This window comes from Pseudomonas sp. NPDC088368, from assembly GCF_044753445.1.
In the GTDB taxonomy this organism is placed as follows: Bacteria; Pseudomonadota; Gammaproteobacteria; order Pseudomonadales; family Pseudomonadaceae; genus Aquipseudomonas; species Aquipseudomonas bambusae.
The window spans coordinates 513,117-569,247 of sequence record NZ_JBIVNG010000003.1; the positions used below are offsets into that span (position 1 = coordinate 513,117).

Below are 56,131 nucleotides of genomic sequence, written 5' to 3' on the forward strand. Positions count from 1 at the left end.
AGTGGAAATGGATATGCGCCAACGCGGCGCCGGCCAGTATCAGAAACACCAGGCCAATCATGCGCCAGGAAAACAGCCAGCCGCTCCATTGCCATGGGTCGTGCCGCTGCCGGAACACCTGATACGCCTTGACCCCTAGCAAAATGGGGAAGATGTAAGCGAAATAGCCTAATACCATGAACAGAATATCGGCGGAGAACGCGCCCGCACGGCCTGCGGCGTTCTGCACCTGGACGGAACTGCTGGTATGGCTCCAGCCCGGATCGGCCTGATCGTAGGTCAACAAGGCCATCATCAGGTACAGGCACAAGAAGCCGAATGCGATCAGCGCACCTTCCTTGAGTCGGTAGTGCAAATGCTGCCGCCAGAGCGGAACGGGACTGGGTGCTGCGGTGGATTTCTTCAAAACGCTTCAATTCCTGCGCGCTAGCGCGAACATCTGGTGGTTGACTATAAACGACTGAATTGACGAAATAGCACTGACCGATTCCTGTCGTATCTGAAACGCGGTCGTCGTTGAACGCACGCTCGACAGGTGACTTGAAATGAGGTTAAACAACATCGGGCATTGTACGGATTTGCACGCTGCACGCCACGATAGTCTGGCGCGGACCTTGCCGATCTTCAAGCGTCGATGCCAACGGGCGATTTGAGCATGCATTTTCTTTGCTGACAAAGGGTTATGACGTGTTTTTCTCGCGCTACGGAACTGTCGAATGGCCATGATCCACATGAAGGCTGCAAATCTGCACCGCCCGTCACAATGCGGTGCCGGTCAAGGCCCTGTGACCGCATTCCTGGCGTGTAGTTGCACGGGCCCGCGCACTCCCCTCCCCTCTCGCCAAAGCGGAACGCTATGCTGACCTGGTTACAACGCGACACCCTTGATTTTCCACCGCTGGAAAAAGCCATGCGTGAACCCAACGGGTTGCTCGCAGGCGGTGGGGATCTGTCTGCCGATCGACTGATTCAGGCCTACCGGCATGGCTGTTTCCCGTGGTACCAGCAGGGCCAGCCGATCCTCTGGTGGTCGCCCGATCCGCGCACCGTCTTGTTTCCCGACGAGCTGCACGTCTCCCGCAGCCTGGCAAAAGTGCTGCGACAAAAACGTTATCAGGTGACGTTCGATCAGGACTTTGAGGCCGTCATCCGCGCCTGCGCAGGGCCACGGGCCTACACCCACGAAACCTGGATCACCGGTTCCATGCAAGCGGCTTACGTCGAGCTGCATGCTCGCGGCTTCGCTCACAGCGTTGAAGTGCGTGAAAACGGTGAGCTGGTCGGCGGTTTGTACGGCCTGGCGATGGGTCAGCTGTTTTTCGGCGAGTCGATGTTCAGCCGCGCCGACAATGCCTCCAAGGTCGGTTTCGCCACCCTGGTTGAACATCTCAAGGCATGGGGTTTCGTGCTGATCGATTGTCAAATGCCGACACAACACCTGCAAAGCTTCGGCGCCCGGCCAATCCCACGACGAACCTTCGCCGACTACCTGAACAAACACCTCGATCTGACGCATTCCGCCGACTGGCTACCTAGGCGAGTTTGAGTCGGCTGGCATACACTCTTAACTAAAGTTTTTTCCGAGGGTTGATCATGACCGAGCTGGCGCGGCTTAAGTTTTATGCCACTCAACCCCACTCCTGCAGCTACCTGCCCGAAGAACAAGCCACAACGCTGTTCCTCGATCCCAGCCAGCCGATGGACGTGCAGGTCTATGCCGACCTTTCCGACATGGGCTTTCGCCGCAGTGGCGACCATCTCTATCGCCCGCACTGCCAGAATTGCAGCGCGTGCGTGCCTGCGCGTATTCCAGTCGGGCTGTTCGTACCCGATCGTCAGCAAAAACGCATTCTCAAGCGCAACGCTGATATCGAAGTCATCAGCACCAAGCCGCATTTCAGTGAAGAGTATTTCGACCTGTACCAGCGCTACATCGAGCAGCGCCACGCGGACGGCGACATGTACCCGCCCAGCCGCGATCAGTTTTCGACCTTCCTGGTGCGCGACCTGCCTTTCTCCCGGTTTTACGAATTCCGCCTGGAAGGTCGGCTGCTCGCCGTGGCCGTCACCGATTTGTTGCCGAATGGCCTGTCTGCCGTTTACACGTTCTACGAACCTTCCGAGGAGCGCCGTAGCCTGGGCCGCTTCGCCATCCTCTGGCAAATCGCCGAAGCGGCGCGTCTGCAGCTGCATGCGGTGTACCTCGGTTACTGGATCAAGAACTGCAAAAAGATGAATTACAAGACGCAATATCGCCCTATCGAGCTACTGACCAATCAAAGATGGGTCACTCTTTACTGAATCCCTTGGCTTGCCCCTCATTTTTCGGGCACAATGCAGCCCGCTTTTGCCTGGCTGCCGTTTGCACCGGGCCATTCATTGGATACCGAGGGCTTTACTGCATGTCGAAAGAAGACAGCTTCGAAATGGAAGGCACTGTCGTCGACACCCTGCCCAACACCATGTTCCGTGTGGAGTTGGAAAATGGGCACGTCGTAACCGCGCACATCTCCGGCAAGATGCGCAAGAACTACATTCGTATCCTGACCGGCGACAAGGTCCGCGTTGAACTGACGCCGTATGACCTGAGCAAAGGGCGCATCACCTACCGCGCCCGATAACAGGTCCACACAAAAACGCCCGGCTTATGACCGGGCGTTTTTGTTGGTGTGACTCAAGACAACAAAAAGGCGCCAATCGGCGCCTTTTTGTTGTGCAGCATCTGAAACGTCAGGCCATCTCGGCCGTGGTTTCGTAGTCGAACGTGATCTCGCCATCCTTGAAGTCGATGTGAACCACACCGCCATGCTCGGACAACTCGCCGAAGAGGATTTCCTCGGCCAGTGGACGCTTGATCTTGTCCTGAATCAGACGTGCCATTGGGCGAGCGCCCATTGCCGCGTCGTAGCCACCTTCGGCCAGGTAACTTCTGGCGGCGTCGGTGACTTCCAGCAGAACCCGCTTGTCTTCCAGTTGCGCCTGAAGTTCGGTAAGGAACTTGTCCACCACGCTTTTGATGACCTCATGGCTGAGGCGACCAAATTGGATGATGGTGTCCAGGCGGTTGCGGAATTCCGGCGTGAAGCTCTTCTTGATGACTTCCATCGCATCAGACGAGTGATCCTGATGGGTGAAGCCAATCGAAGCGCGCGCCGCGGTTTCAGCACCGGCGTTGGTGGTCATGATCACGATCACGTTGCGGAAGTCCGCTTTGCGACCGTTGTTGTCAGTCAGCGTACCGTGGTCCATCACCTGCAGCAGCAGGTTGAAGACTTCCGGATGCGCCTTCTCGATCTCGTCGAGCAACAACACGCAATGTGGCTGCTTGGTGATGGCTTCGGTCAGCAGACCGCCCTGATCGAACCCGACATACCCCGGAGGCGCACCGATCAGACGCGAAACGGTGTGGCGCTCCATGTACTCGGACATGTCGAAACGCACCAGCTCGATCCCCAGCGCCTTGGCCAACTGACGCGCCGCTTCGGTTTTACCCACACCGGTCGGCCCCGCGAACAGGAACGAACCGACAGGCTTGTCTGGCGACTTGAGACCGGCACGGGACAGCTTGATCGCCGTGGACAGCGAATCAATGGCTGCATCCTGACCGAAGACGGTCAGTTTCAGATCGCGTTCGAGGTTACGCAGCAGTTCCTTATCGGAGCTGTTGACGTGCTTAGGCGGAATCCGCGCGATTTTCGCGACGATGTCTTCCACCTGCGGCACTTCGATGCGCTTGACCCGAGACTCGACCGGCTGCAGACGCTGATAGGCACCCGCCTCGTCGATGACGTCAATCGCCTTGTCAGGCATGTGACGGTCATTGATGTAGCGCGACGCCAGTTCAGCAGCAGCGCGCAGGGCTTCATCGCTGTATTCGATGTTGTGGTGCTGCTCGAAACGACCTTTCAGGCCACGCAGAATACCGATGGTGTCTTCGACCGAAGGCTCGGAGACGTCGACTTTCTGGAAGCGACGGGCAAGCGCACGGTCTTTTTCGAAGATGCCGCGGAATTCCTGGAACGTGGTCGAACCGATGCAACGGATATCACCCGAAGACAGCAGCGGCTTGAGCAGGTTGGACGCGTCCATCACGCCGCCCGACGCAGCACCGGCACCAATGATGGTGTGGATTTCGTCGATGAACAGGATGGCATGCGGGCGTTTTTTCAGCTCACCGAGTAACGCCTTGAAGCGCTTCTCGAAGTCACCACGGTATTTGGTACCGGCCAGCAAGGCGCCGAGGTCCAGGGAGTAAACGACGCTGTTCGCCAGCAAATCGGGTACCTGATTGTCGACGATGCGCTTCGCCAGGCCCTCGGCGATGGCCGTCTTGCCGACACCGGCCTCACCGACCAGCAACGGGTTGTTTTTGCGACGGCGCGCGAGAATCTGAGCAACACGCTCGACTTCCAGCTCACGGCCGACAAGGGGATCGATGCGGCCTTGACGGGCCAATTCATTCAGATTGCTGGCATAGGCATCCAGAGGATTGCCCGAAGAAGAAGACTCACCGCCCTCATCATCCTGCATATCTTGCTCACCTTCAGAGTGATCGCCATGCCCCGGCACCTTGGAAATGCCATGGGCGATGTAATTGACGACATCGATACGGGCAACGCTCTGCTGTTTCAGCAGAAACACCGCCTGACTTTCCTGCTCGCTGAAAATAGCCACCAGCACGTTGGCGCCAGTGACTTCACGCTTGCCGGAACTCTGCACATGGAAAACCGCACGTTGAAGCACACGCTGGAAGCCCAAAGTCGGTTGCGTCTCGCGATCCTCATCATGAACGGGGATCAACGGCGTCGTGGAGTCGATGAACTCCTGAAGGTCGTGTTTGAGTTTGTCGAGGTTTGCGCCGCAGGCACGGAGAACAGTGGCGGCAGCCTCATTGTCCAATAGGGCCAGCAGAAGGTGCTCGACGGTCATGAATTCATGACGTTTGGAGCGGGCCTCCTTGAAAGCCAAATTGAGGGTGACTTCGAGCTCACGGTTTAACATAGCTTCACCTCTTACCCAAGTGTCCGGCGTTAACCGTCCTTCTCGATCTCACAGAGTAGCGGATGCTGGCTTTCCCTGGCGTATTGGTTGACCTGCATTGCCTTGGTCTCGGCGATGTCGCGGGTAAACAATCCACATACTGCCCGTCCCTCTGTATGGACGGCCAGCATGACCTTGGTCGCCAGCTCACGATTCAGATTGAAGAACACCTCCAGCACTTCAACAACGAAATCCATGGGGGTGTAGTCATCGTTGAACAAAACCACCTTGTACATCGGTGGCACCTGCAATGTCGGCTTGGCTTCCTGCACCGCGATGCCCGCCGCTTCGTCCTCATGGGACTGCGGGTCATCCTGATTGAATGTTAGTCGAATCTTGCTCATTGCATGCATGGTAAAGGACGTTCGTAGGGGACGAAATTAAATAGAGTGGTCATGATCATGCACATTATCGATTGGACCGCCACATGACCTTGACTATCGGCTAATCGGTGTTACAAACAATAGAACCCACATTGGGTAAAAAGGGTCCGCGCAGTCAACCAAAATTTTTTAGGTCCGGCGGATGAGAGGTGATGATACTCCCATCGGAGTCCTTTGCAGAGGGATGTGACTATGCTAAGCGGTAAGGTCAAGTGGTTTAACAACGCCAAGGGTTTTGGATTCATCATTGAAGACGGCAAGTCCGAGGACCTGTTCGCTCATTACTCCGCGATCAAAATGGACGGCTATAAAACGCTCAAGGCCGGTCAGCCGGTCAATTTCGAGATCATCCAGGGCCCGAAAGGCTTGCACGCCGTGGACATCAAAGCGATAGAGCCATCCAAACCGTCAACGACGCACGCACTCAACACGCAACACGAACACAGCAAAGATCACGCCTGAGCCGGACCGTTCAAGCGCGAGACCTGAATAGCCGGTCATGCCTCAAAGGCTGACCGGCTTTTTTTGTGCCCCCTCAAACATCACTCAGTCAATTCCCCTCTCTTTATATGGGTAACCATTCGTGGGCACTCACGGGTCAACAAAGACACTACTCTGGCTCATCACGTTCGATCATCGAACACCTGCCCCACTCCCGGTTCCAGGGCCCCGCCGAAAGAATCCTCCTTTAGTCGAAATTCCACTTGCGCTTCAACCACCCTTCACTACGCTTCAACGACTGCGACAGTCTGCCGCAGACCCCGTGAGACGCGGGCTTCAAGGTTTTGCGGAATTTCTGCGGTGGCAACCGGGAGGCTGAACCGATCAACGCGAGCGTCAAGCGTTCACACTACTATCGTATTAATGGCCGGGACCGGTGGTATACTCGCCGCCGGTGACCATAGGGTCATTGGGGGCCGAGCCATCTGAAACGCGACTTTCAGCCCTCCAAGGCCGAACGCTCAACCCGCATTCGGCCGCTTGACGCTCGATTGATGAACCCCATATCACGCGACGAAATTCTCGACTTTCGGCTCATCGTTTCCTTGGGCGAAAGTGCCTACCCTGCGCATCTCGAAATTTTGTGTACGCTCAGCAAAGAAGAGAGTTATCCCGAAAATGTCCAACCGCTCGAAGATCATCTATACCTTCACCGACGAAGCTCCTGCCCTCGCCACCTACTCACTGCTGCCGATCATCGAAGCGTTCACCGCTTCCGCTGACATCGCCGTCGAGACTCGCGACATCTCCCTTGCAGCCCGTATCCTTGCCAGCTTCCCTGAGCAGCTGGGCGACAAGAAGGTTTCCGACGATCTGGCAGAGCTGGGTGAACTGGCGACCACGCCGGAAGCCAACATCATCAAGCTGCCGAACATCAGCGCCTCGGTTCCACAACTGAAGGCCGCGATCAAGGAACTGCAAGCCAAGGGCTACAACGTCCCGAACTACCCGGACGAAGTTGTCACCGAAGCCGACAAAGTCGCTCAGGCCGGTTACGATAAGGTAAAAGGCAGCGCCGTGAACCCGGTTCTGCGTGAAGGTAACTCCGATCGCCGTGCGCCGCTCTCGGTCAAGAATTACGCGCGCAAGCACCCGCACAAGATGGGCGCCTGGGCTACAGACTCCAAGTCCCACGTTGCCCACATGGACAGCGGCGACTTCTACGGCAGCGAGAAATCCGCGCTGATCGAAAACGCCGGCTCCGTGAAGATCGAACTGATCGGCAAGGACGGCAAGAACACCGTTCTGAAAGAAAAGACACCGGTCCTGGCCGCTGAAATCATCGATTGCGCCGTCATGAGCAAAAAAGCCCTGCGCGCATTCGTGGCCAAGGAAATCGAAGACGCCAAGAAGCTGGGCGTGCTGTTCTCCGTTCACTTGAAAGCCACCATGATGAAGGTCTCCGACCCGATCATGTTCGGCGAGTTCGTGGCCGAGTACTACCAGGACGCGCTGAAGAAGCACGCTGAAGTCCTGAAAGAAATCGGTTTCAACCTGCACAACGGCATCGGCGACCTGTACGCCCGTCTCAAGGATCTGCCAGCCGACCAGCAAGCGCAGATCGAAGCCGACGTCAAAGCCGTGTACGCGACCCGCCCTCCTCTGGCGATGGTCAACTCCGACAAAGGCATCACCAACCTGCACGTACCGAGCGACGTCATCGTCGACGCCTCGATGCCTGCGATGATTCGTGATTCCGGCAAGATGTGGAACAACGACGGCGTCCTGCAGGACACCAAGGCCGTGATCCCGGATCGCTGCTACGCCACCATCTACCAGGCTGTCATCGAAGACTGCAAGAAACACGGCGCCTTCGATCCGACCACCATGGGCAGCGTACCGAACGTTGGCCTGATGGCTCAGAAAGCCGAAGAATACGGCTCCCACAACAAGACCTTCCAGATCGAAGCTGACGGCGTGGTTCGCGTCACCGACGACAAAGGTCAGGTGTTGATGGAGCAGAACGTTGAAGCGGGCGACATCTTCCGCATGTGCCAGACCAAAGACGCGCCGATCCAGGACTGGGTCAAACTGGCCGTCAACCGTTCGCGCCTGAGCAACACCCCGGCCATTTTCTGGCTGGACCCGCAGCGCGCCCACGACGCCGTCATGATCAAGAAGGTCGAGAAGTACCTGAAAGACCACGACACCACTGGCCTGGACATCACCATCAAGTCGCCAGTCGACGCGATGAAGGTTTCCCTGGAGCGCATCCGCGCTGGCAAGGACACCATCTCGGTCACCGGTAACGTGCTGCGTGACTACCTGACCGACCTGTTCCCGATCATGGAACTGGGCACCAGTGCCAAGATGCTGTCGATCGTACCGCTGATGAATGGCGGCGGTCTGTTCGAAACCGGCGCTGGCGGTTCAGCACCGAAGCACGTTCAACAGCTGAACGAAGAGAACTTCCTGCGTTGGGACTCGCTGGGCGAATTCCTGGCACTGGCGGCTTCCCTGGAGCATCTGGGCAACGTCTACAACAACCCGAAAGCGCTGGTACTTGCCACTGCCCTGGACAAGGCCACCGGCCAGTTCCTGGACAACAACAAGTCGCCATCGCGCAAGGTTGGCGGTATCGACAACCGCGGTAGCCACTTCTACCTGGCGACCTACTGGGCTCAGGCCCTGGCCGCTCAGACCGAAGATAAAGAGCTGCAAGCCAAGTTCACCCAGCTGGCCAAAACCCTGACCGACAACGAAGCGACCATCGTCGCCGAGCTGAACGGCGTACAGGGCAAGCCTCTGGACATCGGCGGCTACTACTTCGCCACGCCGGAACTGGCCAGCAAAGCCATGCGTCCAAGCAAGACCCTGAACGACGCGATCAACGCGCTGAAGTAAGCCTTGCCGGATCGGCGGTTCAGGCCGTCGAACGCAACATGAAAACCCCGGCCTTGTGCCGGGGTTTTCTTTTTCAGGCGACACAGAGGTCATCCACTGTTCGCAGCCACACATCGGCACCCGCTTATGGCAGCAAACATCTCATTTGGCTTGGCAACACGATCTGTGGGAGCGAATTCATTCGCGAAAAGGCGTTACTAGCCGATAAATCTCCATCGGCTGTAATATTTTTCGCGAATGAATTCGCTCCCACAGGGAATGTGCAGTTCCTTGCCATCGGTCATCTGCCCCACCTCAGAGAGCCCTTTACATGACCTGGCAACCCCACATCACTGTCGCCACCATCGTCGAAGACAACGGCCGCTTTCTCTTCGTCGAAGAACTGAAAAACGACAAGCTGGTCCTCAATCAGCCTGCCGGGCATCTGGAACCGGACGAAACCCTGCGTGAAGCTGCGATCCGCGAAACGCTGGAAGAAACCGGCTGGGATGTCGAGCTGACCGGCGTGGTCGGCATTTATCTGTACACCGCGCCCAGCAACGGCGTGACCTACCAGCGCGTGTGCTTCGCGGCCAAACCGATCAAACATCACCCGGGGCGCGAGCTGGACACCGGCATCGTCGGCGCCCCGTGGCTGACCCGCGACGAGCTGGCCCATCAGCCCGACCGCTGGCGCAGTCACCTGGTGCTGGACTGCCTCGACGATTACCTCGCAGGCCCCGTACACAGCCTCGATATTGTGCGCAATTGAATAGCTTTTAGCCTTGGCGCCGACTCCCTGCTAGAATCGCGTCCTTTTCCAAGCTACCCATCGAACCCCTATGTCTGATTCAGCCTTTTCCAATACAGAAAAGAAGCGCGTCATTGTCGGCATGTCCGGCGGCGTGGATTCTTCGGTCTCCGCCCTTCTGCTCATGGAGCAGGGATATCAGGTGGAAGGCCTGTTCATGAAGAACTGGGAAGAAGACGACGGAACGGAATACTGCACCGCCATGGACGACCTCGCGGACGCCCAGGCCGTGTGCGACCGAATCGGTATCAAGCTGCACACAGTGAACTTCGCCGCCGAGTACTGGGATAACGTCTTCGAGCACTTCCTTGAAGAGTACAAAGCCGGTCGCACGCCGAACCCGGACATCCTGTGCAACCGCGAGATCAAGTTCAAAGCGTTTCTCGATTACGCCTTCATGCTCGGCGCCGACCTGATCGCCACCGGACACTACGTGCGGCGTCGCGACATCGATGGGCGCACCGAGCTGCTCAAGGGCCTGGACCCCAACAAGGACCAGAGCTACTTCTTGCACGCCGTCGCGGGCGAACAGATCGCCAAGACCCTGTTCCCGGTCGGCGAGCTGGAAAAGCCGGAAGTCCGTGCCATCGCCGAGAAGTACGAATTGGCCACCGCCAAGAAAAAGGATTCCACCGGCATCTGCTTCATCGGCGAGCGCCGCTTCACTGACTTTCTGAAGCAGTACCTGCCCGCTCAACCGGGCGAGATCAAGACCACCGAAGGCGACGTCATCGGGCGCCACGCTGGCCTGATGTACCACACCATCGGTCAGCGTCAGGGCCTGGGCATCGGCGGCCTGAAAGACGCGGGCGACGAGCCGTGGTATGTGCTGGAAAAGGACCTGGTGAACAACGAGCTGATCGTCGGCCAGGGCAACGAGCACCCATGGCTGTTCTCCCGCGCCCTGCTTGCTTCAGAAATCTACTGGGTCAACCCGATCGACCTCAGCACCCCACGCCAGTTAACCGCCAAGGTCCGTTACCGCCAGGCCGATCAACACTGCACCCTGGAACGCACCGCCACCGGCTACCGCGCCACGTTCGACGAGCCGCAACGCGCCGTGACGCCGGGCCAGTCTGTGGTCTTCTACGACGGCGAAATCTGCCTCGGTGGCGGCGTCATCGAAATCTCCGAACCCTGGCACAGCAAGGACCCTCGTTGATGAGTCCGATTCAAGAGCAACTCACCGCATTGGGCGGCGTGTTTCAGGCCGCCGTGCTGGTGGACCGCATCGCCAAGACCGGCCAGGCCGGCGAAGCTGCGGTGGGCTGCCTGATCGGCAGCCTGCTGAACATGGACCCCAAAGACACACTGGACGTATTTGGCGGCGATGATCTGAACCTGCGCGAGGGCTATCGCGCCCTCGCCAGCGCTCTTGAACGCGACCCGGGCACGTTGCAACGGGAGCCATTACGTTATGCACTGGCCATGCTCGGCCTGGAACGTCAGTTATCCAAGCGCGACGACATGCTGGAAACCATCGGCAAACGCCTGCCTCAGATCCAGTCGCAAGTGGAGCATTTCGGCATCGTTCACGAGAACGTGATCGCCGCCAGCGGTGCGCTGTATCAGGACACGCTGAGCACCCTGCGCCAGCGGATTCAGGTTCACGGCGACATGCGCAACCTGCAACAACCCAACAACGCCTCGAAAATCCGCGCCCTGCTGCTGGCCGGGATTCGCTGCGCGCGACTTTGGCGACAAGTGGGCGGTCACCGCTGGCAACTGGTCATCAGCCGTCGCAAGTTATTGAAAGAACTGTATCCGTTGATGCACGGCTGATCGCCGCGCACCTGGAAATAGCCCGTTACGCACACACGGCGCGATCCATCTCAGTCAGTCGGCCTCGGCTGACCCGAATTTTCATGTATGATACGCGCCCCATTTCGTTGCCCGACTGTCCGAGAGCACCCCATGCAGCTTTCTTCGCTCACTGCGGTTTCCCCTGTAGACGGCCGCTACGCCGGCAAAACCCAGGCCCTGCGCCCTATATTCAGCGAATACGGCCTGATCCGTTTCCGCGCCCTCGTCGAGGTTCGCTGGCTCCAGCGCCTGGCGGCACACCCGCAAATCCCTGAAGTCCCGGCGTTTTCCGCCGAAGCCAACGCCATCCTCGACGCACTGGCCGATGACTTCGCCCTCGAACACGCCGAGCGCGTGAAAGAAATCGAGCGCACCACCAACCACGACGTCAAGGCGATCGAATACCTGCTTAAAGAGCAGGCGGCCAAATTGCCGGAGCTGGCCAAGGTCAGCGAATTCATTCACTTCGCCTGCACCAGCGAGGACATCAACAACCTGTCCCACGCGCTGATGCTGCGCGAAGGCCGTGACACCGTGCTGCTGCCGCTGATGCGTCAGATCGCCGAGTCGATCCGCGAGCTGGCGATCCGTTTCGCCGCCGTGCCGATGCTGTCGCGCACCCACGGCCAGCCTGCCTCGCCGACCACCCTCGGCAAAGAGCTGGCGAACGTCGTCTACCGCCTGGAGCGTCAGATCGCTCAAGTCGCCGCCGTTCCGCTGCTGGGCAAGATCAACGGCGCCGTCGGCAACTACAACGCGCACCTGTCGGCCTACCCGGACATCGACTGGGAAGCCAACGCCCGCGCCTTCATCGAAGGCGAGCTGGGTCTGGGTTTCAATCCGTACACCACGCAGATCGAACCGCACGACTACATCGCCGAACTGTTCGACGCCATCGCGCGCTACAACACCATTCTGATCGACTTCGACCGCGACATCTGGGGCTACATCTCCCTCGGTTACTTCAAGCAGAAGACCGTCGCCGGCGAAATCGGCTCGTCGACCATGCCGCACAAGGTCAACCCGATCGACTTCGAAAACTCCGAAGGCAACCTGGGCATCGCCAACGCGCTGTTCCAGCACCTGGCGAGCAAGCTGCCGATTTCCCGCTGGCAGCGCGACCTTACCGACTCCACCGTCCTGCGCAACCTCGGTGTGGGCTTCGCTCACAGCGTGATTGCCTACGAAGCGAGCCTCAAGGGCATCGGCAAGCTGGAGCTGAACGAGCAGAAGATCGCCGCTGATCTGGACGCGTGCTGGGAAGTCCTGGCCGAGCCGATCCAGACGGTGATGCGTCGCTACGACATCGAGAATCCGTACGAGAAATTGAAAGAGCTGACACGCGGCAAGGGCATCAGCCCAGAGGCGTTGCAGACTTTCATCGACGGCCTGGACATGCCTGCCGAAGCCAAGGCCGAGCTGAAAAAGCTCACCCCGGCCAACTACATTGGCAACGCCGTGGCACAAGCCAAGCGTATCTGATCCAGCCGCACACGCTCTGAACGCCCGGCTGAGCCGGGCGTTTTTATTCCAGTCTGAAAAACACGTTTTTTCAATAGGTTACACATGAATCCTGATATTCCTGTTCAGCTGCTTGGTGGCATTACAGCGCGTGAGTTCCTGCGCGATTACTGGCAGAAAAAACCCCTGCTGATCCGCCAGGCGATCCCGGACTTCGAAAGCCCGATCGACGCTGACGAACTGGCCGGCCTGGCCCTGGAAGAAGAGATCGAGTCGCGCCTGATCATCGAAAACGGCGTGCGTCCGTGGGAACTGCGTCGCGGCCCGTTTGCCGAAGACGAGTTCAGCAAGCTGCCGGAAACCGAGTGGACCCTGCTGGTTCAGGCCGTCGACCAATTCGTGCCAGAAGTGGGCGAGCTGCTCGACAACTTCCGCTTCCTGCCGAGCTGGCGCATTGATGACGTGATGATCAGCTATGCCGCACCGGGTGGCAGCGTTGGCCCGCACTTCGACAACTACGACGTATTCCTGCTACAAGGCCACGGCAAGCGGCACTGGAAAATCGGCCAGATGTGCGACACCGACAGTCCGCTGCTGGAGCATGCCGACCTGCGCATCCTCGCCGACTTCCAGGGCACCGATGAGTGGACGCTGGAACCGGGCGACATGCTGTACCTGCCGCCGCGTCTGGCCCACTGGGGCGTTGCCGTCGACGACTGCTTGACCTATTCGGTCGGTTTCCGCGCCCCGAGCGCGGCGGAAGTGCTGACCCACTTCACCGACTTCCTCAGCCAGTTCATGTCGGACGAAGAGCGTTACACCGACGCCGACGCGCAACCGGTCAGCGACCCGCACGAAATTCAACGCGACGCGCTGGATCGCCTGAAGGCCCTGCTCGCCGAACACATGAGCGACGAGCGCCTGCTGCTGACCTGGTTCGGCCAGTTCATGACCGAGCCGCGCTACCCGGAAATGGTCGTCGGGCCTGAGTTGGACGACGCCGAACTGCTCGACAGCATGGAACAGGGCGCGATCCTGATTCGCAACCCGAGCGCACGCCTGGCATGGTCCGAAGTCGACGAAGACCTGCTGCTATTCGCCAGCGGCCAAAGCCGTCTGCTGCCCGGTCGTCTGCGCGAGCTGTTGAAACTGGTCTGCTCGGCCGATGCACTGCATATCGACAATCTGGGCCAATGGCTGGCAGATGACGATGGTCGCAACCTGCTCTGTGAGCTGGTCAAACAAGGAAGTCTGGGGTTTGCTGATGAATAAGATCCACGTACGGGTAGCCGACTGGCAGAAAGACAACGCCGACATCCGGCGTATTCGTGAAGCTGTGTTCATCGCCGAGCAATCGGTGCCGCCCGAACTGGAATGGGACGCCGAAGACGCAGGCGCACTGCATTTTCTGGCACTGGAAGGCGACTACCCGATTGGCACGGCCCGGCTGCTGCCGGACGGCGAGATCGGGCGATTGTCGGTCCTTAAAGACTGGCGCGGCCTGAAAGTCGGCGATGCGCTGCTCAACTTCGTCATTGCCGAAGCGGAAAAGCGCGACCTCAAGGAGCAGAAACTCAGTGCCCAAGTGTACGCCACGGCGTTTTATGAGCGTTTTGGCTTTACCGTGGTGAGTGAAGAGTTCCTCGAAGCCGGCCTGCCTCACGTGGACATGGTGCGCAGCTCGCGCTAAACCGGCGATCTCGCGCACACTGAACGCCCCGCCGCCCTCGCCCTGGCTGACTATGCTGAGACAAGGACGCCGGGGCGTTCTGCTGTCTGCGATTCAATTTGGCCGTGTGCAGGCCGACAAACTGTCACACTCAACGCTTTGATGCGCCCCCTTCGCGGAGATCACACCGATGTCGTTACGCACCCTGCTCGCTTCAGTGCTGTTGGCTTGCAGCTTCACGGCGGTTGCCGCCACCGAAGTCATTCCCTTGAATTACCGCACCAGCGACGACCTGATGCCCACCGTGAAATCCTTTCTCGGCAACGAAGGCACCGTGAACGCCTACGGCAATAAGCTGATCGTCAACGCCGAGCCGGCGAAAATCGGCGAGCTCCGCGACCTGTTGTCTCAGCTCGACACCGCGCCGAAACGCCTGATGATCAGCGTCGACACCAGCGACAACTCGGTCCAGAACGATCAAGGCTATTCGGTCAACGGCACCGTGCGCTCACAAAATGGCCGCGTCAGTGCCGACGGTAAAACCCGGATCATTAATTACGGCACTGCCAGTCGTGACGGCGGCGTGCAACAGGTGCAGGCCAATGAAGGCACCCCGGCACTGATCCAGGTTGGTCAGAGCATTCCGATCACCAATGTGCAGACCGACTCATACGGCTATGCACAGACCAACACCCAATACCGCAACGTCACCCGCGGCTTCTACGTCACAGCCACGATTACTGGCGACATCGTTCACCTGAACATCAGCACCAACAACGACCGCATGAGCCAGCAACAGGCCGACGCGATCAAGGTGCAGAGCACAGACACGCAAGTCAGCGGGCGATTGGGCGAATGGATCACCCTCGCCGGGGTCAGCGACCAGTCCCGCGCCGACGAGCAGGGCATCACCCGCCGGTATTCGACCCAGGGCCGCGACGACATGACCCTGCGCGTGAAGGTCGATAGTCTGGACTGAGCGCCTACTGAGACGCCGCTCCCACAGTCTTAGGCCGTGCAAACCCGCAACCCCGCATGACACACCCTTCCCTCACTCAATATGTAGTGCCATTCAGAGCACTACATCTCGCCTGCTTCCCGTGACCACCCAGTATTCCCGCCGACTCCCCCGTACCAGCACCTCCGAGCCCGAAACTGACTGATGAGTCGTATTAGACGAAAGATGTAGTGCACTGAAAATATCACTACAAAACGTTTGACGACGAAAAAAAGCCGAGGCATGATGGCCTCGCTACCGCAGAAAAGAAGGTTTTGCAGAACGCAGCAGAATCGCGCCTGAACTCAACAAGATCGAGCCGATTCGCATCTTTTAAGCCCAAAAGGCCGTTTCATCGCCTCACTACCGTGATCGCGAACAAACACCCCGATTGCAACGCATGCTTTCCGATTTCGTGAGCACCCAAAAGTGCGCCTTGAAGAAACCTCAGGCGCTGACAGAGCAACGAGCTTCACCTCTAGACCCACAAGACCAAGCGACGAGGTTTACCCCATGGCACTGACACGCGAACAACACATTGCAGCCATCGAGAAAGACTGGGCCGAGAATCCACGCTGGAAAGGCGTGACCCGCACCTACTCCGCTGCTGACGTCGTCCGCCTGCGTGGCTCGATCCAGCCAGAACACACGTTCGCCAAATTGGGCGCTGAAAAGCTCTGGAACCTGGTGACCCAAGGCGCGAAACCGTCCTTCCGTCCCGACAAAGACTTCGTCAACTGCATGGGCGCCCTGACCGGCGGCCAGGCCGTGCAACAAGTGAAGGCCGGCATCCAGGCGATCTACCTGTCCGGCTGGCAAGTGGCCGCGGACAACAACTCCGCCGAATCGATGTACCCCGACCAGTCGCTGTACCCGGTGGACTCGGTGCCGACCGTGGTCAAGCGCATCAACAACTCGTTTCGCCGCGCTGACCAGATCCAGTGGAAAGCCGGCAAGAACCCGGGCGATGAAGGTTACATCGACTACTTCGCGCCGATCGTGGCGGACGCCGAAGCCGGTTTCGGCGGCGTACTGAACGCCTACGAGCTGATGAAAAGCATGATCGAAGCAGGCGCTGCAGGCGTGCACTTCGAAGACCAACTGGCCTCCGTGAAGAAATGCGGCCACATGGGCGGCAAGGTGCTGGTACCGACTCAGGAAGCCGTGCAGAAGCTGGTGGCTGCACGCTTGGCGGCTGACGTCGCTGGCGTTCCGACCATCATCCTGGCCCGCACCGACGCCAACGCGGCGGACCTGCTGACCTCGGACTGCGACCCGTACGACAAGCCGTTCGTGACCGGCACCCGCACTCCGGAAGGCTTCTACAAAGTGCGCGCCGGTCTGGATCAGGCCATCGCTCGCGGTCTGGCGTATGCGCCGTATGCCGACCTGATCTGGTGCGAAACCGCCAAACCGGACCTGGACGAAGCCCGTCGTTTCGCCGAGGCGATCAAGAAGGAATACCCGGATCAACTGCTGTCGTACAACTGCTCGCCGTCTTTCAACTGGAAGAAGAACCTGGACGACGCGACCATCGCCAAATTCCAGCGCGAGCTGTCGGCGATGGGCTACAAGCACCAGTTCATCACTCTGGCGGGCATCCACAACATGTGGCACAGCATGTTCAACCTGGCGCACGACTACGCCCGCAACGACATGACCGCCTACGTGAAGCTGCAAGAGCAGGAGTTTGCTGACGCCGCCAAAGGCTACACCTTCGTGGCGCACCAGCAGGAAGTGGGCACCGGCTACTTCGACGACATGACCACCGTGATTCAAGGCGGCCAGTCCTCGGTCACCGCGCTGACCGGCTCGACCGAAGAAGAACAGTTCCACTGAGTACAACGCGTCATGCAGAGGCCGCCCCTTGGCGGCCTTTGTCATTTGTGGGCATTTAATCTCCTACTCAAGTAGTAGGTCATCAGTCGATAGACATGACGAATGGATCTGCAAAAGTTAATAAGAAAGATCGCCTATTAGCTCGTCATTTGACGGAAGCTGTTACGCCAACTTCATCACCTCACGGCGACAGGGAGAAAAGGAAGTTTCAAATGATAGTAATTATCATTTAACCCCTCACTTTTTCTTTACCGTTTACAGAAAACATAATTAACGAAATGAGCTGTAATGCCCGTGTTCAGAGGCCCTAAGCACGTAATCCGTGATCTGGCTCATTAATCCCGTGAATAAATTTGATGTAGAAAATTTACTTGCCCCTGTTTTGCACATAAAATCCCGTGATTGATCGCTCTGCGACATATCGTCACTGCCTCTACTTCTTTTTCAAGCTCAGAGACCTTTGCTCTCTGCTAAGGATTGCCAGCATGTCCGAATCGACAGGTTTGATTGCCCACAACTGGGGCTTCGCCATTTTCCTTTTGGGCGTCATCGGCCTCTGCGCATTCATGCTCGGTCTCTCCAGCCTGCTCGGTTCCAAAGCCTGGGGTCGCAGCAAGAACGAACCGTTCGAATCCGGCATGCTGCCTACAGGCGGCGCCCGCCTGCGGCTCTCCGCAAAATTCTATCTGGTCGCGATGCTGTTCGTGATTTTCGATATTGAAGCCCTCTTTCTGTACGCCTGGTCTGTGTCCGTCCGCGAAAGCGGCTGGACCGGCTTCGCCGAAGCTCTCGTTTTCATAGCAATTCTGTTGGCAGGTCTTGTCTACCTATGGCGGGTAGGGGCGCTCGATTGGGCTCCCGTTGGTCGTCGTAATCGGCAGGCGAAGCTAAAACAATGAGGCTTTGGCAATGCAATACAATCTCACCAGGATCGACCCCGATGCTCCTAACGAGCAGTATCCGATTGGCGAACGGGAAACCGTTTCCGATCCGTTAGAGGATCAAGTTCACAAAAACATCTTCATGGGCAAGCTCGAAGACGTGCTGAGCGGTGCTGTCAACTGGGGTCGCAAGAACTCCCTTTGGCCGTACAACTTCGGTCTGTCTTGCTGCTACGTGGAAATGACCACCGCCTTCACGGCGCCTCACGACATCGCGCGCTTTGGCGCCGAAGTCATCCGGGCATCGCCGCGTCAGGCCGACTTCATGGTCATCGCCGGCACCTGCTTCATCAAGATGGCCCCGATCATCCAGCGCCTTTACGAGCAAATGCTCGAACCTAAATGGGTCATTTCCATGGGTTCGTGCGCCAACTCCGGTGGCATGTATGACATCTATTCCGTTGTGCAGGGCGTGGACAAGTTCCTGCCTGTCGATGTCTACGTGCCCGGCTGCCCGCCCCGCCCAGAGGCATTTCTGCAAGGCCTGATGCTGCTGCAGGAATCCATTGGCCAGGAGCGACGTCCTCTGTCCTGGGTCGTCGGCGACCAAGGCGTGTACCGCGCCGAGATGCCGTCGCAAAAGGAACAGCGCCGCGAACAGCGTATCGCGGTGACAAACCTGCGCAGCCCCGACGAAGTCTGATCCAGTTTTCTTTACAAAAAGAAGCCTGAACCTGGGTTCATTCTGTACGTTGACCGATAGCGATCGAGACCTATGACTGCAGACACCGCTCTGTACATCCCGCCTTACAAGGCTGACGACCAAGAGGTCGTCGTTGAATTGCACAACCGTTTTGGCGCCGACGCGTTCACTGCCCAATCCACCGTCACTGGCATGCCAGTGCTGTGGGTGGCGCGCGCCAGACTGTTCGAAATCCTGACGTTCCTGCGCAACGTGCCAAAGCCGTACTCGATGCTGTACGACCTGCACGGCGTCGACGAACGCCTGCGCACAAAGCGTCGTGGCTTGCCAGACGCAAACTTCACCGTGTTCTACCACCTGCTGTCGGTAGAGCGTAATAGTGACGTCATGATCAAAGTGGCCTTGTCCGAGGGCGACCTCAGCGTGCCGACCGTCACCAGCATCTGGCCGAACGCCAACTGGTACGAGCGCGAAGTGTGGGACATGTTCGGGATCGACTTCCCGGGCCACCCGCACCTGAGCCGCATCATGATGCCGCCGACCTGGGAAGGTCACCCGCTGCGCAAGGACTACCCTGCCCGCGCCACCGAATTCGACCCGTACAGCCTGACGCTGGCCAAACAGCAACTGGAAGAGGAAGCCGCGCGTTTCCGTCCGGAAGACTGGGGCATGAAGCGTTCCGGCACCAACGAGGACTACATGTTCCTCAACCTGGGTCCGAACCACCCTTCCGCTCACGGTGCATTCCGTATCGTGCTGCAGCTGGACGGCGAAGAGATCGTCGACTGCGTGCCTGACATTGGCTACCACCACCGTGGTGCCGAGAAGATGGCCGAGCGTCAGTCCTGGCACAGCTTCATTCCGTACACCGACCGTATCGACTACCTCGGCGGCGTGATGAACAACCTGCCGTATGTGCTCTCGGTCGAGAAGCTGGCCGGCATCAAGGTGCCGGAGAAGGTCGACGTCATCCGCATCATGATGGCCGAGTTCTTCCGGATCACCAGCCACCTGCTGTTCCTGGGTACGTACATCCAGGACGTCGGTGCGATGACCCCGGTGTTCTTCACCTTCACCGACCGCCAGAAAGCCTACACCGTGATCGAAGCCATCACCGGTTTCCGTCTGCACCCGGCCTGGTACCGCATCGGTGGCGTCGCTCACGACCTGCCACGCGGCTGGGACAAGCTGGTCAAGGATTTCGTCGAATGGCTGCCGAAACGCCTGGACGAATACACCAAGGCTGCGCTTCAGAACAGCATCCTCAAGGGCCGTACCATCGGCGTCGCCGCCTACAACACCAAAGAGGCCCTGGAGTGGGGCGTCACCGGTGCCGGGCTGCGTTCCACCGGTTGCGATTTCGACCTGCGCAAGGCGCGCCCGTACTCGGGTTACGAGAACTTCGAATTCGAAGTGCCGCTGGCGCACAACGGCGATGCCTATGATCGTTGCATGGTCCGCGTCGAAGAGATGCGCCAGAGCATCAAGATCATCGACCAGTGCATGCGCAACATGCCGGAAGGCCCGTACAAAGCGGATCACCCGCTGACCACGCCGCCGCCGAAAGAGCGCACCCTGCAGCACATCGAAACCTTGATCACGCACTTCCTGCAAGTTTCGTGGGGCCCGGTCATGCCGGCCAACGAATCCTTCCAGATGATCGAAGCGACCAAGGGCATCAACAGTTATTACCTGACGAGCGACGGCGGCACCATGAGCTACCGTACCCGGATTCGCACCCCAAGCTACCCGCACCTGCAGCAGATCCCTTCGGTGATCAAAGGCAGCATGGTCGCGGACTTGATCGCGTACCTGGGTAGTATCGACTTCGTTATGGCCGACGTGGACCGCTAAGCATGAACAGCACGCTTATCCAGACAGACCGTTTCGCCTTGAGCGAATCCGAGCGCTCGGCCATCGAGCACGAAATGCATCACTACGAGGACCCGCGCGCGGCGTCCATCGAAGCCCTGAAGATTGTCCAGAAGGAACGCGGCTGGGTGCCGGACGGCGCGATTTACGCCATTGGCGAAGTGCTGGGCATCCCCGCCAGCGACGTTGAAGGTGTGGCCACGTTCTACAGCCAGATCTTCCGTCAGCCTGTGGGCCGTCACATCATCCGCGTCTGCAACAGCATGGTCTGCTACATCGCCGGTCACGAAGACATCGTCGGCGAAATCCAGAACAAGCTGGGCATCGGCCTGGGGCAGACTACTGCCGATGGCCGCTTCACGCTGCTGCCGGCCTGCTGCCTGGGCAATTGCGACAAGGCGCCGGCGGTCATGATCGACGACGACACTTTCGGCAATCTGCAGCCTGCTGGCGTTGCCCAGCTGCTGGAGGGTTACGTATGACCATCACTTCCTTCGGCCCGGCCAACCTGATCCAGCGCACGCCGGAAACCCACCCGCTGACCTGGCGCCTGCGCGACGACGGCGAGCCCGTGTGGTTCGACGAATACGTGGCCAAAGACGGCTACGCGGCTGCCCGCAAGGCCTTCGCCCAGCAGTCGCCTGACGAAATCGTGCAGTCGGTCAAGGACTCCGGCCTCAAGGGTCGCGGCGGTGCAGGCTTCCCCACGGGCGTGAAGTGGGGCCTGATGCCCAAAGACGAATCCATGAACATCCGCTACTTGCTGTGCAATGCGGACGAGATGGAACCGAACACCTGGAAAGACCGCATGCTGATGGAGCAACTGCCCCATCTGCTGGTAGAAGGCATGCTGATCAGTGCCCGCGCGCTGAAGGCCTACCGGGGCTACATCTTCCTGCGTGGCGAATACGTCACCGCTGCCAAGCACTTGAACCGCGCCGTGGCTGAAGCCAAGGCGGCAGGCCTGCTGGGCAAGAACATCCTGGGCACCGGTTTCGACTTCGAACTGTTCGTCCACACCGGCGCCGGGCGTTACATCTGCGGTGAAGAAACCGCACTGATCAACTCCCTGGAAGGCCGTCGCGCCAATCCGCGCTCCAAGCCGCCCTTCCCTGCCGCCGTCGGCGTGTGGGGCAAACCGACCTGCGTAAACAACGTCGAAACCCTGTGCAACGTCCCGGCGATCGTGAACTACGGCAACGACTGGTACAAATCGCGGGCCCGCGAAGGCAGCGAAGACCACGGCACCAAGCTGATGGGCTTCTCCGGCAAGGTGAAGAACCCCGGCATCTGGGAATTGCCATTCGGTCTGCCAGCACGCGAGCTGTTCGAAGACTACGCGGGCGGCATGCGCGATGGCTTCAAGCTCAAATGCTGGCAGCCCGGCGGTGCCGGTACCGGCTTCCTGTTGCCTGAGCATTTGGACTGCGCCTTCTACGCCGGTGGCGTGGCCAAGGTCGGCACCCGAATGGGTACGGGCCTGGCGATGGCGGTGGACGACAAGGTCAACATGGTGTCGCTGCTGCGCAACATGGAAGAGTTCTTCGCCCAGGAGTCGTGCGGTTTCTGCACCCCTTGCCGCGATGGCTTGCCATGGAGCGTGAAGATGCTGCGCGCCCTCGAAAATGGCCAGGGTCAACCGGGCGATATCGAGACGCTGCTGGGGTTGGTCAACTTCCTCGGCCCAGGCAAGACTTTCTGCGCCCACGCACCGGGCGCCGTGGAACCTCTGGGCAGCGCGATCAAATACTTCCGCTCGGAATTCGAAGCCGGTATCGCACCTCAACGTGCGGCACCCGGTCTCGTTCCCGGCAAAGCACCGACCATCGTCGGCGCATAAAAAGACTGACCGGTCGATAAGCCTGAAAGCCTGTCGACCTTTGCCCCGGTTGCGCCTCACTGGCTGTTTGAACCGTGGCAGCACCGAGATTCCATTAGCCACGCCCGCTGACACCGGGCCAACGAAGAACTTTGAACCATGGCTACTATCCACGTAGACGGCAAAGCGCTCGAAGTCGATGGCGCAGACAACCTGTTACAGGCCTGTCTGTCGCTGGGGCTCGACATCCCTTATTTCTGCTGGCATCCAGCCCTTGGCAGCGTTGGCGCCTGTCGCCAGTGCGCGGTCAAGCAGTACACCGACGAGAACGACACCCGTGGTCGTATCGTCATGTCCTGCATGACCCCTGCCACGGACAACACCTGGATTTCCATCGACGACGACGAGTCCAAGGCGTTCCGCGCCAGCGTCGTCGAATGGCTGATGACCAACCACCCGCACGACTGCCCGGTCTGCGAGGAAGGTGGTCACTGCCATTTGCAGGACATGACCGTGATGACCGGCCACAACGAGCGCCGGTATCGCTTCACCAAACGCACCCACCAGAACCAGGAGCTGGGCCCGTTCATCGCGCATGAGATGAACCGCTGCATCGCCTGCTATCGCTGCGTGCGCTTCTATAAAGACTACGCCGGCGGCACCGACCTCGGCGTGTTCGGCGCCCACGACAACGTGTACTTCGGTCGCGTTGAAAGCGGCACGCTGGAAAGCGAGTTCTCCGGCAACCTCACCGAGGTCTGCCCGACCGGTGTGTTCACCGACAAGACCCACTCCGAGCGCTACAACCGCAAATGGGACATGCAGTTCTCGCCGAGCATCTGCCACGGCTGCTCCAGCGGTTGCAACATCAGCCCCGGCGAACGTTACGGCGAAATCCGCCGCATCGAGAACCGCTACAACGGTTCGGTGAACCAATACTTCTTGTGTGACCGTGGCCGTTTCGGCTATGGCTACGTCAACCGCACTGACCGTCCACGTCAGCCGCTGCTGGCCCAAGGCAACGTCAAGCTGAGCCTGGACGAAGCACTGGACAAGGCCGCCGACCTGCTGCGCGGTCGCAATATCGTCGGCATCGGTTCGCCACGTGCCAGCCTGGAAAGCAACTTCGCCCTGCGCGAACTGGTCGGTGCCGAGCATTTCTACTCGGGCATCGAAGCCGGTGAGCTGGAGCGTGTGCGTCTGGTCGTTCAGGTTCTGAAAGACAGCCCGCTGCCGATCCCGACCCTGCGTGAAGTCGAAGAGCACGACGCCGTGTTCATCCTCGGCGAAGACGTCACCCAGACCGCCGCACGCATGGCCCTGGGCCTGCGTCAGTCGGTGAAAAACAAGGCTGAAGACATGGCCGCTGCGATGAAAGTCCAGCCATGGCTCGACGCCGCCGTGAAGAACATCGGTCAGCACGAACTGAACCCGCTGTTCATCGCCAGCCTCGCTGACACCCGTCTGGACGACGTCGCCGAAGAGTGTGTACACGCCGCTCCCGACGATCTGGCCCGCATCGGTTTTGCCGTGGCCCACGCCATCGATCCAAGCGCCCCGGCGGTTGCGGGTCTGGACGCCGAAGCGCTGGAACTGGCCGGTCGTATCGCTGAGGCCCTGCTGGCCGCCAAGCGTCCGTTGATCGTGTCCGGCACTTCGCTGGGTTCCAACGCGCTGATCGAAGCCGCTGCCAACATCGCCAAGGCCCTGAAACTGCGCGACAAGAACGGCTCCCTGAGCCTGATCGTGCCGGAAGCCAACAGCATGGGCCTGGCCCTGTTCGGTGGTGATTCGGTCGATGCCGCGCTGGATCAAGTGATCTCGGGCAAGGCAGACGCCATCGTCGTGCTGGAAAACGACCTGTTCACCCGCGTTGACGCGGCCAAGGTCGACGCCGCTCTGAAGGCTGCGAAAGTAGTGATCGTCGCCGATCATCAGAAGACCGCGACCACTGACCGTGCCGACCTGATCCTGCCCGCCGCGAGCTTCGCCGAAGGCGACGGTACGCTGATCAGCCAGGAAGGTCGCGCCCAGCGCTTCTTCCAGGTCTATGATCCGACCTACCTCGACGCCAGCATCCAGATCCACGAAGGCTGGCGCTGGTTGCACGCCCTGCGTGCGACCCTGCTGAACAAGCCTGTGGACTGGACGCAACTGGACCACGTCACCGAAGCCGTCGCCGCGAGCAATGCGCAACTGGCCGGTATCGTCGGTGCCGCCCCTTCCGCCAGCTTCCGTATCAAAGGCCTGAAACTGGCCCGCGAACCGCTGCGTTACAGCGGCCGGACGGCCATGCGCGCCAACATCAGCGTGCATGAACCGCGTACCTCGCAGGACAAGGACACCGCGTTCTCGTTCTCGATGGAAGGTTACTCGGGCTCCGCCGAACCGCGCTCCCAGGTGCCTTTCGCCTGGTCGCCGGGCTGGAACTCCCCACAAGCGTGGAACAAGTTCCAGGACGAAGTCGGTGGTCACCTGCGGGCGGGCGATCCGGGCGTCCGCCTGATCGAAAGCAGCGGCGACAAGCTGAGCTGGTTCGCAGCCGTGCCTCGCGCCTTCTCCCCTGCCCAGGGCACCTGGCAGGTCGTGCCGTTCTTCCACCTGTTCGGCAGCGAGGAAAATTCCTCGAAAGCCGCGCCGGTTCAAGAGCGTATCCCTGAAGCCTACGTCGCACTGGCCAAGTCCGAAGCGGACCGCCTGGGCGTCAACGACGGTGCCTTGCTCAGCCTCAACGTTGCCGGTCAGACCCTGCGTCTGCCACTGCGCATCAATGAGGAACTGGGTGCAGGTCTGGTGGCACTGCCATCGGGTCTGGCCGGCATTCCTCCGGCCCTGGCCGGGAAAACCGTTGAGGGTCTGCAGGAGGCAGCACAATGACGTGGTTTACCCCTGAAGTGATCGACTCGATCATCGCGGTCCTCAAGGCCATCGTGGTGCTGCTCGCCGTGGTGGTCTGCGGCGCGCTGCTCAGCTTCGTCGAACGTCGTCTGCTGGGCTGGTGGCAGGACCGTTACGGTCCGAACCGCGTCGGCCCGTTCGGTATGTTCCAGATCGCTGCGGACATGCTGAAGATGTTCTTCAAGGAAGACTGGAACCCGCCCTTCGTCGACAAGATGATCTTCACCCTGGCGCCGGTCGTGGCCATGAGTGCGCTGCTGATCTCGTTCTCGATCATCCCGGTCACCCAGACCTGGGTGGTCGCCGACCTGAACATCGGCCTGCTGTTCTTCTTCGCCATGGCCGGTCTGTCGGTCTACGCGGTGCTGTTCGCCGGCTGGTCCTCGAACAACAAGTACGCCCTGCTGGGCAGCTTGCGTGCCTCGGCACAAACCGTGTCGTACGAAGTGTTCCTGGGCCTGTCCCTGATGGGCATCATCGTGCAGGTCGGTTCGTTCAACATGGGCGACATCGTTCAGTACCAGGCCGATCACCTGTGGTTCATCATTCCGCAGTTCTTCGGCTTCTGTACCTTCTTCATCGCTGGCGTCGCCGTGACTCACCGTCACCCGTTCGACCAGCCGGAAGCGGAACAGGAACTGGCCGACGGTTACCACATTGAATACGCCGGCATGAAGTGGGGCATGTTCTTCGTCGGTGAGTACATCGGCATCATCCTGATCTCGGCGCTGCTGGTGACCCTGTTCTTCGGTGGCTGGCACGGCCCGTTCAACATCCTGCCGCAACTGTCGTTCATGTGGTTCGTCCTGAAAACCGCGTTCTTCATCATGCTGTTCATCCTGCTGCGCGCTTCTATCCCGCGTCCGCGTTATGACCAGGTGATGGATTTCAGCTGGAAGTTCTGCCTGCCACTGACCCTGATCAATTTGCTAGTGACCGCTGCGGTCGTCTTGGCGGCTCAGTGAGGATTTGACCCATGTTCAAATATATTGGCGACATCGTTAAGGGTACGGGTACCCAGCTACGCAGCCTGATCATGGTCTTCGGCCATGGCTTCCGTAAGCGCGACACCCTGCAATATCCGGAAGAAGCGGTTTACCTGCCACCGCGTTACCGTGGCCGTATCGTCCTGACCCGCGATCCCGACGGCGAAGAGCGCTGCGTGGCGTGCAACCTGTGCGCCGTGGCCTGTCCGGTCGGCTGCATCTCGCTGCAGAAGGCCGAGACCGAAGACGGTCGCTGGTACCCGGACTTCTTCCGCATCAACTTCTCGCGTTGCATCTTCTGCGGTCTCTGTGAAGAAGCCTGCCCGACCACCGCGATCCAGCTCACGCCGGATTTCGAAATGGCCGAGTTCAAACGTCAGGATCTGGTGTACGAGAAGGAAGATCTGCTGATCTCCGGTCCCGGCAAGAACCCTGACTACAACTTCTACCGCGTTGCGGGGATGGCAATCGCTGGCAAGCCGAAAGGCGCTGCGCAGAACGAAGCCGAGCCCATCAACGTCAAGAGCTTGCTGCCTTAAGGAAGAAAGATGGAATTCGCTTTCTATTTCGCATCCGGCATTGCTGTTGTAGCCACCCTTCGGGTGATTACCAACACGAACCCGGTGCACGCCCTGCTCTACCTGATCATTTCGCTGATCGCCGTGGCCATGACGTTCTTCAGCCTCGGCGCGCCGTTCGCCGGTGCCCTGGAAGTGATCGCCTACGCCGGTGCCATCATGGTGCTGTTCGTGTTCGTGGTGATGATGCTGAACCTGGGCCCGGCCTCGGTTCAGCAGGAACGCGCCTGGCTTAAACCCGGTATCTGGCTCGGCCCGATCCTGCTGGGCGGCTTGCTGCTGGCCGAACTGCTGTACGTGCTGTTCGCCAACTCCACCGGTGCCGGTATCGGTCACACCACGGTGGACGCCAAGGCCGTCGGCATCAGCCTGTTCGGTCCTTACCTGCTGGTTGTCGAACTCGCGTCGATGCTGCTGCTTGCTGCAGCCGTGACGGCGTTCCATGTCGGCCGCAACGAGGCGAAGGAGTAACCCCATGCACTCGACGATCCCCCTCGAACATGGCCTGGCGGTTGCCGGTGTCCTGTTCTGCCTCGGTCTGGCGGGCCTGTTGGTACGCCGCAACATTCTGTTCGTGTTGATGAGCCTGGAAGTGATGATGAACTCTGCCGCACTGGCCTTCGTCGTGGCGGGCAGCCGCTGGGCGCAGCCTGACGGTCAGATCATGTTCATTCTGGTGATCAGCCTTGCCGCAGCCGAGGCCAGCATTGGCCTGGCGATCCTGCTGCAACTGTATCGCCGCTTCCACACTCTCGATATCGACGCTGCCAGCGAGATGCGCGGATGAACCTACTCTTCCTGACGTTCGTATTCCCTCTGATCGGCTTTTTGCTGCTGTCGTTTTCGCGCGGCAAATGGTCGGAAAACCTGTCTGCCCTGATCGGCGTCGGCTCCATTGGCCTGTCGGCCATCGTCGCCGCCTACGTGATCTGGCAATTCAACGTCGCGCCGCCGGAAGGCGGTCACCTGACCCTGGTGCTGTGGCAATGGATGTCGGTTGACGGCTTCGACCCTAACTTCGCCCTGTACGTCGATGGCCTGTCCATCACCATGCTGGGTGTCGTGGTCGGCGTCGGTTTCCTGATCCACCTGTTCGCGTCCTGGTACATGCGCGGTGAAGACGGCTACTCGCGTTTCTTCTCCTACACCAACCTGTTCATTGCCAGCATGTTGTTCCTGATCCTGGGCGACAACCTGCTGTTCATCTACTTCGGTTGGGAAGGCGTGGGCCTGTGCTCGTACCTGTTGATCGGTTTCTATTACAGCAACCGCAACAACGGCAACGCCGCACTGAAAGCCTTCATCGTGACCCGCATCGGCGACGTGTTCATGGCCATCGGCCTGTTCATCCTGTTCCAGCAACTGGGCACGCTGAACATTCAGGAACTGCTGGTCCGTGCGCCTCAGCACTTCAAGGTCGGCGATTTCTGGATCGTGCTGGCGACCCTGATGCTGCTGGGCGGTGCGGTCGGTAAATCCGCGCAACTGCCGCTGCAAACCTGGCTGGCGGATGCGATGGCCGGTCCTACCCCGGTGTCGGCACTGATCCACGCCGCCACCATGGTGACCGCGGGCGTCTACCTGATCGCCCGTACCCACGGCCTGTTCGCCCTCGCGCCGGACATCCTGCACCTGGTCGGCATCGTCGGCGGTGTGACCCTGGTGCTGGCCGGTTTTGCAGCGCTGGTGCAGACCGACATCAAACGTATCCTCGCCTACTCGACCATGAGCCAGATCGGCTACATGTTCCTGGCGCTGGGTGTGGGTGCATGGGAAGGCGCGATCTTCCACCTGATGACCCACGCGTTCTTCAAGGCCCTGCTGTTCCTTGCCTCCGGTGCGGTGATCGTTGCCTGCCACCACGAGCAGAACATCTTCAAGATGGGTGGCCTGTGGAAAAAACTGCCACTGGCCTACACCAGCTTCATCGTCGGCGGCGCGGCCTTGGCGGCACTGCCGATCCTGACCGCAGGCTTCTACTCCAAGGACGAGATCCTCTGGGAAGCCTTCGCCAGCGGCCATCAGTATCTGCTCTACGCCGGTCTGGTCGGTGCCTTCATGACGTCGTTGTACACCTTCCGCCTGATCTTCATCGCCTTCCACGGCGAAGCGAAGACTGAAGCCCACGCTGGCCACGGGATTTCCCACTGGCTGCCGTTGAGCGTGCTAATCGTGCTGTCGACCTTCATCGGTGCCTGGATTCATCCGCCGCTGGCCGGCGTACTGCCGGAAAGCGCGGGTCACGCCGGTGGCGAAGCCAAGCACAGCCTGGAAATCGCCTCGGGCGCCATTGCCCTGGCCGGTATCCTGCTGTCCGCGCTGCTGTTCCTCGGCAAGCGTCGTCTGGTGACCGCCATCGCCAATAGCGGTCCGGGTCGTTTCCTGTCCGCCTGGTGGTTCGCGGCATGGGGCTTCGACTGGGTTTACGATTTGCTGTTCGTCAAACCTTACCTGGCTATCAGCCGTCTGTTGCGTGGCGACCCGCTCGACCACACCATCGGCCTGATCCCGCGTCTCGCGAAAGCCGGTAACACGTTGATGAGCCGCAGTGAAACCGGTCAGCTCCGCTGGTACGCCGCTTCGATCGCCGCAGGTGCCGTACTGGTACTTGGCGCGATTGTGCTGGTCTGATGAGTCGATCTGACATGAACCTTGCGACTTTGCGAAAGGAATTGAGCCCGTCATGATTCTGCCTTGGCTAATCCTGATCCCCTTCATCGGCGGCCTGCTGTGCTGGCAAGGTGAGCGCTTCGGCCCTACCCTGCCGCGCTGGATTGCGCTGCTGACAATGTCCCTCCTCACGGCCCTGGGCCTGTGGTTGTGGATGACCGGTACTTACAGCTACGCGCCAGCCCCTGGCGCCGATCCGACCTGGGCCGTTGAATTCAAGGCCCAGTGGATCCAGCGCTTCGGTATCAGCGTGCACCTGGCGCTGGATGGCCTGTCGTTGCTGATGATTCTCCTGACCGGCCTGCTGGGTATCCTCTCGGTACTCTGCTCGTGGAAAGAGATTCAGCGTAACGTCGGCTTCTTCCACCTGAACCTGATGTGGATTCTGGGCGGTGTCGTCGGCGTGTTTCTCGCCATCGACCTGTTCATGTTCTTCTTCTTCTGGGAAATGATGCTGGTGCCGATGTACTTCCTCATCGCGCTCTGGGGTCACAGCTCGGCAGACGGCAAGAAAACCCGTATCTACGCCGCGACCAAGTTCTTCATCTTCACTCAGGCCAGCGGCCTGATCATGCTGGTGGCGATCCTCGGTCTGGTGCTGGTGCATTTCAACCAGACCGGCGTGATCACCTTCGCCTACGCGGACCTGTTGAAGACCAAGCTGTCCCACAGCACCGAGTACATCCTGATGCTGGGCTTCTTCATCGCCTTCGCGGTGAAGCTGCCGATCGTGCCGCTGCACTCGTGGTTGCCTGACGCTCACGCCCAGGCGCCGACCGCAGGTTCTGTGGACCTGGCGGGTATCCTGCTGAAGACTGCTGCATATGGTCTGCTGCGTTTTGCCCTGCCGCTGTTCCCGAACGCCTCGGCGGAGTTCGCGCCGATTGCGATGATCCTCGGCCTGATCGGTATCTTCTACGGCGCCTTCCTGGCGTTCGCGCAGACCGACATCAAGCGCCTGATCGCCTTCTCCAGCGTCTCGCACATGGGTTTCGTGCTGATTGGTATCTACTCCGGCAGCCTGCAAGCGCTGCAAGGTGTGGTGGTTCAGATGCTGGCGCACGGTCTGTCGGCCGCCGCGCTCTTTATCCTCAGCGGTCAGCTGTACGAGCGCACCCACACTCGCGACATGCGTGAAATGGGCGGCCTGTGGAACAAGATCGCGTACCTGCCGGCCATCAGCCTGTTCTTCGCGGCCGCGTCGCTGGGCCTGCCAGGCACCGGTAACTTCGTCGGCGAGTTCCTGATCCTGATCGGCAGCTTCGTCCACGCCCCGTGGATCACGGCCATCGCGACGTCCGGCCTGGTGTTCGGTTCGGTGTATTCGCTGATCATGATCCACCGCGTGTACTTCGGCCCGGCCAAGACCGAGGAAATCCTCAAGGGCATGGACGGTCGGGAATTGATCATGGTGCTCGGCCTGGCCGTGTTGCTGGTCCTGCTGGGTATCGCCCCGCAGCACATTCTCGACACTTCCACGGCGACCATGCATGGCGTGCAGCAATGGCTCGGCACCGCCTTCACTCAACTCGCTTCGGCCCGGTAAGAGCGCTATGGACCTGACGATTCAACACTTTATTGCGCTGGCGCCGCTGCTGATTACCAGCATCACCGTTGTGGTGGTGATGCTGGGCATCGCATGGCGTCGCAATCACTCGCAATCGTTCCTGCTCACCGTGGCGGGACTCAACCTGGCATTGCTGTCGATTTACCCGGCCCTCAAGGTCGCGCCGCTGGTGGTCACTCCCCTGCTGCAGATCGACAGCTTCGCCCTGCTGTACATCGGCATCATCCTGATCTCGACCCTGGCGTGCGTCACCCTGGCACACGCCTATCTGGGTGAAGGCAAGGCGGGTTATCCGGGCAACCGCGAAGAGCTTTACCTGCTGATCCTGATGGCTGCGGCCGGTGCGATGGTGCTGGTCGCCGCGCAACACCTGGCCAGCCTGTTCATCGGTCTGGAACTGCTGTCGGTGCCGGTCTACGGTCTGGTGGCGTACGCCTTCTTCAACAAGCGTTCGCTGGAAGCCGGTATCAAATACATGGTGCTGTCGGCCGCCGGTTCCGCGTTCCTGCTGTTCGGCATGGCGCTGCTGTACGCCGACGCGGGCAGCCTGGGCTTCGCTGAAATCTGCAAGGCCCTCGCGGCCACCGGCATGCCAAGCCAGATGGCGAGCCTGGGTCTGGGCATGATGTTGATCGGCCTGGGCTTCAAGCTGTCGTTGGTGCCGTTCCACCTGTGGACCCCGGACGTGTACGAAGGCGCTCCTGCCCCGGTGGCGGCGTTCCTCGCCACCGCCAGCAAGGTCGCGGTGTTCGGTGTGCTGGTTCGCCTGTTCCAGATCTCCCCGGCAGCCACCAGCGGCGTGCTGACCGATGTCATGTCGGTCATCGCCGTCGCGTCGATCATCATCGGGAACCTGCTGGCCCTGACGCAGAACAACCTCAAGCGTCTGCTGGGTTATTCGTCCATCGCGCACTTCGGCTACATGATGATCGCGATGGTCGCCAGCAAAGGCATGGCGGTCGAGGCCATCAGCGTGTACCTGGTGACCTACGTGCTGACCAGCCTGGGTGCCTTCGGCGTGATCACCCTGATGTCGTCGCCGTACAGCGGTCGCGATGCGGATGCGCTGTTCGAATACCGTGGCCTGTTCTGGCGTCGTCCTTACCTGACGGCTGTCCTGACCGTGATGATGCTGTCGCTGGCCGGTATTCCGCTCACCACGGGCTTCATCGGTAAGTTCTACATCATCGCCACCGGCGTCGAAGCTCACCTGTGGTGGTTGACTGGCTCGCTGGTGATCGGCAGTGCGATCGGTGTGTTCTATTACCTGCGGGTGATGGTGACGCTGTACCTGCAAGACTCGAAGATCCAGCGCCACGACGCTCCATTCAACTGGGCGCAACGTGCGGGTGGTGTGATGCTGTTGGGGATTACGCTGCTGGCGTTTTTCCTGGGTGTCTATCCGCAACCGCTGTTGACGCTGGTGCAACACGCCGGGTTGTGAAGGTTCGGTGAGATGCAAAAAAGCCCTGCTCTTTAGCGGGGCTTTTTTATGGGTCGGGTTTTTGGGTGTATATCCATTGCTGCGGTAACGGCTACTACCGGTTCCGCCCTTACGGCGGGTCACTTTTGTCAAGAGCCACAAAAGTAACCAAAAAGGCCCTGCTCCTGGTTTGGCCCTGACTGCGTCAGGGTTCCCTCACTCCGGCGACGCTCCGTGGGCCCGCGCCGAACGGACATCCATGTCCTTGCGGCGCTCTCGCGGCATCCCTGCCGCTCGACCCACTCCGCATCGCCTGCGTTCGGCCTGCACCCAAGTCGCGTTCGGCGGTGTCTGGATATTCGCGTTAGAAAAGCTTTTTTCTGGCTGGAGCTAACGCTCTTCGCGAGTCAGGCGCTCACGTAATCTCTGTCCTACCTCAATCCCCCCTGTGGGAGCGAATTCATTCGCGAAAAGTGGCTCTGGCGATAGATATGTACCAGATGTACCAGATGTACCGGCCATTCGCGGTCGGTCGCCCACGTAATCTCTGTCATACCTCATTCCCCCTGTGGGAGCGAATTCATTCGCGAAAGATGGCTCTGGCGATGGAGATGTACTGGATGTACTGGATGTACCGGCCATTCGCGAATGAATTCGCTCCCACAGTTTGAGACCTGTGTCTGGATTAAAGCTCTGCGCACGTCATTACATCGCGAAGAGCGTTAGCTCCAGCAAGATGCTTTGATCTTAAGACGCGACAGTCCAGACACCGCAGAACGCGACTTGGGTGCAGGCCGAACGCAGGCGGCGCGGAGTGGGTCGAGCGGCATGGATGCCGCGAGAGCCGCGCTGGGCCATGGATGGCCCTTCGCGGCGGGCCCACGGAGCGTCGTCGGAGTGAGGGTATTCCGACGAAGGAGGAACCCAACCAGGAGCAGGCACCCTTGGTTACTTGGGGGTGGTGCGGCAATCCGACTTTTCCAAGTAACTCGCCGGAGGCGAAATCTTCTGCCCCCCAGGCAGAACCAATATCAGCATCACCCGAGACAACGGATATACACACAAACAAAAAACTACCCCGGCAACCTCACCGTCGTCTTCGCCCCGGTAAACAACCCCCACGTCGACATGAACAACGCCGCAATCATCGGCCCAATCACAAACCCGTTCAGCCCGAACACTGCCATCCCCCCCAGCGTCGAAATCAAAATCAGGTAATCCGGCATCCGCGTGTCCTTGCCCACCAGAATCGGTCGCAGCACGTTATCCACCAATCCGATCACGAACACCCCGAACAACCCCAGCACAACGCCCTGCCAAATCATCCCGCTCAGCAGGAAATACGCCGCCACCGGCGCCCAGACGATCCCCGCCCCTACCGCCGGCAACAGCGACAGAAAAGCCATCGCCACCGCCCACAGCAACGCGCTGGGAATGTCCAGAATCCAGAAAATCAGACCGCCCAGCGCACCTTGCGTAATGGCCACCACCACATTGCCCTTCACCGTCGCGCGCACGACGCGGGTGAACTTTAATTGCAGACGACGTTTCTGGGCTTCGGCCAGCGGGACAGCGATGCGAATGCGGCGAGTGAGGTCTTGGCCGTCGCGCAGGAAGAAAAACAGCAGGTACAGCATGATGAAAAAACTCACCACGAAATCGAACGTGCCCTGTCCGAAGCTGAACGCCTGGGTCGCCAGGTATTGACTGCCCTGCATCGCCGTCTTTGAAATCTTGTCCTGCAGCCCGTTGAAATCTCCGATACCCAGACGATTGAGCCAATGCTGCATCGAGGTCGGCAGCAACGCCTTGAATTCGGCGAGGTATTTGGGGATGTCAAGCTGGCCGCTTTCGACGCTTTTGTACAGCGCAGCACCTTCCTGGACCATCAGCATGCTGATGATGATCACCGGCAAGATCGCGATCACCAGGCAGATCATCAATGTGCACAGCGAGGTGAGGTTGCGTTGCCAGCCGAAGCGCGCCACCAGTCGCCGTTGCAGGGGTGCGAAGATGATGCCCAGCACCACCGCCCAGAACACCGCACCGTAAAACGGCAGCAGGATCCAGATGAAGGCCAGCGTCACCAGGACCACCAGCAGCATCAGGGTTTTGTTTTGCAGCGAGGTCTCGTTCATGTTTCTTCCATGTCATTAAGCCCTGCTAAACGCAGGGCCTAATGATTAGTCCGTCAATCGCAACAGGAGTGCCGCCGGAGAGAGGCTGCAGGAAGGAAACGGTGGGCCATTGCGGCCCACCGTGTGGCGCATCAGATGCGGAACTGGCCCACCAGTTGGCCAAGGCGATGATTGAGGTCGGTCAGGCTGCGCGACGTGGTGGCACTGTGGCGGGTTTCGTCGGCGACGCTTTCTACCGCCACGGCAATCTGATGCACGCTGCGGTTGATTTCTTCGGCCACGGCCGTCTGCTCTTCGGCGGCGCTGGCGATCTGCGCGTTCATCGAATTGATCGTGCCGATCAGTTGGCCGATGGTGTCCAGCGACGCACCCGCTTCGTTGGCCCGGGCCGAGGTGCCATCGCCGGCCTCGCTGGAGCGGCGCATGGCGGCCACGGCGCCTTGGGTGCCTTGTTGCAGGCGGTCGATCATGCCTTGAATTTCTTGCGTGCTTTGTTGCGTGCGGCTGGCCAGGGCGCGGACTTCATCGGCCACCACCGCAAACCCGCGACCCGCTTCGCCCGCCCGTGCCGCTTCGATGGCCGCGTTCAGTGCCAGTAAGTTGGTCTGTTCGGCGATGGAACGGATCACCCCCAGCACGCCGACGATGGAGGTCACGTCGTTCTGCAGGCTGTCGAGCGACGCGCCGCTATGACGAATGTCACTCACCAGCGCATGGATCTGCTGAATGCTGCCGTCGACGACGCGCTTGGCGGTCTGGCCTTCCTGATCGGTCTGCTGCGCCGCCACCGACGCGCCTTGCGCGCTCTTGGCGACTTCCTGCGCCGCTGCCGACATCTGGTTGATCGCCGTCGCCACTTGATCGGTTTCGTGACGTTGGCGCTCCATGGCCTGTTCGGAACGCTGCGCCTGATGGGTCACTTCACCCACGAGGCCGGTCAGTTGCGAGGTCATTTCCGCGATCTGCCGCACCAGCCCGTGAATCTTGTCGACGAAGCGGTTGAACGAGCCCGCCAGATCACCCAGTTCGTCCTGCGAGGTCACCGCCAGGCGGCGGGTCAGGTCGCCCTCCCCGGCCGCGATGTCGTCCAGGTTGGCTTTCATCAAGCGCAGGGGACGCAAGATGCCGCCGGCGATCCAGACACCGAGTGCGCCGATGATCAGTAACACCACCACCGCAATGCCGATGATGCTGATCAGCATGCCCTGAATGCGCTGGGAGACAGCCTCACGGACCTCAGCGACCTTGGCGTCGATGTTGTCCAGATTGACCGACGAGCCGATGGCGATGTCCCATTTGGGAAGGTATTCGGTGTAGCCGAGCTTGGGCACCGATTCGGTCGAACCAGGGAGCGCGGAGGAGTATTCGAGGTAATGAGTGCCCGCTTTCGCGACCTCTACCAAGCCGATGTTGTAGTACACACCGTTGGCGTCGTGCACGTCCTTGAAGCTTTTCCCGATGCCGTCCGGGCTGCTGCCTTTGAACAGCCGAATCGCCTGGGAATCGTAGCCGAAGAAGTAGCCGTCTTTGGCGTACTTGACCTGAGACAACATCTTGATGACCTGCGCGCGGGCGTCCATGTCGCCCTGCGCAGAAGCGTCGTACAGCGGTTTGATGGTGCCCATGGCCACCGCAACGTGGCTTTGCAAGGTGGCCTTGGCCTCAGCGAGCAAATGCTGCCGGGTTTCTTCCACCTCACGCGTGGCCTGATCGCGCAACATCATGACCGTACTCATGCTGATGATCAGCGCGAACAGCACCACCGGAAGGACAGCGAGAGAGAGAACTTTGGCTTTCAGATTGAGCCGCATAGGTGTCGTGACCTTTTATTATTGTGGGCATCGGGCCATCCAGGCTCCTTAAGGGTTAGCGGCGCACCATGGGAAAAGTTGAGGCGCGACGACGACCAGTCGATCAATGGACGCCCGGTTGAGCCGGCTGACGCTCAGGAAGGTCGATGCGCACCTGCAACCCGCCCAGCGGACTGTCGAGCAACTGAACGTGCCCACCCCACGCCTCAACGATGTCTTTGACGATCCCCAGCCCCAATCCGTGCCCGGTCACTTGTTCATCGAGCCGGTTGCCACGGCCCAGCATCTCGACCCGCTGCTCTGGCGGAACCCCCGGCCCGTCGTCGTCAATCAGCAGACGGTATTGCCCTTGTTCGTGAGTGATGGTCAGGCACACCGCGCTGTCGGCCCATTTGCAGGCGTTGTCCAGGAGATTTCCAAGCAGTTCCAGGATGTCTTCGCGGTCCCACGGCAGGACCAGATCGGCGGCGACATGATTGTTCAGCTCCAGATGTTCGCCATGGATCATTCGCAGGGTGGAAAACAGCCCCGGCAGCTCGGCAGAGCAGTCGAATCGCACACCGGGCAGTGCATCGCCTGACAGACGTGCACGATTCAGCTCACGCTCCAGTCGTTGCTGAATCTGTTGCAGTTGATCGCGCAAGGTGGCACGCACGTGGGGCAACTGTTCCAGCTTCTGCCCCTCCGTCAGGCTCATCAGCACCGCCAGCGGTGTTTTCAAGGCATGACCGAGATTGCCCAGCGCGTTGCGAGAACGCTTGAGGCTGTCTTCGGTGTGCGTCAGCAAGTGGTTGACCTGGGCGACCAGCGGCTCAAGCTCCAGTGGCACCTCTTGATCGAGCTGGGAGCGCTGGCCCTGTTGCAGTTGGAGTATCTGCGCCCTGGCCTTGTCCAGCGGACGCAAGGCACGGCGTACGGTCACCCGTTGCAGAATCAGGATCAGCATCAGCGCGGCCAGCCCCAACCCCAGGCCAATGCGCTGCACTTGCGCGAAGCTGGCCTGCACCGGGGTGTAGTCCTGGGCGACCGTGATGGAAATCTTCTGGCCAAATTTGCGGTAATCCGATTGGAGCAACAACAGGGATTGCCTGCTTTTTTCCAGCTCGAAGTCGGCGTGCAACCCGGCTTGGTCAGGTTGTGGCAACTCCAGGTCCCACAAGGATCGGGAGCGCCAATGGCCGCCGTCGAAGTCGATGCGGAAATAGTGGCCGGAGTAGGGTCGCTGATACCCCGGTGACAGCCGCTGTTCATCGAGCTGCAGGCCATTGGGGCCACGCACGATTGCCACCAGCAGCAATTCGGCGTCGTTGCGCAGCCCCGATTCCAGATAGCGTTGCATACCGACCTCGAACAACCACAGGCTGACCTGCGCCAGCACCAGCCCAATGATCAACAGCACGCTGATCAGGCCAAGGCTGAGGGTGCGTTGTATCGACCTCACCCGCCCGTTCCGCCGAATCGATAGCCTTGGCCACGCCGGGTTTCAACGACGGCTCGCCCCAGCTTGCGGCGCAGGTGATTGACGTGCACTTCGATGACGTTGGAGTCGCGCTCGTTTTCCCCGTCGTACAAATGCTCGGCGAGGTGGCTCTTGGACAGGATCTGCTCGGGGTGCAGCATGAAATAGCGCAACAGCCGGAACTCGGCGGCGGTGAGCTGAATGTCTTCACCGTCGCGACTCACGCATTGACGGCCCTCATCCAGGTGCAGGCCCGCCGCTTCGAGTTTCGGCTGGTTCGCCAGGCCTCGGGCACGGCGCAGCAGCGCCTGGATGCGCAGCTGCAATTCTTCAGGATGAAAGGGTTTGGTGAGGTAATCATCGGCACCGGCTTTCAACCCCTCGATCCGCTCGGCCCAGGAGCCGCGAGCGGTGAGAATCAGCACGGGTGTCGCCAGGCCATCTGCGCGCCATTTCTGCAAGACGTCGAGCCCCGAAAGCCCCGGCAACCCGAGGTCCAATACGATCAGGTCGTAGGGCTCACTCATCCCTTGGTGAACGGCGTCGCGGCCATCAGCCAGCCAGTCCACCGCGTACCCCTGCCGAGTCAAACCGCTGACCAACTCGTCCGCCAGGGGCACGTTGTCTTCAACCAGTAACAGGCGCATCAATCGTCTTCCTTGTCTTCCAGCAAACGGCTGTCGCGGGCATCGAATTTGAGTTCACGAACCACGTGATCCGACGTCAGCAACTCGATCTCGTAGACCAGCACGTCGTGTTTCTCTTCCAGCTCCGCTTCCAGGAGTTTAGAACCGGGATAGCGTCCCAGTGCCTGTTCGATGAACTGCTCAAGCGGCAGGATGACACCCTTTTGCCGAAGGGCGAGGGCTTCATCCTGATCCAGATCCCGTGCCGCGCAGACCGTGCAGGCCATGACCGCACAGGCGGCGATCAGGCCGTGGGCGAACAGGACGGAAGGACGCTTACCGGCGATCATCAGGTGTCCTGATGGTCTTTGAGGATTTGGCCGTTGGTGGCGTCGAGTTCGACATCCCATTCGACACCCTTACCGTCGCGCAGCTCGACCTGATAAACGTACTTGCCATATTCCTGTTCCAGCTCGGTCTCGGTAATGGTCGCGCCAGGGTGTTTGGCCAGCGCGGCAGCGTTAAGTTTTTCGAAAGATTGAATAGTACCTGCATCTCGCAGGCGCAGCGCTTCGTCCGGGCCCAGATCTTTGGCCTGCACGTAGCCGGCAGTGAGTGCGAGAGCAGAAGCGGCGAAAAAGGCAGTGAACAATTTCATGGTGAATCTCCGTTGTGGTCGTCTTGTTGACGGAAGCAACGATAACCAACCGAACTTAATTGAAGCTGAAAGGCACGGCCACCTGCCATCACCTTTGGCACAGACCCCGCTTTTCGCAGGCTCGCCAGCCGATATACTTCGCCTCTGCTTATCTTCGGAGTGCCCATGAGCGCCATTCAGATCAAGACGCCCGCGCTGACCCTCAAGGCCGGGAAACGGGCAATGGCCCGGATTCGTGACCACGGATTGGCCCCCGCCGATGTCGGCATCATTCCGGGTGCGGCGGGCGGGCCCAAAGCGCTGGGCATTCAAGGGCTGGACCTGGCGCTGTTCGGCGAATGGCTGCCACGTTTCGAGCGGGAACGCTCGCTGATCGGCGCGTCCATCGGTGCGTGGCGGTTCGCGAGCGCCTGTCTGCCGGACCCGGTGGAAGGCCTGACGCGGCTCGGTCAGCTCTACAACGAACAAAGCTTCGCCAAGGGCGTGACCATGGCCGAGGTCACGCGCAGTTGCGTGAAGATGCTCGACGACCTGTTGCAGGGGCGCGATGCCCGTGTGCTGAGCAACCCCCACCACCGACTCAACGTGATGATTGTGAAAAGTCACGGCCTGCTCGCGCTGGATCATCGCGGCGGTCTGGGCCTCGGGCTGGGTTCGGTGATCGCCAACAACCTCATCGGACGCACGCGGTTGTCGCGGCATTTCGAACGGCTGATCCTGCACGACGCTCGCCTCGCCCCACCGCTTTCGCCCTTGACGGATTTTCCCTCCCGCTGCCTGCCCCTCGACGTGTCGAATCTGCGTCAGGCGCTGCTAGCCTCGGGTTCGATTCCGATGGTCATGCAAGGGGTGACGGACATTCCGGGCGTCGGGCCGGGTACGTTCCGCGACGGCGGTTTGCTCGACTATCACCTCGACCTGCCCTACAGCGGCAGCGACATCGTGCTGTACCCGCACTTCACCGACAAAATCATCCCCGGCTGGTTCGACAAGACCCTGCCCTGGCGACGCGGTGATCTGGGGCGCTTGCAGGATGTCGTGCTGCTGGCCCCGTCCCGCGACTACCTGGCCACCCTGCCCTTTGGCAAGCTTCCGGACCGCAGCGATTTCAAGCGTTTCGTCGGCAAAGACCCGGAACGCCAGCGCTATTGGCGAACGGCCATGGAACAGAGCCGAAGGCTGGGCGACGAGTTTATCGATCTGGTGGACAGCGGGCGTCTGGCCGGTCGGCTGGAGACGCTGATCTGACCGGGTGATTTTCAACCGGGCGGTCAGGTTCTGACGGTGCCTCGGCAAACCATTGCTGGTAAACTCGCCCCCTGCACTTTTTCGCCCAGGCGATCGCCACCTTTCAAGGCTCTCAATACCGTGGAAATCTTCAAGGAATTTACGTTCGAATCAGCTCACCGCCTTCCTCACGTCCCGGAAGGCCACAAGTGCGGCCGTCTGCACGGCCACTCGTTCCGGGTCGCGATTTACCTGCAAGGCGAACCCGATCCGCACACCGGCTGGATTCGCGACTTCTCCGAGATCAAGACGATCTTCAAACCGCTGTACGAGCGTCTGGATCACAACTACCTGAACGACATTCCCGGTCTGGAAAACCCGACCAGCGAAGTGTTGGTAAAGTGGATCTGGAATGAGCTGAAGCCGCTGCTGCCGGAACTGTCGGCCATTCGCATTCATGAAACCTGCACCAGTGGTTGCGTGTATCGCGGCGATTGATCGCTACGCCCTTTAGCCGCACGGCTTGCCAGCGGTATCGGTCTCAAGATCGCTATCGCCAGCAAGCGCGCTGATACGGGAGTGTTTTAGAACCGGTAGTTCAGCGCCAGCGTGGACAGCACCGTCCGGTTGGCTTGGGACATGGACTTGTCGCCCGTACGATACCGTTTTCCCTCATCCAGATCGTTGATCAGCGCATGGCCTTTGGCTTCTGCAAACACCTGATAATCCACACCCGCCTTGATCGACAGCTGCGGCTGGATGCGATAAGACACGCCTAACGCGAGACTCTGCATCTTTCCGCGATTATCGTTTTGACCTGTGAACGTCAGGTCACGCAGGTGGTGCTGGTCGTGCTGCCTGGCCTTGACCCACTGGCTGTATTTGAAACGACCTTCCAGCGTCCAGTTGTCATGAGTGTACAGCCCGACCAGTCCGATATATGGCGTGTCGTAGGATTGTTCATAGCTGATGCTTTTCAGCTCCGGAGGCACTTTGCCGGAGATGTCACGAAAACCATTTTCCGATGAATAGGTGAACTCTCCGCCCCTGGCTTCCCAGCCAAACTCGCTGCGTTGATAACCCAGCATCGCGCCGAACGCCATATCCTCCCGTTTGAGTGCCCAGACCGTGGCCGCGAACTCCGCCTGCCAAGCCTTTTGCACTTTGGTATCCGGATGGTCTGAATAGTGGGTCCAAGGCTCGTCCTCGCCGTCTATCCAGTCGTAGTCCTTCATATGGCCACGCCCTTTGCCCATTTGCGTCCAGCCACGGGCATCCAGCGACAGCCACTCGGAGGGGTGAAACGTCACACCCAGATGCAGTGTCGGCACCTGCTTGAGGTCCCAGTTAAGCTGGCTGAGCTTTTCGCCTTCGTAATAGGCCTTTTCTTTGGCCTGACCGTTGAGCAACCCGAGGCCCACACTCACCTCGACATCCCCCGCCTCAAACCGCTGCTCCTCAGTGACATGAGCATGGGCCAACGCCTCTTGCCCCAGCGCCACCAGCCCCAACAACGCCCACGTATTCCGTGCCTTCATCAACTCGCCCATACCTCTTTATTGGAAGAAACGCTCGCTGCCCACGCAAGGCATCAACAAGCGGCGAAAGGATGAACGTGATGGCAGGACGTTTCTGCCAGCTGCAGTCGTATCAGGGTGTGTGAAAGGTGGACGCGAGGATGGGGAAATTTCCTACAGGATTGGGCAAGCAGTGTTGCGGATACGCATAAAAAAGGGCCACCCGTATTAACGGGTAGCCCTTCGATTCAAAGCGACTGCACGTTACGCCAGGCTTTTACTCACCACTTCATACACGTCCGGCGACAGCTGTCCGGAAGCGCGAATCCGCTCCAGTTCGCCCTTCATCAGCGCCTGACGCTTGTCATCGTACTTGCGCCAGCGGGTCAGCGGGGCCAGCTGGCGCGACGCGATCTGTGGGTTGAAGCCGTTCAGCTCGATGACCAGGTCCGCCAGGAAGCGATAGCCCGAACCGTCCGCCGCGTGGAAGTTGATCAGGTTCTGCCCGGCAAACGCGCCGATCAACGCCCGCACCTTGTTCGGGTTCTTCATCGTGAAGGCCGGGTGCTGCATCAGGGCTTTCACACGCTCCAGACCGCCCGGCAACGTGCTGCCAGCCTGAACGCTGAACCACTGATCCATGACCAGCGAGTTGTCCTTGAAGTTCTCGGCGAACACCGCCAGCGCCTTGGCCTTCTCGTCTTCGAACGGCGAATTGACCAGCACGGCCAGCGCGGTCAGGCGCTCGGTCATGTTGTCGGCGCTGTCGAACTGTTCGATGGCCGCCGCCAACACCTCCGGTTTGCCGGTCAGCATCAGGTACGACAGCGCGATGTTTTGCAGCGCGCGGCGGGCGAAGTGCTCGGATTCGGCTACATACGCCGTCCGCTTGGACACCTCGCGGTTAGCCCCGTAACGCTTCCACAGCGCCTCGCTCAGGCTGTTCGCCAGTTGCTGACGGGCAAACTCACGAGCCGCGTGGATGGCATCGACGTCGGCCACTTCGCTGATTTCGGTGAGGTAGGCCTCGCCCGGCAACGACAGCATTTCTGCGACCATGGCCTGATCCAGCGACTCGTCAGCCAGCACCGTGCCCAGCGCGGTGATCAGACGTTGATCCAGCACCAGAGACTCGCCTTTCTGGTGTTGAGCGACCAGCTCCTGCAACACCTGAACCGACAACTGCTGACCGGCATCCCAACGATTGAAGCCGTCGCTGTCGTGCTGCATCAGGAACATCAGTTGGTCACGGTTGTATGGGAAACTGAGTTTGACCGGCGCCGAGAAGCCGCGCAGCAGCGACGGCAGCGGCTGCTCGTTGATGTCGACGAAGGTGAAGGTCTGTTCGGCTTCGGTCACGGCGATCACGCGGGACGTGCCGGTGGCCGAGGATTCGCCCTGCAAGCGCAGCGGAATTTCCTGACCTTGCTTGTCGAGCAGGCCCAGGGAAACCGGGATCACGAACGGCTTCTTCTCTTCGCCTGGCTGACCGGGGGTGGTCGGCGCGCTCTGGCGGAAGGTCAAGCTGTAGGTTTTGGCTGCGGCGTCGTAGGACTCGGTCACCGCTAGGCGTGGGGTGCCCGCTTGCGAGTACCAACGCTTGAACTGGGTCAGGTCGATGCCGTTGGCGTCTTCCATGGCTTTGACGAAGTCGTCGCAGGTCACGGCCTGGCCGTCATGGCGTTCGAAGTACAGGTCGCTGCCCTTGCGGAAGCCGTCGGCGCCCAGCAGGGTGTGGATCATGCCGACCACTTCCGAGCCCTTTTCGTACACGGTCAGGGTGTAGAAGTTGGAAATCTCGATGAAGCTGTCCGGGCGCACGGCGTGGGCCATGGGGCCGGCGTCTTCGGCGAACTGGTGGGTGCGCAGATAGGCGACGTCCTGGATGCGCTTGACCGTGGCCGAGTTCATGTCGGCAGAGAAGCCGGAATCGCGGAACACGGTGAAACCTTCCTTGAGCGACAGCTGGAACCAGTCGCGGCAGGTCACGCGGTTGCCCGACCAGTTGTGGAAGTATTCGTGGGCGACGATGGCCTCGACCCGCTGGTGCGCGGCGTCGGTCGCGGTTTCGGCGCGGGCCAGCACGGCGCTGGAGTTGAAGATGTTCAGGCCCTTGTTTTCCATGGCGCCCATGTTGAAGTCGTTGACGGCCACGATCATGAAGATGTCCAGATCGTATTCCCGGCCATAGACTTCTTCGTCCCAGCGCATGGATTTCTTTAGGCTGTCCATGGCGTGCTGGCACTTGTCGATATTTTCCGGCTCGACGTAAATGCGCAGCTTGACCTCGCGCTCGGTCATGGTGATGAAGGTGTCTTCGATGCACCACAGGTCACCGGCCACCAGCGCGAACAGGTAGGCCGGCTTCTTGAACGGGTCCTCCCAGGTGATCCAGTGACGGCCGTCTTCGGAAGGACCGGCTTCAATGGGGTTGCCGTTGGACAGCAGGATCGGGAAGCCCTGTTTGTCGGCGATCACGGTCGTGGTGAAGCTGCTCATCACGTCCGGGCGGTCGAGGTAATAGGTGATCTTGCGGAACCCTTCGGCCTCGCACTGGGTGCAGAACATGCCGCTGGATTTGTACAGGCCTTCCAGCGCGGTGTTGGTTTCCGGGTGGATCTTCACGCTGGTGTCGAGGGTGAAGGTCTCGGATTTCGGGTGGACGGTCAGGTTGTCCGGGGTCAGTTTGTAGTCACCCGATGCCAGGTCCACGTCGGCCAGCTTGACCGACAGCAGTTCCAGCAACTGGCCGTCCAGAACCAACGGAGGCAAGCCTGCGCCCCTTTCCGGATTGCGGCGCATGACCAATTGCGCGTGCACCAGCGTGTGGTCGTCGAACAATTCGAAGGTCAGGTGGGTCTCGTCAATGAGGTACTCAGGCGCCTGATAATCCTTCAGGTAAATCATTTTCGGCTGTTCGGTGCGCATGATGCTGTCCTTGTTCTTTGAGCTGAAAATACGGGACTAGTGGTACACGGCGAGCTGATAGGCCGTGTACTTGCGGATGTTGATCACGCCGGTGTCGAAGATCAGGTATTGACCCTTGATGCCCAACAACGTGCCCTCGGCAATGGGGTCCTTGTCCAGATTGAAGCTGACGATCTTGGTCGGGTAGGCCTCGACCGGGTAACGGATCTCGATCGGCTCGACATCGTTCAGCAGCTGGATGGCTTGCAGGCCGAAACGCGCTTGCAGCGCAGTGAGCCCTTCGGCGCAGGATTCGAACAATTGCTGACGGATGACCGCCAGGTCAACCGATGGCGCATCGCCTTTAAGTAATGCGCGCCAGTTCGTACGGTCGGCCACCTGACTGCGGAACAGGTCTTCGACGAAGCCCGATTGCTGACGGGTCGCCACGCGCACGATCGGCAATGCCTGACTGGCGCCCTGATCGAGCCAGCGGGTCGGCAGCTGCGTGGCGCGGGTAATGCCGACTTTCACGCCCGACGAGTTGGCCAGATAGACCACGTGATCGGTCATGCAGAATTGCTCGCCCCACGACGGATCGCGGCAGGTGCCGTGTTCGTGGTGGCACTTTTCCGGGCTCATGATGCACACGTCGCACTGCGCCAGCTTCTGCATGCAGGGGTAGCAATAGCCCTGGCTGAAACTGGTCTTGGTGCGACGGCCGCAATGGCTGCAATGGATGGCGCCCAGGTATTCCAGGCGCACGGTCTTGCCGATCAGCGGATTGACCGGGATTTCCGAGTCACCCAGACGAAACGCGTATTCCACCTGCGTGGCATCGAGCCGCGCGGACATTTTGTTGACGGAACCTCGACCCATTTCGATCAATGGATGGCATCCGACTTGAAGAGAATGTTCGGCACCGGCGCCGATTTGGACGCGCACTCCTGCGGGCCCATGTAGCCGATGCGTTGATCTTCGGGCACGTTGCGCACTTCCCAGGCGATCAACGCCTGCAGCGACAGTTCACGTTGTTCCTGCGTCAGCTTGCGGCCATCGGACCACTTGCCGATTTCCACGGCCAGTTTCAGGCTCTCGTAGATGTCCGGGGTGATGTTTTCGATCATTTCGACAAAAGAGGACATTGGGTTCTCCCAGAATTAAGCGGGCAATTTTAAGGGGTACGGCGCGCCAATGCACCGCCCACCAGACCTGTTGCACAACCGATGATCAGTCCGCCGACGTGCGCCCCGTTGGCAATTTCGCCAAACCCCAGGAGGCTGATCAGCCCGGACATACACAGCACCAACCACGCCAGCATCATCACCAATACGCCGCGAGGCAGGCGATAAATGGGGTTGGGTGCAAGCAATTGAAAGATCCAGCAGTGACCGAGCAGCCCGTAAAGCACCCCGGACAGCCCGCCGAACAGGCTCGGACCGCTCCAGAAATACTGGCCGTAGTTGGAAAACGCGCTGAACGCGAGGGTCAACCCCAGCAAATGCCAGCTGCCCTGACGCATCTCGATGCGGCGCCCCAGCTCCCAGAACCAGAGGGCGTTCATCACCAGGTGCAGGATGCCGAAGTGGATCAGCATCGGCGACACGACCCGCCACCACTGCCCCGCCGCCAGCGTGACGCTGACCGGGGTGAACATCACGTAATCGCCGCTGACGCGGAAATCGTTGAAGGTCAGCCAGCTCAGCGCTTCATAGTTGTCGCCCAGCAGCGTCACACCCGCGACGATCAGGCACAGCAGCAGAAAGACGCTGGTCACCGGGCTGCTGCGCACTTGCACCAAAGGGCTTGGGCGAGTCTGCGCCACGACTTCACGGCCCGGCGGCAGTTGCGCCGTGGGGTCGCCTTCCGGGTATTGCTGATAGAGCTGGCGCACGTCGTCGGCCAGTTGCGGCGCGTCAGGCACCCACAGCACTTGCTGGCCCGCCTCTTCGCTGACCCGGTGCGGCACGTTGAGGCGCCGCAGCAGTTCGACGAAGCCGCTCAGATCAGTGTTCAACGGCAGACGCAAAACGGCGACCGGATTCATGGGGTACGGCTCATTGCGAAAGGCTCATTGATGGGGTACGGCTCATTGCGAAAGGCTCATTGGGAGGTTTCTGGTCGCTTCACATCGACCCACACGAACTTGTTCGGGTCGATTCGGGTTTCCTGGTCCAGTCGATACGCCACCAGCTTGCCATACAGCACCGCGCTGTAATCCAGACACGCGAGGTTCGGGCGGATCGGCGCAGGGACGCCGCTGCGCCAGTAGTGACCGACGAACAGCAGCGGCTCATCGACACCATAGCGCAGCAGGGCGCTTTTCTCGGTGTCGGACAGTGGGCGTTTGGCCACGGGCTCTGGCAACGCATCCGGCTGGAACACCACGTCGCCGTAGGTCTGCGGGTTGTCTTCCCAGAACTTGGTGCGGAACGAGGCGCGGGTCAGGCCGTCGCCGCCGGTGAGCGTCATGCCGTGGGGCAAGCGCATGTCGGTGCCGCGCAGCAGGCGGTCGAACACCGCGCTGGCGAAGCTGCCGGGCACAGCGGACGCCTGAACGAACGCCTGATCCACCCGGCCATCGCCATGGGCGCTGCGCAAGGGCTCGATCAGGTTGGCGTCCCAACAGGCGTGCACCAGCCGGAAGCGTTCGGCATCGATGAACAACGGCAGCTCGTAGAACCACTTGAGAAAGTCGTTCCAGTCGCCAGGATGCCCTTCGAATTGCGCCAGGGTTTCGCCCAACAAACGGGCATGGCGTGGCGTGTGTTCGCGCACGAACTGCTTGCCACTGTCCGGCGGCGCAGGCGTGGACCAACCCAAAGCGTTGAATTCATGGTTGCCCATGATGCAGAACGCCTGGCCGGCCACGACCATGTCATGAACGATGTGCAGCGCCTCGCGAATGCGCGGGCCGCGGTCGATGATGTCGCCGAGGAACAGGGCGATGCGTTCAGGGTGGCGCCAGACGCCCGCCTGAAACCGGTAACCGAGGGTGTCGAGCAAGTGCTCAAGGGTCTGGGCACAACCATGCACGTCACCGATCAGATCGTAGCTACGCGCGGGATCGAGCATCAATCGCCCCCGCCGCCAAGCCGACTGCCCCAACCGAGTTTGGTCCGGCAGACTTCGTAATAGTTGTGGTCGAGTGGGTGAATCAGGCGCAGTTTCTGCGGTTTCTTTTTCACGGTCACGGTGTCACCCGGCGCGCAGGTGAAGTGGTTTTGTCCATCGCAGGAGACCTGTGGATAAATCGTCATGTCCTTTGAGACAACGATTTTCAGCTCACTGTTGCCATCGACGACAATTGGCCGTCCGGACAAGGTATGCGGGTACATCGGCACGATGACGATGGCGTCCAGCTTGGGGTGCATGATCGGGCCGCCCGCTGACAGCGCGTAGGCGGTGGAACCGGTCGGCGTGGCGACAATCAGGCCGTCGGCCTTCTGGCTGCAGACGAACTGGCCGTCGATGTAGATTTCGAATTCGATCATCCGCGTGGACTTGCCGGGGTGCAGCACCACATCGTTAAGCGCGTCGCCCTGGCCGATGGCTTCGCCGTGGCGGCGGACTTCGGCTTGCAGCAGGAAGCGGTTTTCTACCAGATAGTGGCCGTCGAGCACCTCGGCGACCTTCACTTCCAGCTCGTCAGGGCGGATGTCGGTCAGAAAGCCCAGGCTGCCGCGGTTGATCCCCAGCACCGGCACGTTGTGCTTGGCCAGCGCCCGGGCCGCGCCCAACAGGCTGCCATCGCCACCGACGACAATGACCATGTCGCAAACCTCGCCTAGCATCTTGCGCGACGACGTTTGCATCCCGTGCCCCGGCAGGACCTCGGCGATGGCGTCTTCGAGAATCACATGCAGATGCCGCGACACCAGGAATTTCTTGAGCCGGCGAACGGTCTCCAGCACCTGGGAACTGCCCAGGCGACCGATGATGCCGATATTACGAAATTGCTCCATGGGGCTCCCGCAGGGTTCAGGCACAGAAAGAACGCGATTATGGGCGAAGGGGTCGGGGGCGGCAAATGGGGCCGCGTCCATAATGCCCTGACGACGAAGGACATGTGTCGCCTGCACCGGCGTATCGCGAATGAATTCGCTCCTACAGGGGTGCAGTGGCGCCCCGTAGCCCGGGCTTGGCGCAGATTCAACTGTGGGAGCGAATTCATTCGCGAAAAATGGGTCCGGCAACGGAGATGTGTCGGCTGTACCGACCTATCGCGAATAAATTCGCTCCCACAGGGGTTCAGTGGTGCCCCGTATTCCGGGCTTGGCGCAGTCTCAACTGTGGGAGCGAATTTATTCGCGAAAAATGGGTCCGGCAACGGAGATGTGTCGGCTGTACCGACCTATCGCGAATGAATTCGCTCCCACAGGGGGTCAGTGGTGCCCCGTAGCTCGGGCTTGGCGCAGATTCAACTGTGGGAGCGAATTCATTCGCGAAAAATGGATCAGGCGATGGAGAGGCGTCGGCTGCACCGACCTATCGCGAATAAATTCGCTCCCACAGGGGGTCGGTAACGCCGCGCATTCAGAGCGTACGCCCTGCTATCCTCAGCCGATGACCCCCTTCCCGACCCTCACCGCCCTGCCCCGCCAACTGCGCACGCCTCAGGTGCGGGATCTGGCGTGGGCGATTCTGTCGCCGCCCATGCTGGCGGTCACCGAGTGGCCGCAGCGTCATCCCTTGAGCGGCAGTGACTGGGTGCAACATCCCCGGGCGCTGGAGGCTTTCTTGCGGCAGCTCGATCAGGACAGCGGCGCACTCGTGGAATGGCTGTCGCGCAGTTCGGTCCGTCGCTTGGGGCTGTATTACGAACGCCTGTGGCATTTCGCGATTCACCATGCACCGGGCGTGGACATGGTGGCGGCCAACCTGCCGATCCGCGTCGGGAGCCACACGCTGGGCGAGCTGGACATGCTGGTGAAAGACCGGGACGGCGTTCATCACGTTGAATTGGCGATCAAGTTCTACCTCGGCGAGCAGGACGCCGATGGTCGTGATCCGGCGAATTGGCTGGGGCCAGGCTCCCACGATCGATTGGGCCTGAAACTCGCGCACCTCAATCAGCACCAATTGCCCATGTCGCAACGCGAAGAAAGTCGCGAGGCGTTGTCGGCGCTGGGGATCGAATCGTTCAATGCAGCGCTGTGGCTGGGCGGCTATCTGTTCTATCCGTGGCCCAACCCAAGTGCCTCTCCGCGAGGGGTGCACGCTGAGCATTTGCGCGGAACATGGGTGCATCACAAGGACTGGGCCGCCTTCACTGCGCGTCACCCCGAAGGCCGCTGGCAACCGTTGCCGCGCCACGCGTGGCTGGGGCCGGCGCGGTACGACGAGGTCTGGAGCATGGATGAATTACAAGCCTGGCGAGAACAGCTCGATCCCTTGGCCCAGGCGCATCTGCTGGTGCGCCTGACTGAGCACCCGGACGGCCATTGGGAAGAGGCCGAGCGGGTATTTCTGGTCTCAGACCGGTGGCCGCACGCCCCGGAAGACGACGAGGTCAGACACTCAGCCGCAACACCAGCGCCGCCAGTGTGATCAGCAGCACCGGCAACGTCAGCACGATGCCGACGCGGAAGTAATAGCCCCAACCGATGCTGACACCTTTCTGCGCCAGCACATGAAGCCACAGCAACGTCGCGAGGCTGCCGATGGGCGTGATCTTCGGCCCCAGATCGCTGCCGATGACGTTGGCGTAGATCATCGCTTCCTGCAACGGGCCGTGTGCGTGGCTCGCGTCGATGGACAGCAGGCCGATCAGCACCGTGGGCAGGTTGTTCATCACCGACGACAGCAGCGCCGTCAGCACACCGGTGCCCATTGCCGCGCCCCACAGGCCGTGTTCGGCAAAGCGGTCCAGCCAGCCCGCAAGGTAAGTCGTCATGCCTTCGTTGCGCAGGCCGTACACCACGAGGTACATGCCCAGCGAGAAAATCACGATCTGCCACGGCGCTTCTTTCAGCACCTTGCCGGTGGAAATCTGATGCCCCTTGGCCGCGATGCCCCACAAAATCGCGGCGCACACCGCCGAAATCGCACTGATGGGAATGCCCAATGGCTCAAGCGCAAAGCACCCCACCAGCAGAATCCCCAACACCCACCAACCGGCAATGAACGTCGGCCGGTCGTGGATAGCTGATGAAGGCTCGGCAAGCTGCGAAGCGTCGAAGGTCTGCGGGATGTCCTTGCGGAAAAACAGCATCAGGATCGCCAGCGTGGCCGCGACGCTTACCAGGTTGACCGGGACCATCACCGAGGCGTAGCGATTGAAGCCGATGCCGAAATAGTCGGCGGACACGATGTTCACCAGGTTCGACACCACCAGCGGCAGGCTCGCGGTGTCGGCGATGAAGCCCGCCGCCATGACGAACGCCAGCGTGGTCGCCGGGGAAAACCGCAGCGCCAGCAGCATCGACATGACGATGGGCGTGAGAATCAGGGCTGCGCCGTCGTTGGCGAACAGCGCCGACACGAGCGCGCCGAGCAGGACGATGAACGCGAACAGACGACGCCCTCGGCCCTTGCCCCAACGCGCCACGTGCAATGCGGCCCAGTTGAAGAACCCGGCTTCATCGAGCAACAGGCTGATGATGATCAGCGCGATGAAGGTGCCAGTGGCGTTCCAGATGATGTGCCAGACCTGTGGAATGTCCGACAGGTGCACGACGCCGAACAGCAACGCCAGCACAGCGCCGAACGTCGCACTCCAGCCGACGCCCAGCCCCTTGGGTTGCCAGATCACCAGGGTGATGGTGACCAGAAAGATCAGGACCGCTATCAGCATCAGCGTTTCGTTCTCGGAAGCAGGATCGCCAGGATGCCCAGAAGCGGGAGGAAGGAACACAGCGTGTAGACATACACGATGCCGTGAAGGTCCGCGAGGTGGCCTAATAATGCGGCGCCGATGCCGCCGAAGCCGAACATCAGGCCGAAGAAGATCCCGGCGATCATGCCGACATTGCCCGGCACCAGCTCTTGCGCGTAAACGACGATGGCCGAGAACGCCGAGGCCAGGATGAAGCCGATGATCACACTGAGGACGCTGGTCCAGAACAGGTCAGCGTACGGCAGAGCAATGGTGAACGGCGCCACGCCAAGGATCGAGAACCAGATCACCGCCTTGCGGCCGATTTTGTCGCCAATCGGTCCACCGAAGAAGGTGCCCGCCGCAACGGCTGCGAGGAACATGAACAGGTGCAACTGCGAGCTGGCGACCGTCAGCTGGAATTTCTCGATCAGGAAGAAGGTGAAGTAGCTGGTGAAGCTGGCCATGTAGAAATACTTGGAGAACACCAGCATCGCCAGCACCACCAGCGCGCTGGTCACCCGGCCTTTGGACAGGCCGTGGGTCGCAGCGTGGCCGGCCTTAAGCTTGAACAGCGCAAGGTGCTGTTTATACCAGCGGCTGATGACGTACAGCAGACCCACCGAAAACAGCGCGATCAACGCGAAATAGGCGATGTGGCCCTGGCCAAACGGGATGATGATCGCCGCCGCCAGCAAGGGTCCGATGGCCGAACCGCTGTTGCCGCCCACCTGGAAGGTCGACTGCGCCAGGCCGAAGCGCCCACCGGACGCGAGTCGGGCGATGCGTGAGGCTTCGGGGTGAAACGTCGAGGAACCGATGCCGATCAGACCCGCCGCCAACAGAATCAGCGGAAAGCTGCCCACCGTCGCGAGCATCAGCACCCCGGCCAAAATACACAGCGACCCTACCGGCAAGACCAGCGGATTGGGGTGGCGGTCCGTGAAATAACCGACCCAGGGTTGCAGCAGCGAGGCGGTGACCTGGAATGTCAGGGTGATAAGGCCGACCTGGGTGAAGCTCAGGCCATACGAGGCTTTGAGCATCGGGTAGATCGACGGCAGGATCGACTGAATCAGGTCGTTGAGCAGGTGCGCCAGTGCCACTGCGCCAATGATGCGCAGGACCAGCGGGCTGGATTGGGGGATCGCGGAAGTCGCGGTCGAAGGGCTGGTGACGGCCATCGGGTTCATCCATCGAACGGGTGATGTGCCGCACGCAATTGATTACAAGGAATGTCAGCGGCACTGAGGGCCGTCAATGTGCCATTTTTTGGGGCGGTGTTGCCATGTTTTGTTGCGGGATTTGCGGGGAGTGCACACCGCCGCTGCAGCAGCCGGACTTGCCGGGCTGCCACAGGGTCAGGGTCAGGCGATGGACTGCCTGGCGCCCCGTCGTTCCAGCGACCCGTCCACGTCATGCAGCGAGACCTTGGAGGTTTCCGGCAACGCCAGCCCGCCGATCAGTCCCAGTGCCGCAACCACGATCAGGTAAAACGCCGGTGACAGGTTGCTGCCCGTCAGGCCAATCAGCCAGGTCGCCATCAGCGGCGCGGTGCCGCCGAAAATGGTGTAGGCAATGTTGTAGGTGATCGCCGAGGCCGTGTAACGCGTGCGCGTGGGAAAGGTCTCGGACAGCAGCGCCGCCGTGACCACGTTGCACAGCACCGCGCCGGTCGCCAGCAGCATCACGCCGATGATGGAGCCTGCGAACGAACCGGAACTGGCCATCAGGAACGACGGATACACCACCACCGCCAGCAGGACACAGGCCGTGATCACGGTCGCGCGACGCCCGACCTTGTCGGAAAACGCCCCGGCCACCGGGCACAACAACGAGGCAAACAGCAGCGCGATCAACGACACCAGCAATGCGGTGGCGCGGCTTAGACCTCCGGCCACTTGCAGGTAGGTCGCGAAGTACGTGGTGAACATATAGAAGGACAGCGCGGTCAGCGAGATGAACGCGCCCAGGGCAAGGATCGCGCCGCCGTGGTTGCGCAGGGTTTCCTTGAGCGGCGAATGGGCCACGGCGTGTTCTTCGGTGACGGCCTGGAATGCCGGGGTTTCGTCCAGTTTCCAGCGCAGGTACAGGCCGACCAGCCCGAGGGGCGCAGCGACCAGGAACGGCAAGCGCCAGCCCCAGCTGCTCATGGCGTCCGCCGACAGCGAGGCTTCCAGTGCGTAGGCGAAAATCGCTGCGCAGGCGAAAGCCGCAAAGGTCGAGACCGGCACGAAGCTGCCGTACCACGCCCGCTTGCCCCGGGGCGCGTGTTCCATCAGGTAGGCGCAGGCCCCCGCGTATTCACCCCCGGCGGAAAAGCCTTGAGCGCAGCGGATGATGGTCAGAAGGATCGGCGCGATCACGCCGATGGCGGCATAGGTGGGGAGCAGTCCAATGATCGTGGTCGCCCCGGCCATCAACAGAATGGTGAAGGCCAGGGTGCGTTTGCGGCCGATCTTGTCGCCGAGCATGCCGAAAAACACACCGCCCAAGGGACGGAAGGCGAAGGCCACGGCGAACACGGCAAAGGTCTTGAGCAGCGCCGCGCTGGCGTCGCCGCTGGGGAAAAATTGCTGAGCGATGGTCGTGGCCAAAAAGCCGTAGACCGCAAAGTCGAACCATTCGACAAAATTGCCGATGCCGGCCGCTACGATGACTTTTCTCAGGGTGGCAGGGTCAACCTGCTCGATGGCTGGAGTGGTCATGAAAACCTCGGCGCGCGTAGGAAAGATCCGATTATCGGTACAGCGCCTGAGCCGCCTTACTCCAGAAGTGTCGTCGACGTACTCAGGACCGACCTGTCATGGGGTCTGATCCGCAGGATTCGTGCCAGTGGCATGGGTTAAGGGGATTTACCCCAAATTGAACGGCCCGACGCGAACTCTCTGTAAGAACGAATTCATTCTGGGCGGCAATCCGACGAAAAATGGACCAGGCGACGGAGGGACGTCGTCTGAACCCGCGCCTCGCGAATGAATTCGCTCCCACAGTGGAAGGATGTGTCGGTGCCGGGGTCAGTACCCGGCGCGGAGTGCGTCGGAAGACCGCTTGCCTTGCAAACCGCCCGTGTGCACAAAGATCAGCCGCGTGCCTTGCGCGAACCGACCCGCTTCAACCGCCTGCTGCAACGCCAACAGCGCCTTGCCGGTGTACAGCGGTTCCAAGGGCACACCGCTTTGCGATTCACTCGTCGCGATAAAGCCCAGCAACACCTCATCGACCTTGGCGAATCCTCCGCGACTGGCGTCGAGCAATTTATAGCCTCCATCAGCACCGAGAATGGCCACGACGTTCTCGGCAACCCCATGCGCCTCGGGCACCGCCATCGCCCCGAACACCTTGCGCACCCCATCTTCGGCCAGCACCAACCCGGCCAGCGTGGTGCCGGTTCCACACGCCAGCCACCAGCCGTCATAGTCGTCCCAGCCGATGTCGGCGATTTGATCACGGGCCTGGCGCACGATCTCGGCACAGCCCAGCGCGCCCTCGCGCCCACCGCCGCCTTCAGGAATCGGATACAGCTGCGGATAACGCTCATGCCACGGCGTCCAAAAATCCGCTTCGTGTCGGGCACGATAGCCTGCGTAGCCGAGCCAGTGGAGTTCCATCCCAAAAGATTGAAGGTCCAGCACCGTGGGCGTTTCCACCGGATGCCCCCGCAACAGACCGACCGTGGAAAAGCCAAAACGCCTGCCCGCCGCTGCCAGTGCGTGCAGGTGATTGGAATGCGCGCCGCCCAGACTGATCACCCCTTCGGCCCCTGTCTTTTTTGCAGCGGCGAGGTGGTGAGAGAGCTTGAACCATTTGTTGCCGCTGATCAGCGGGTCGATTAGGTCCAGACGCAGGATCGCGACGCTGACGCCGGATGCGGCGAGCCAGGGCAGGTTGAGGGGTTGGAGGGGGGATTGGGGGAGTGATGCCGAAATGGAAATCATGGGCGCGATCTGCGAACGGTGCCCGAGTTTAGCACCGTCATTTTTGATTCGGATGGATGGCCAGGATCAAAAATTCGGATCGCGCATGAACCCGCTTCTGCCGAAGGCGTGGGAGCTGGCTTGCCTGCGATCTGCCGGACACCGGCAGTAAATCCTGTGCATGGAGTGTGTCTGGCACGGCCGAGTCGTCAGGGTTTGCTGTTGCTTCGCAACAGATCGCAGGCAAGCCAGCTTGTATGGTAAGACTCGAAGGGGTGGGTGGGACCAAAAGCCAGCTTCTGACTGTTAGCAGCAGTACAGACCGTGGGA

At 60.4% G+C, this 56,131-nt stretch carries 49 protein-coding genes and 1 pseudogene (1 of these 50 running past the window's edge); 29 read left to right on the forward strand and 21 right to left on the reverse strand.

What is annotated here, in order from left to right; translation table 11 throughout:
- A protein-coding gene (gene ftsK, locus ACIQAL_RS08740) for a DNA translocase FtsK (RefSeq protein ID WP_166594822.1) crosses the window boundary here: on the reverse strand, positions 1 to 406 show its beginning. 2,000 nt of this gene lie to the left of the window's left edge; the window shows 406 of its 2,406 coding nt (coding positions 1–406); the start codon lies at positions 404 to 406; its stop codon lies beyond the left edge, outside the window.
- Between the two features lie 450 nt (positions 407 to 856).
- Here ftsK and aat point away from each other — a divergent pair, with 450 nt between their 5' ends.
- The 3 genes from aat to infA all read left to right on the forward strand — a co-directional run bounded on the left by aat (position 857) and on the right by infA (position 2,621).
- On the forward strand, positions 857 to 1,546 hold the full coding sequence (aat, locus tag ACIQAL_RS08745; RefSeq protein ID WP_341963483.1) for a leucyl/phenylalanyl-tRNA--protein transferase: 690 nt from the start codon (positions 857 to 859) through the stop codon (positions 1,544 to 1,546).
- A 47-nt stretch (positions 1,547 to 1,593) separates the two neighbouring features.
- Complete coding sequence (locus ACIQAL_RS08750) at positions 1,594 to 2,301, forward strand: arginyltransferase (protein WP_166594820.1); 708 nt, start codon at positions 1,594 to 1,596, stop codon at positions 2,299 to 2,301.
- Between the two features lie 101 nt (positions 2,302 to 2,402).
- Positions 2,403 to 2,621 (forward strand): translation initiation factor IF-1, encoded by a 219-nt coding sequence (infA, locus tag ACIQAL_RS08755; RefSeq protein ID WP_002553999.1) that lies wholly within the window; start codon positions 2,403 to 2,405, stop codon positions 2,619 to 2,621.
- 109 nt (positions 2,622 to 2,730) lie between these two features.
- Here the strand turns inward: infA and clpA are convergent, their stop codons facing one another.
- Both clpA and clpS read right to left on the reverse strand, forming a co-directional pair.
- Entirely contained in the window at positions 2,731 to 5,001 is a 2,271-nt protein-coding gene (gene clpA, locus ACIQAL_RS08760; protein ID WP_166594819.1) for an ATP-dependent Clp protease ATP-binding subunit ClpA, read from the reverse strand.
- Positions 5,002 to 5,030: 29 nt separating this feature from the next.
- Positions 5,031 to 5,393 (reverse strand): ATP-dependent Clp protease adapter ClpS, encoded by a 363-nt coding sequence (clpS, locus tag ACIQAL_RS08765; protein WP_166594818.1) that lies wholly within the window; start codon positions 5,391 to 5,393, stop codon positions 5,031 to 5,033.
- Positions 5,394 to 5,615: 222 nt separating this feature from the next.
- Between clpS and cspD the strand changes: the two genes are divergently transcribed.
- The 23 genes from cspD to nuoN all read left to right on the forward strand — a co-directional run bounded on the left by cspD (position 5,616) and on the right by nuoN (position 32,745).
- Entirely contained in the window at positions 5,616 to 5,885 is a 270-nt protein-coding gene (gene cspD / locus ACIQAL_RS08770; protein WP_401144484.1) for a cold shock domain-containing protein CspD, read from the forward strand.
- Between the two features lie 657 nt (positions 5,886 to 6,542).
- The gene (locus ACIQAL_RS08775) at positions 6,543 to 8,768 is read left to right on the forward strand and encodes an NADP-dependent isocitrate dehydrogenase (RefSeq protein ID WP_401144486.1); all 2,226 of its coding nucleotides are present in this window, start codon (positions 6,543 to 6,545) and stop codon (positions 8,766 to 8,768) included.
- Positions 8,769 to 9,078: 310 nt separating this feature from the next.
- Positions 9,079 to 9,519, forward strand: coding sequence for an NUDIX hydrolase (locus ACIQAL_RS08780; protein WP_401144488.1), 441 nt, complete (start codon positions 9,079 to 9,081; stop codon positions 9,517 to 9,519).
- 70 nt (positions 9,520 to 9,589) lie between these two features.
- Positions 9,590 to 10,720: a tRNA 2-thiouridine(34) synthase MnmA gene (gene mnmA, locus ACIQAL_RS08785; protein ID WP_401144490.1), complete on the forward strand. Its 1,131-nt coding sequence runs from the start codon at positions 9,590 to 9,592 to the stop codon at positions 10,718 to 10,720.
- Positions 10,720 to 11,340: a high frequency lysogenization protein HflD gene (hflD, locus tag ACIQAL_RS08790; protein ID WP_401144492.1), complete on the forward strand. Its 621-nt coding sequence runs from the start codon at positions 10,720 to 10,722 to the stop codon at positions 11,338 to 11,340. Before mnmA ends, hflD begins: the two co-directional genes overlap by 1 nt.
- A 132-nt stretch (positions 11,341 to 11,472) precedes the next feature.
- Positions 11,473 to 12,843 (forward strand): adenylosuccinate lyase, encoded by a 1,371-nt coding sequence (gene purB, locus ACIQAL_RS08795; RefSeq protein ID WP_166594812.1) that lies wholly within the window; start codon positions 11,473 to 11,475, stop codon positions 12,841 to 12,843.
- Between the two features lie 84 nt (positions 12,844 to 12,927).
- Positions 12,928 to 14,094, forward strand: a complete 1,167-nt coding sequence (locus ACIQAL_RS08800; protein ID WP_341963465.1) for a cupin domain-containing protein — start codon at positions 12,928 to 12,930, stop codon at positions 14,092 to 14,094.
- Positions 14,087 to 14,512: a GNAT family N-acetyltransferase gene (locus ACIQAL_RS08805; protein WP_341963464.1), complete on the forward strand. Its 426-nt coding sequence runs from the start codon at positions 14,087 to 14,089 to the stop codon at positions 14,510 to 14,512. The genes ACIQAL_RS08800 and ACIQAL_RS08805 overlap by 8 nt, the downstream gene beginning before the upstream one ends.
- A 169-nt stretch (positions 14,513 to 14,681) precedes the next feature.
- Complete coding sequence (locus tag ACIQAL_RS08810; protein ID WP_401144495.1) at positions 14,682 to 15,470, forward strand: secretin N-terminal domain-containing protein; 789 nt, start codon at positions 14,682 to 14,684, stop codon at positions 15,468 to 15,470.
- A 531-nt stretch (positions 15,471 to 16,001) separates the two neighbouring features.
- Positions 16,002 to 17,327 carry an isocitrate lyase gene (gene aceA / locus ACIQAL_RS08815; RefSeq protein ID WP_341963461.1) on the forward strand — a complete coding sequence of 442 codons (1,326 nt, stop codon included), beginning with the start codon at positions 16,002 to 16,004 and terminating at the stop codon, positions 17,325 to 17,327.
- A 485-nt stretch (positions 17,328 to 17,812) separates the two neighbouring features.
- Complete coding sequence (locus ACIQAL_RS08820) at positions 17,813 to 18,226, forward strand: NADH-quinone oxidoreductase subunit A (protein WP_108239282.1); 414 nt, start codon at positions 17,813 to 17,815, stop codon at positions 18,224 to 18,226.
- Positions 18,227 to 18,236: 10 nt separating this feature from the next.
- Complete coding sequence (locus ACIQAL_RS08825; protein WP_074755324.1) at positions 18,237 to 18,911, forward strand: NADH-quinone oxidoreductase subunit B family protein; 675 nt, start codon at positions 18,237 to 18,239, stop codon at positions 18,909 to 18,911.
- Between the two features lie 72 nt (positions 18,912 to 18,983).
- Positions 18,984 to 20,765, forward strand: coding sequence for an NADH-quinone oxidoreductase subunit C/D (gene nuoC, locus ACIQAL_RS08830; RefSeq protein ID WP_401144498.1), 1,782 nt, complete (start codon positions 18,984 to 18,986; stop codon positions 20,763 to 20,765).
- 2 nt (positions 20,766 to 20,767) lie between these two features.
- A complete protein-coding gene (gene nuoE, locus ACIQAL_RS08835) occupies positions 20,768 to 21,265 on the forward strand; it encodes an NADH-quinone oxidoreductase subunit NuoE (RefSeq protein ID WP_341963455.1) in 498 nt (165 codons plus the stop codon).
- Positions 21,262 to 22,623, forward strand: a complete 1,362-nt coding sequence (nuoF, locus tag ACIQAL_RS08840; protein WP_401144500.1) for an NADH-quinone oxidoreductase subunit NuoF — start codon at positions 21,262 to 21,264, stop codon at positions 22,621 to 22,623. The genes nuoE and nuoF overlap by 4 nt, the downstream gene beginning before the upstream one ends.
- 138 nt (positions 22,624 to 22,761) lie before the next feature.
- On the forward strand, positions 22,762 to 25,479 hold the full coding sequence (gene nuoG / locus ACIQAL_RS08845; RefSeq protein ID WP_401144502.1) for an NADH-quinone oxidoreductase subunit NuoG: 2,718 nt from the start codon (positions 22,762 to 22,764) through the stop codon (positions 25,477 to 25,479).
- On the forward strand, positions 25,476 to 26,465 hold the full coding sequence (nuoH, locus tag ACIQAL_RS08850; protein ID WP_166594803.1) for an NADH-quinone oxidoreductase subunit NuoH: 990 nt from the start codon (positions 25,476 to 25,478) through the stop codon (positions 26,463 to 26,465). The genes nuoG and nuoH overlap by 4 nt, the downstream gene beginning before the upstream one ends.
- 11 nt (positions 26,466 to 26,476) lie before the next feature.
- Complete coding sequence (nuoI, locus tag ACIQAL_RS08855) at positions 26,477 to 27,025, forward strand: NADH-quinone oxidoreductase subunit NuoI (protein ID WP_062380730.1); 549 nt, start codon at positions 26,477 to 26,479, stop codon at positions 27,023 to 27,025.
- Between the two features lie 9 nt (positions 27,026 to 27,034).
- A complete protein-coding gene (nuoJ, locus tag ACIQAL_RS08860) occupies positions 27,035 to 27,535 on the forward strand; it encodes an NADH-quinone oxidoreductase subunit J (protein WP_062380728.1) in 501 nt (166 codons plus the stop codon).
- A gap of 4 nt (positions 27,536 to 27,539) precedes the next feature.
- Positions 27,540 to 27,851, forward strand: a complete 312-nt coding sequence (gene nuoK / locus ACIQAL_RS08865) for an NADH-quinone oxidoreductase subunit NuoK (RefSeq protein ID WP_166594802.1) — start codon at positions 27,540 to 27,542, stop codon at positions 27,849 to 27,851.
- Entirely contained in the window at positions 27,848 to 29,695 is a 1,848-nt protein-coding gene (gene nuoL, locus ACIQAL_RS08870; RefSeq protein WP_401144505.1) for an NADH-quinone oxidoreductase subunit L, read from the forward strand. Before nuoK ends, nuoL begins: the two co-directional genes overlap by 4 nt.
- 52 nt (positions 29,696 to 29,747) lie before the next feature.
- Positions 29,748 to 31,280: an NADH-quinone oxidoreductase subunit M gene (gene nuoM / locus ACIQAL_RS08875; RefSeq protein WP_341963446.1), complete on the forward strand. Its 1,533-nt coding sequence runs from the start codon at positions 29,748 to 29,750 to the stop codon at positions 31,278 to 31,280.
- A 7-nt stretch (positions 31,281 to 31,287) separates the two neighbouring features.
- Positions 31,288 to 32,745 carry an NADH-quinone oxidoreductase subunit NuoN gene (gene nuoN, locus ACIQAL_RS08880; RefSeq protein WP_401144507.1) on the forward strand — a complete coding sequence of 486 codons (1,458 nt, stop codon included), beginning with the start codon at positions 31,288 to 31,290 and terminating at the stop codon, positions 32,743 to 32,745.
- Positions 32,746 to 33,797: 1,052 nt separating this feature from the next.
- On the opposite strand, the gene ACIQAL_RS08885 is transcribed toward nuoN, so the two are convergent.
- The 7 genes and pseudogenes from ACIQAL_RS08885 to ACIQAL_RS08915 form a co-directional block, all read right to left on the reverse strand.
- Positions 33,798 to 34,862: an AI-2E family transporter gene (locus tag ACIQAL_RS08885; protein WP_166594798.1), complete on the reverse strand. Its 1,065-nt coding sequence runs from the start codon at positions 34,860 to 34,862 to the stop codon at positions 33,798 to 33,800.
- A 131-nt stretch (positions 34,863 to 34,993) separates the two neighbouring features.
- Positions 34,994 to 35,815 (reverse strand): methyl-accepting chemotaxis protein, encoded by an 822-nt coding sequence (locus ACIQAL_RS08890; RefSeq protein WP_401144560.1) that lies wholly within the window; start codon positions 35,813 to 35,815, stop codon positions 34,994 to 34,996.
- A 36-nt stretch (positions 35,816 to 35,851) separates the two neighbouring features.
- Positions 35,852 to 36,673, reverse strand: a pseudogene (locus ACIQAL_RS08895) (cache domain-containing protein); the annotation flags it as partial.
- A 103-nt stretch (positions 36,674 to 36,776) separates the two neighbouring features.
- Complete coding sequence (locus ACIQAL_RS08900; protein ID WP_401144509.1) at positions 36,777 to 38,114, reverse strand: sensor histidine kinase; 1,338 nt, start codon at positions 38,112 to 38,114, stop codon at positions 36,777 to 36,779.
- Positions 38,111 to 38,779 carry a response regulator transcription factor gene (locus tag ACIQAL_RS08905; protein WP_166594795.1) on the reverse strand — a complete coding sequence of 223 codons (669 nt, stop codon included), beginning with the start codon at positions 38,777 to 38,779 and terminating at the stop codon, positions 38,111 to 38,113. Before ACIQAL_RS08905 ends, ACIQAL_RS08900 begins: the two co-directional genes overlap by 4 nt.
- A complete protein-coding gene (locus ACIQAL_RS08910) occupies positions 38,779 to 39,045 on the reverse strand; it encodes a PepSY domain-containing protein (RefSeq protein ID WP_401144562.1) in 267 nt (88 codons plus the stop codon). Before ACIQAL_RS08910 ends, ACIQAL_RS08905 begins: the two co-directional genes overlap by 1 nt.
- Before the next feature lie 62 nt (positions 39,046 to 39,107).
- Positions 39,108 to 39,416 carry a PepSY domain-containing protein gene (locus tag ACIQAL_RS08915; RefSeq protein ID WP_341963436.1) on the reverse strand — a complete coding sequence of 103 codons (309 nt, stop codon included), beginning with the start codon at positions 39,414 to 39,416 and terminating at the stop codon, positions 39,108 to 39,110.
- Positions 39,417 to 39,581: 165 nt separating this feature from the next.
- Between ACIQAL_RS08915 and ACIQAL_RS08920 the strand changes: the two genes are divergently transcribed.
- Complete coding sequence (locus ACIQAL_RS08920; RefSeq protein WP_401144512.1) at positions 39,582 to 40,664, forward strand: patatin-like phospholipase family protein; 1,083 nt, start codon at positions 39,582 to 39,584, stop codon at positions 40,662 to 40,664.
- 120 nt (positions 40,665 to 40,784) lie between these two features.
- Positions 40,785 to 41,141 (forward strand): 6-carboxytetrahydropterin synthase QueD, encoded by a 357-nt coding sequence (gene queD, locus ACIQAL_RS08925; protein ID WP_074755358.1) that lies wholly within the window; start codon positions 40,785 to 40,787, stop codon positions 41,139 to 41,141.
- A gap of 86 nt (positions 41,142 to 41,227) precedes the next feature.
- Here the strand turns inward: queD and ACIQAL_RS08930 are convergent, their stop codons facing one another.
- The 7 genes from ACIQAL_RS08930 to ACIQAL_RS08960 form a co-directional block, all read right to left on the reverse strand.
- Entirely contained in the window at positions 41,228 to 42,181 is a 954-nt protein-coding gene (locus ACIQAL_RS08930) for an omptin family outer membrane protease (protein WP_401144513.1), read from the reverse strand.
- A 243-nt stretch (positions 42,182 to 42,424) separates the two neighbouring features.
- Entirely contained in the window at positions 42,425 to 45,088 is a 2,664-nt protein-coding gene (gene pepN / locus ACIQAL_RS08935) for an aminopeptidase N (RefSeq protein ID WP_401144515.1), read from the reverse strand.
- Positions 45,089 to 45,124: 36 nt separating this feature from the next.
- The gene (locus ACIQAL_RS08940; RefSeq protein ID WP_401144516.1) at positions 45,125 to 45,955 is read right to left on the reverse strand and encodes a DUF2797 domain-containing protein; all 831 of its coding nucleotides are present in this window, start codon (positions 45,953 to 45,955) and stop codon (positions 45,125 to 45,127) included.
- Entirely contained in the window at positions 45,952 to 46,212 is a 261-nt protein-coding gene (locus ACIQAL_RS08945) for a YeaC family protein (protein WP_093459806.1), read from the reverse strand. Before ACIQAL_RS08945 ends, ACIQAL_RS08940 begins: the two co-directional genes overlap by 4 nt.
- 29 nt (positions 46,213 to 46,241) lie before the next feature.
- Positions 46,242 to 47,114: a rhomboid family intramembrane serine protease gene (locus tag ACIQAL_RS08950; RefSeq protein WP_401144518.1), complete on the reverse strand. Its 873-nt coding sequence runs from the start codon at positions 47,112 to 47,114 to the stop codon at positions 46,242 to 46,244.
- A 56-nt stretch (positions 47,115 to 47,170) separates the two neighbouring features.
- On the reverse strand, positions 47,171 to 48,142 hold the full coding sequence (locus ACIQAL_RS08955) for a metallophosphoesterase (RefSeq protein ID WP_401144520.1): 972 nt from the start codon (positions 48,140 to 48,142) through the stop codon (positions 47,171 to 47,173).
- A complete protein-coding gene (locus ACIQAL_RS08960; RefSeq protein WP_120127105.1) occupies positions 48,142 to 49,032 on the reverse strand; it encodes an NAD(+) kinase in 891 nt (296 codons plus the stop codon). Before ACIQAL_RS08960 ends, ACIQAL_RS08955 begins: the two co-directional genes overlap by 1 nt.
- Before the next feature lie 601 nt (positions 49,033 to 49,633).
- Here ACIQAL_RS08960 and ACIQAL_RS08965 point away from each other — a divergent pair.
- A complete protein-coding gene (locus tag ACIQAL_RS08965; RefSeq protein WP_401144522.1) occupies positions 49,634 to 50,617 on the forward strand; it encodes a DUF1853 family protein in 984 nt (327 codons plus the stop codon).
- Here ACIQAL_RS08965 and ACIQAL_RS08970 read toward each other — a convergent pair.
- From ACIQAL_RS08970 to ACIQAL_RS08985, 4 genes are all read right to left on the reverse strand, one after another.
- Positions 50,580 to 51,863 carry an arsenic transporter gene (locus tag ACIQAL_RS08970; RefSeq protein WP_166594785.1) on the reverse strand — a complete coding sequence of 428 codons (1,284 nt, stop codon included), beginning with the start codon at positions 51,861 to 51,863 and terminating at the stop codon, positions 50,580 to 50,582. The two genes, ACIQAL_RS08965 and ACIQAL_RS08970, sit on opposite strands and share 38 nt — an antisense overlap.
- A complete protein-coding gene (locus tag ACIQAL_RS08975) occupies positions 51,863 to 53,068 on the reverse strand; it encodes an MFS transporter (RefSeq protein WP_166594784.1) in 1,206 nt (401 codons plus the stop codon). Before ACIQAL_RS08975 ends, ACIQAL_RS08970 begins: the two co-directional genes overlap by 1 nt.
- Before the next feature lie 183 nt (positions 53,069 to 53,251).
- Positions 53,252 to 54,592 carry an MFS transporter gene (locus ACIQAL_RS08980; protein WP_401144525.1) on the reverse strand — a complete coding sequence of 447 codons (1,341 nt, stop codon included), beginning with the start codon at positions 54,590 to 54,592 and terminating at the stop codon, positions 53,252 to 53,254.
- A gap of 309 nt (positions 54,593 to 54,901) precedes the next feature.
- Complete coding sequence (locus ACIQAL_RS08985; protein WP_401144527.1) at positions 54,902 to 55,822, reverse strand: 1-aminocyclopropane-1-carboxylate deaminase/D-cysteine desulfhydrase; 921 nt, start codon at positions 55,820 to 55,822, stop codon at positions 54,902 to 54,904.
- Positions 55,823 to 56,131: the final 309 nt, after the last annotated feature.

Excerpts from the sequence above, each read along its gene's own strand:
- nuoG (WP_401144502.1), top strand. The coding sequence starts at position 22,762 with ATGGCTACTATCCACGTAGACGGCAAAGCGCTCGAAGTCGATGGCGCA.
- ACIQAL_RS08945 (WP_093459806.1), bottom strand. The coding sequence starts at position 46,212 with ATGTCCTCTTTTGTCGAAATGATCGAAAACATCACCCCGGACATCTAC.
- cspD (WP_401144484.1), top strand. The coding sequence starts at position 5,616 with ATGCTAAGCGGTAAGGTCAAGTGGTTTAACAACGCCAAGGGTTTTGGA.
- ACIQAL_RS08975 (WP_166594784.1), bottom strand. The coding sequence starts at position 53,068 with ATGGCCGTCACCAGCCCTTCGACCGCGACTTCCGCGATCCCCCAATCC.
- ACIQAL_RS08915 (WP_341963436.1), bottom strand. The coding sequence starts at position 39,416 with ATGAAATTGTTCACTGCCTTTTTCGCCGCTTCTGCTCTCGCACTCACT.
- nuoF (WP_401144500.1), top strand. The coding sequence starts at position 21,262 with ATGACCATCACTTCCTTCGGCCCGGCCAACCTGATCCAGCGCACGCCG.
- ACIQAL_RS08780 (WP_401144488.1), top strand. The coding sequence starts at position 9,079 with ATGACCTGGCAACCCCACATCACTGTCGCCACCATCGTCGAAGACAAC.
- mnmA (WP_401144490.1), top strand. The coding sequence starts at position 9,590 with ATGTCTGATTCAGCCTTTTCCAATACAGAAAAGAAGCGCGTCATTGTC.
- ACIQAL_RS08950 (WP_401144518.1), bottom strand. The coding sequence starts at position 47,114 with ATGAATCCGGTCGCCGTTTTGCGTCTGCCGTTGAACACTGATCTGAGC.
- nuoJ (WP_062380728.1), top strand. The coding sequence starts at position 27,035 with ATGGAATTCGCTTTCTATTTCGCATCCGGCATTGCTGTTGTAGCCACC.
- purB (WP_166594812.1), top strand. The coding sequence starts at position 11,473 with ATGCAGCTTTCTTCGCTCACTGCGGTTTCCCCTGTAGACGGCCGCTAC.
- ACIQAL_RS08750 (WP_166594820.1), top strand. The coding sequence starts at position 1,594 with ATGACCGAGCTGGCGCGGCTTAAGTTTTATGCCACTCAACCCCACTCC.
- ACIQAL_RS08890 (WP_401144560.1), bottom strand. The coding sequence starts at position 35,815 with ATGACCTCGCAACTGACCGGCCTCGTGGGTGAAGTGACCCATCAGGCG.
- aceA (WP_341963461.1), top strand. The coding sequence starts at position 16,002 with ATGGCACTGACACGCGAACAACACATTGCAGCCATCGAGAAAGACTGG.
- nuoM (WP_341963446.1), top strand. The coding sequence starts at position 29,748 with ATGATTCTGCCTTGGCTAATCCTGATCCCCTTCATCGGCGGCCTGCTG.
- ACIQAL_RS08955 (WP_401144520.1), bottom strand. The coding sequence starts at position 48,142 with ATGCTCGATCCCGCGCGTAGCTACGATCTGATCGGTGACGTGCATGGT.
- ACIQAL_RS08800 (WP_341963465.1), top strand. The coding sequence starts at position 12,928 with ATGAATCCTGATATTCCTGTTCAGCTGCTTGGTGGCATTACAGCGCGT.
- nuoI (WP_062380730.1), top strand. The coding sequence starts at position 26,477 with ATGTTCAAATATATTGGCGACATCGTTAAGGGTACGGGTACCCAGCTA.
- nuoE (WP_341963455.1), top strand. The coding sequence starts at position 20,768 with ATGAACAGCACGCTTATCCAGACAGACCGTTTCGCCTTGAGCGAATCC.
- ACIQAL_RS08965 (WP_401144522.1), top strand. The coding sequence starts at position 49,634 with ATGACCCCCTTCCCGACCCTCACCGCCCTGCCCCGCCAACTGCGCACG.
- ACIQAL_RS08810 (WP_401144495.1), top strand. The coding sequence starts at position 14,682 with ATGTCGTTACGCACCCTGCTCGCTTCAGTGCTGTTGGCTTGCAGCTTC.
- ACIQAL_RS08985 (WP_401144527.1), bottom strand. The coding sequence starts at position 55,822 with ATGATTTCCATTTCGGCATCACTCCCCCAATCCCCCCTCCAACCCCTC.
- ACIQAL_RS08930 (WP_401144513.1), bottom strand. The coding sequence starts at position 42,181 with ATGAAGGCACGGAATACGTGGGCGTTGTTGGGGCTGGTGGCGCTGGGG.
- nuoC (WP_401144498.1), top strand. The coding sequence starts at position 18,984 with ATGACTGCAGACACCGCTCTGTACATCCCGCCTTACAAGGCTGACGAC.
- ACIQAL_RS08825 (WP_074755324.1), top strand. The coding sequence starts at position 18,237 with ATGCAATACAATCTCACCAGGATCGACCCCGATGCTCCTAACGAGCAG.
- nuoL (WP_401144505.1), top strand. The coding sequence starts at position 27,848 with ATGAACCTACTCTTCCTGACGTTCGTATTCCCTCTGATCGGCTTTTTG.
- ACIQAL_RS08980 (WP_401144525.1), bottom strand. The coding sequence starts at position 54,592 with ATGACCACTCCAGCCATCGAGCAGGTTGACCCTGCCACCCTGAGAAAA.
- ACIQAL_RS08920 (WP_401144512.1), top strand. The coding sequence starts at position 39,582 with ATGAGCGCCATTCAGATCAAGACGCCCGCGCTGACCCTCAAGGCCGGG.
- ACIQAL_RS08905 (WP_166594795.1), bottom strand. The coding sequence starts at position 38,779 with ATGCGCCTGTTACTGGTTGAAGACAACGTGCCCCTGGCGGACGAGTTG.
- ACIQAL_RS08820 (WP_108239282.1), top strand. The coding sequence starts at position 17,813 with ATGTCCGAATCGACAGGTTTGATTGCCCACAACTGGGGCTTCGCCATT.
- ACIQAL_RS08960 (WP_120127105.1), bottom strand. The coding sequence starts at position 49,032 with ATGGAGCAATTTCGTAATATCGGCATCATCGGTCGCCTGGGCAGTTCC.
- ACIQAL_RS08970 (WP_166594785.1), bottom strand. The coding sequence starts at position 51,863 with ATGCTGATAGCGGTCCTGATCTTTCTGGTCACCATCACCCTGGTGATC.
- aat (WP_341963483.1), top strand. The coding sequence starts at position 857 with ATGCTGACCTGGTTACAACGCGACACCCTTGATTTTCCACCGCTGGAA.
- nuoK (WP_166594802.1), top strand. The coding sequence starts at position 27,540 with ATGCACTCGACGATCCCCCTCGAACATGGCCTGGCGGTTGCCGGTGTC.
- ACIQAL_RS08885 (WP_166594798.1), bottom strand. The coding sequence starts at position 34,862 with ATGAACGAGACCTCGCTGCAAAACAAAACCCTGATGCTGCTGGTGGTC.
- ACIQAL_RS08775 (WP_401144486.1), top strand. The coding sequence starts at position 6,543 with ATGTCCAACCGCTCGAAGATCATCTATACCTTCACCGACGAAGCTCCT.
- infA (WP_002553999.1), top strand. The coding sequence starts at position 2,403 with ATGTCGAAAGAAGACAGCTTCGAAATGGAAGGCACTGTCGTCGACACC.
- clpS (WP_166594818.1), bottom strand. The coding sequence starts at position 5,393 with ATGCATGCAATGAGCAAGATTCGACTAACATTCAATCAGGATGACCCG.
- hflD (WP_401144492.1), top strand. The coding sequence starts at position 10,720 with ATGAGTCCGATTCAAGAGCAACTCACCGCATTGGGCGGCGTGTTTCAG.
- nuoH (WP_166594803.1), top strand. The coding sequence starts at position 25,476 with ATGACGTGGTTTACCCCTGAAGTGATCGACTCGATCATCGCGGTCCTC.
- nuoN (WP_401144507.1), top strand. The coding sequence starts at position 31,288 with ATGGACCTGACGATTCAACACTTTATTGCGCTGGCGCCGCTGCTGATT.
- pepN (WP_401144515.1), bottom strand. The coding sequence starts at position 45,088 with ATGCGCACCGAACAGCCGAAAATGATTTACCTGAAGGATTATCAGGCG.
- ACIQAL_RS08910 (WP_401144562.1), bottom strand. The coding sequence starts at position 39,045 with ATGGCCTGCACGGTCTGCGCGGCACGGGATCTGGATCAGGATGAAGCC.
- clpA (WP_166594819.1), bottom strand. The coding sequence starts at position 5,001 with ATGTTAAACCGTGAGCTCGAAGTCACCCTCAATTTGGCTTTCAAGGAG.
- ACIQAL_RS08805 (WP_341963464.1), top strand. The coding sequence starts at position 14,087 with ATGAATAAGATCCACGTACGGGTAGCCGACTGGCAGAAAGACAACGCC.